Origin of the sequence: Lachnobacterium bovis DSM 14045 (assembly GCF_900107245.1) — a bacterium.
Classification (GTDB): Bacteria; Bacillota; Clostridia; order Lachnospirales; family Lachnospiraceae; genus Roseburia; species Roseburia bovis.
Genome location: NZ_FNPG01000022.1, coordinates 10,018 through 59,010, shown reverse-complemented (window position 1 = coordinate 59,010; position 48,993 = coordinate 10,018). Strand labels below are relative to the sequence as shown.

The following is a 48,993-nucleotide window of genomic DNA, read 5'->3' as shown; positions in this document are numbered from 1 at the left end:
CTATCCGGCGCGGGCGTAGGATATTTGAGAGGAGCTGTCCTTAGTACGAGAGGACCGGGATGGACGAACCACTGGTGTATCTGTTGTCGACCAACGGCATAGCAGAGTAGCCAAGTTCGGAAGGGATAAACGCTGAAGGCATCTAAGCGTGAAGCCCCCCTCAAGATGAGATATCCCCTCCAAAAGGAGATAAGACCCCTGAGAGACTAACAGGTAAATAGGGCAGAGGTGGAAGTACAGTAATGTATGTAGCTGACTGTTACTAATAGGTCGAAGGCTTGACCAAAAAGGTTTTCAAAGAGAAAAGCTTGTATGAAGTTTTGAAGATATATGGGAGAGAGCTGTGTTCCGTGCAGGAATGCAGCTCTCTTTAGTTTAAATAACTTGCAAATAAGAGGCGTAGATAGTATAATAATTCTGTTATGTATAAAGTGTAGAATATGTATAAAGTGTAATAATGAGTGCAGTTCTATAACTTTTATTTTTTCTTTGATATGAAGTAATTTTGATATAATTTCAAAACATATAATATACCAACAGTGTAAATAGAGGAGGATAAAATGATCGATTTAAAATTTTTGAGAGAGAATCCAGAAATTGTAAAAGAAAACATAAAAAAGAAATTTCAAGATCATAAATTACCAATGGTTGATGAGGTAATTGAATTAGATGCTAAAGCGCGTCAAGTTAAAAGTGAAGCTGATGAGTTAAGAGCTAGTCGAAATAAATTATCTAAACAGATTGGTGCTTTGATGGGGCAAGGAAAGAAAGAAGAAGCTGAAGAAGTTAAAAAACAAGTTTCAAATAATGCAGTTCGTCTATCTGAATTAGAAGTTCAAGAAAAAGAATTAAATGATAAAGTTCGTGAGATAATGATGGTTATTCCAAATATTATTGATCCTTCAGTACCAATTGGAAAAGACGATAGTTGTAATGTTGAAATTGAAAAGTTTGGAGAACCAGTTGTTCCTGATTATGAAATTAAATATCACGCTGACATAATGGAAAGCTTTGATGGAATTGATTTAGATGCAGCTGGAAAAGTTGCTGGTAATGGATTCTATTATTTGATGGGTGATATTGCTAGATTACATTCAGCTGTATTAGCTTATGCACGTGATTTTATGATTGATAGAGGTTTTACATATTGTATTCCACCATATATGATTAGATCAGCAGTAGTTGATGGAGTAATGAGTTTTGATGAGATGGATTCAATGATGTATAAGATCGAAGGTGAAGATTTATATTTAATCGGAACATCTGAACATTCAATGATTGGTAAATTTATTAATACAATTAATGATGAAGAAAAATTACCATATACATTGACAAGTTATTCTCCATGTTTTAGAAAAGAAAAAGGTGCACATGGTATAGAAGAGCGTGGTGTATATAGAATTCACCAATTTGAGAAACAAGAAATGATTGTTGTTTGTAAACCAGAAGAAGCTTGGGATTGGTATAACAAGATGTGGAAAAATACAGTTGATTTATTTAGAAGTCTTGATATTCCAGTTAGAACTCTTGAGTGCTGTTCTGGCGATTTAGCTGATTTAAAGGTTAAATCATGTGATGTAGAAGCATGGTCACCTCGTCAAAAGAAATACTTTGAGGTTGGAAGCTGTTCAAACTTGGGAGATGCTCAGGCTAGAAGATTAAAGATTCGTGTAAAAGGCAAAAATGGAGAGAAATATTTTGCAAATACATTAAATAACACTGTAGTTGCGCCACCACGTATGTTAATTGCATTTTTAGAGAATAATGTTAATGAAGATGGATCAGTTAATATTCCAAAAGCATTACAACCATATATGGGTGGAAAAACAATTCTTGTACCAAATAAAGGTAAAAACGGAAAGTAAGACTTTATAAAAGCAATAAGTAAATGAACTTTATATAATAAATTGCATTTATTATATATATAAGAAGTACAATTAAAGCTCACATATTGTGAGCTTTAATTGTACTTTAAAAGAAAGTGTACGTGTTTTTATATGCTTATGTACGCATTAAAGCACGTTTTATTTTTTAAAACTTTCAATAATCTGTATATTTATTAAAATTAGATTAGTTTTGAAAAAACAAAAATATTCTAAAAAAATTAGAAATCAGATAATTCTGCAGAACGTCTTTCTAGGAATGCTGTCATACCTTCTTTTTTGTCGTGTGTATCATTTACTACACCGAATAAGTTTGCTTCCATTTCTACTGCGTTTCTGATATCCATGTCATAGCCATTGTTGATTGCGGCTTTAGCAACTGAAACTGCATAGCTACCTTTTGAAATGATTTTTTTAGCGAGCTCTTTTGCAGTATTCATTAATTCTTCTTTTGCAACAACGCGGTTAACAAGACCAATTCTATAAGCTTCATTTGCATCGATTGAATCGCATGTAAAGATCATTTCTTTAGCACGACCCATACCAACTAAACGAGCAAGTCTTTGTGTTCCGCCAAAGCCAGGAATAATACCTAGTCCACATTCTGGCTGACCGAATATTGCGTTGTCAGATGCAACTCTTATATCGCATGCCATTGAAATTTCACATCCTCCACCAAGTGCAAAACCATTTACGGCTGCAATTGTAACTTGGCGCATGTTTTGTAATCTAAAGAATGGTTCAGATGCTTTAATACCAAATTTACGAGCGGCTGGTGCGTCGAAGTTAACCATTTCCGAAATATCAGCTCCAGCTACGAAAGATTTGAAAGCATTTCCTTTTTTGTCAGGACCACCTGTTAAAATTAATACTTTAACGTCATCTCTTACTTCGATTTCAGAAAGACAAACATTAAGTTCATCTAATGTTTCACTATTTAAAGCATTTAAAGCTGCTGGACGATTGATAGTTAAAACTGCAATTTCGTCCTCAACATCAAGTAATAAATTTTTAAATTCACTCATTAAATAAAACCTCCTCTATTAGAAATGTCTACATTTCCAATACTATCACTTTGATAAAAAATTGTCAATGTTAACGGAATTGTTTTTTAAATTTAAGCATTATGCATAAAACTTACTGACTACTTTAGTTCAAAATTACTATTGTAACTTTAAATTACACTTTTGGATAGTAACTTAAGATTTCGTATTATTATGTTTTCATAATAAAATAATATTTTAAGTGTGGAAAATTTTTGATAGACATTTTTTTATAAGCATTGTTGTAGATTTAAGAATGTAGATTTAAGTGGTTTGATATAAAACAGATGTTAAACAGAAAAAAAAGAACATAGATAAAAAAGGTATATTAATAAAAAAGGTATATTAATATAAAAGGTATATTAATATAAAAAAGTGGTTAGTAATTCTATGTTATGGTATAATTAATGTGTTTTATGTTTAAAGTGATATTTTGTGTTCAATACACTTAGAAAGTTGAGGAATAGTTAATATGTACGATTATATTATAGTTGGTTCAGGTATTGCTGGATCAGTTGTGGCAAGAATTCTTGCTGAGGAAGGTAATAAGAAAGTTTTAGTTGTAGAAAGAAGAAATCACATTGGTGGAAATTGCTATGACGTGGAAGATGAAAATGGAATTTTAATTCATCTTTATGGACCACATATTTTCCATACAGGAAATGAAGAAGTAAGAGCGTTCTTATCTCGTTTTACAGAATGGTATGATTTTGGACATGAAGTTGTTGCAAAAGTTGGTGATAAATTAATTCCAGTACCATTTAACTTAAATACTTTACATATGGTATATGATGAAGAAAAAGCTAATTATCTTGAAAAAAAATTAATTTCTGAATATGGCGAAGGAAGTCGTGTTCCTATAATGAAATTAAGAGAAAATGATGATCCTGATGTTAGAGAGATTGCAGAATATGTTTATCAGAATGTATTTTTAAAATATACTATGAAACAATGGGGACAAAAACCGGAAGAAATTAGTCCAGAAGTTACTGGTCGTGTACCTGTTGTAATTTCATATGATAATAGATATTTCAAAGATAAATATCAAAGCGTTCCTGTTGATGGATTTACACCAATGTTTGAAAAAATGTTAGATCATCCAAATATTGATGTTAAACTTGATACAGAAGTAAAAGATATTGTTGAGTTTAAAGATGGCAAAATTTTCTTTGAAGGAAAAGAATTTAATAATGGAATGATTTATACAGGTGCAATTGATGAGTTATTTGACTGTAAATACGGACGTTTACCTTATCGTTCATTAGATTTTAAATTTGAACATTATGATCAAGATTCATTCCAGGGACACAGTGTAGTAAATTATACTGTAAGTGAGGATTATACTAGAATTACAGAGTTTAAATTTTTAACAGGTCAAAAAGACACAAATGGTACAACTATTGTTAAAGAATATCCTTTTGCATATACTGGAAAAGAAGGAGAAATTCCATATTATGCAATTTTAGATGAAGAAAATGATAAATTGTATAATAAATATAAAGAAGATGCTCAGAAGTTTAATAATTTCCATTTATTAGGTCGTTTGGCTGAGTACAAGTATTATAACATTGACGCAATGTGTTTGAAGGCTATACAATTAGCAAAAGATTTATTAAAATAAATCGAGAGAGAAAATAAAGGTAAAGAGGTATAAAGATGAAATTATTGAGTTTTGCAATACCATGTTACAATTCTGAAAGCTATATGAGAAATTGTATTGAATCTATTTTGCCAGGTGGTGAAGATGTAGAGATTATTATTGTAGATGATGGTTCAAAAGATAAGACAGCAGAAATTGCAGATGAATATCAAAAGAAATATCCTACAATCGTTAAAGCAATTCATCAAGAAAATGGTGGACACGGAGAGGCTGTTAACACAGGTATTAAGAACGCAACAGGATTGTATTTTAAAGTTGTAGATAGTGACGACTGGGTTGATTTAGATTCATATAAACAGATTCTTGTGAAATTAAAAGAGTTAGTAGCACAGGGGCATGCTATTGATATGCTTTTGGCAAATTATGTATATGAAAAAGAAGGGGCTAAACACAAACGTGTAATGCGTCAAAAAGGTTTCCCAGAAGATAAGATTTTTCAGTGGAAAGATGTTAAACATTTTTATAAAGGACATTATATTTTGATGCATTCAGTTATATACAGAACTGAATTATTAAGAGAATGTGGATTAGAACTACCAAAACATACATTCTATGTTGATAATTTATATGTTTATCAGCCACTTCCATATGTAAAGAGCATGTATTACATGGATGTTGATTTTTACAGATATTTTATAGGACGTGAGGATCAATCAGTAAATGAAAAAGTAATGATTAGCAGAATTGATCAGCAGATTCGAGTTAATAAATTGATGATTGAATCATACAATTTATGGAAAATTTCTGATGCAAAATGTAGAAAATATATGTTTAATTATGTAGAAATCATAACAGTTGTTTCTACAGTTATGTTGCTTAGATCAGGAACTGATGAAAATCTCGAAAAGAAACGTCAGTTATGGAAATATATAAAAGAAAAAGATATTAGATTGTTCCATAAATTAAGAAGGGGTATTTTAGGTGGAACTATGAATCTTCCTGGAAAAACAGGAAGAAAAATTTCTGTTGCAGCTTATAGATTATCACAAAAAGTTGTTGGATTTAACTAATATAAACTGATAATATAAAATTTACTATTAATGAGACATTAAATCATTAAAATTTATACAAATCTCCAATTGTATGCTAATAGAAGTATGCTTATTGGAGATTTTTTGCTTTACATGCTAAAAAAAAATATTTATAATTATATAAATAAAGTAAATGAGTAAATTGGAAAATCAAATAATTAGTTAATTAGTAAATGAGTAAATTGGAAAATCAAATAATTAGTTAATTAGTTGATTAGTTAATTAGTATATGAGCAGATTGATGTAAATATGATACAAAAAAGCAAAAAAGGGAGAAGAATATATGGAACAAAAAATAGTTGTTGAAGTTAAAAATCTAAAAAAGACATTCAAGATTTCAAAAAAGCAACAAAAAATCCAAAAGACAAAGGAAAAAATCGTTAAAGCAGTTGATGGTTTAGAGTTTGAAGTTAATAAAGGAGAGATATTTGGATTATTAGGTCCTAATGGAGCAGGTAAAACAACTACCCTTAGAATGTTATCAACTTTAATTAAACCAGATGAAGGAACAATTAAAATTAATGGATTGGATATTCAAAATGATTCACAAGAAGTTAGAAGACAGATTGGTTTTTTAACAAATGAATTAAAACTAGAAGGTTTTTTTACACCAAATTATATATTCGATTTTTTCTCTAACATGTATAATATTGACGATGAGAAGAGGGAAAAAAGAAAAGATGAACTTTTTTTGCGATTTGGAATTGATAAATTTAAAGAGGTAAAAATTGATAATTTATCAACAGGTATGAAACAAAAAGTTTCTTTAGTTGTCTCATTGGTGCATGATCCAGATATTATTATATTTGATGAGCCAACAAATGGTCTAGATGTAATAACTGCAAAAACAGTTACGGATTTTTTGATAGAGCAAAAAGAAAGAGGAAAAACAATTATTTTATCAACACATATTTTTTCGTTGGTAGAGAAAATATGTGATCATGTAGGTATCATTTTAGATGGAAAGATGATTGAGTCGGGAAAAATTGAAGACATAAGAGATGGCAAAACCCTTGAAGATAAGTTTTTTGAAATTTATGTTAAAGAAAAGGGAATGGAGGAATAAAAGAATATGAATAATGTTTTGAATATAATGAAAAAAGAGATAATGAGATTTGTACAAGATAGGAAAATCGCATTTCAAGTTTTTATTTTACCAGGTCTTATGATTTATGTCATTTATTCATTTATGGGATATGCCATGAAAAGCATGGTGGAAAAAGAAAAAAAAGAGGTTTACAATGTTGAAATTGTAAGGATGCCGCAGAATTTGGAAAATTTGGAAAAAGATAAAAGTCTTAACGTCAAAAGAATTGATTCACAGAGTGTTAAAAGTGATGATAAGCTAGAAGTTATAGTGAATAACGCAAAAGAAAAAATAATGACTGAAAAACTTGATGCAGTTGTTATTTTTCCAGAAAACTTTGATAAAAAAGTTAGTGAATATAGTGTTTTGAGTAGCAAAGATTTACCTGCAAATGTTGAAATATATTATTCATCGGAATACAATAATTCGGACAATGCATATGGATATATTAATGACCGTTTAAATGATTACGAAAGTGCTATATCTAATAAATTCGATATTAATAGAGAAGGAAATAAATTAGCTAGTGATAAAAAAGATAACGATAGTAAATACAATTTGTCAGAAAACAAAGAAGATGCAAGCGTTAAAAAAATATTTTCTTCATTATTGCCACTTTTAGTTGTTATGTTAGTTTTCTCAGGAGCTAATGCAGCAGCTACAGAGTCAATTGTAGGTGAAAAAGAAAGAGGAACAATGGCAACATTGCTTGTTACACCTGTAAAAAGAAGTAGCATAGCCTTGGGTAAGATTTTAAGCTTAAGTATAATTGCAGTAATAAGTGGTTTATCGAGTTTCTTAGGAATAATCTTGTCATTACCAAAACTTATGATGGCAGATGATAATCTTTCTTTTACAAGTACGTATGGAACAAAAGATTATGTGCTATTAATTATCATAATTTGTTCAGCAGCTTGCTTATTTACTTCATTAGTTGCAATTGTTTCGTGCTTTGCAAAAAACGTAAAAGATGCACAAACAGCGCTTGCACCTATGACAATGGTTATAGCGGGAATTTCATTTGCTCCAGCATTGTTTGATGGAATGACAGATAAGTTAGGGTTGTTTGCAATTCCAATTCTCAATATTATTATAGTAATAAACAAGATATTTAGTGGAACATATAGAAATATTGAGATAATAGTGACAGTTATTTCAACAGTTGTTTGCGTTGCACTTCTTTCAATGTTTCTTGGAAAATTATTTAATAATGAAAAGATTATTTTCGATAAATAATAAGTAAATTGTTTAATGTTGTGTTTAAAAATAAAAAAATCTAATAAATAAACTTGACAAGTTTTTTTACTAGATTTATACTTTAGATGTCGTATTTTAGATATGATGTTTGAATAAAATTAAAAAGATAAAGACTATGATGAAGACAGTAATTTATCAATGAAAGTTAAAGAGAGTCAGATTAGGTGGGAGCTGATATTAGTAGTTGTTAAATGAAAATCACTTCGGAGTTGCAGGTCGAAATTTAGGAAGTTATTATAGGATAATTACAGTGTTATTTTATTTTTTTTCATTTGTTTTAAATAATTTCATTTGAAGTTACTTCTCTTTCTTTTGTAATTATCCTTTTTTTAAAGAATAGATTCTGACGTTTTTTCCGACGTTAAAGGGAGCAGGTATGCAAAATTGGTCATAGATATTATGCTATATTCTATGGTTATATTTTAAGTACATTGTAACAAGGTGGTTAAACGCGGGCTCTCGTCCTTATTACAGGATTAGAGCCTTTTTTATTTATATAAATCGATTACGTAAATTAGGAGGAAATGTATTATGTACAAGAAAGTCGATACCAATATGAATTTCGTTGACAGAGAACACGAAGTAGAGAAATTCTGGAATGATAACGACATTTTTCTTAAATCAATGGAAAGTAGAAAAAAGGGAGAAACATACACTTTTTATGATGGACCTCCAACAGCAAATGGTAAACCACATATTGGACATGTTTTAACAAGAGTTATAAAGGATATGATTCCAAGATATCAAACCATGAAGGGCAAATATGTACCTAGAAAAGCAGGATGGGATACACATGGTCTTCCAGTAGAACTTGAAGTAGAAAAACTTCTTGGATTAAATGGTAAAGAGCAAATTGAAGAATATGGTATGGAACCATTTGTAAAAAAATGTAGAGAATCAGTTTGGAAATATAAAGGTTTATGGGAAGATTTCTCAGGAACAGTAGGATTTTGGGCTGATATGGAAAATCCATATATAACATATGATAATAATTTTATTGAGTCTGAGTGGTGGGCTTTAAAAGAAATCTGGGAAAAAGATCTTTTATACAAAGGATTTAAAGTAGTTCCTTATTGCCCACGTTGTGGAACACCTCTTTCAGCTCAAGAAGTTGCACAAGGATATAAAACAGTTAAAGAAAAATCAGCAATTGTTCGATTTAAAGCAAAGGGAGAGGATGCTTATTTCTTAGCATGGACAACTACTCCATGGACACTTCCTTCAAATACTGCATTATGTGTAAACCCAGAAGAAACATATGTTAAAGTTAAAGCAGTTGATGGATATACATATTATATGGCAGAAGCTTTACTTGATTCTGTTTTAGGCAAATTAGTTGAAGAAGACAGTGATCAAAAAGCATATGAAGTTTTAGAAAAATATGTGGGTAAAGATTTAGTCGGAAGAGAATATGAAGCATTATTTGAATGTGCTGCAGAAAAAGCTGAAAAACAACATAAAAAAGCTCATTTTGTTACAGCTGATGATTATGTAACAATGTCAGATGGTACAGGTATTGTACATATCGCACCTGCATTTGGTGAAGACGATGCTAGAATCGGAAGAGAAAATGATTTACCATTTATTCAGTTTGTAAACGAGCGTGGTGAGCTTACAGAAGAAACACCATACGCTGGAGTTTTTGTTAAAAAGGCAGATCCAATTATTTTAAAAGATTTAGTAGATCAGAATAAATTATTTGCTGCACCTAAGTTTGAACATGATTATCCACATTGTTGGAGATGTGATACTCCACTTATCTACTATGCAAGAGAATCATGGTTCATAAAGATGACAGAAGTAAAAGATGATTTAGTTGCAAATAATAAAACAGTAAACTGGATTCCAAAGAGTATCGGTGAAGGTCGTTTTGGAAACTGGTTAGAGAATATCCAGGATTGGGGTATTTCAAGAAACAGATATTGGGGTACACCATTAAATATTTGGGAATGTGATTGCTGTGGAAAACAAGAAGCAATCGGAAGCAGACAGGAACTTGCTGAAAAAGCAGGAGATCCTAAAGTTGCAGAAGTTGAATTACACAGACCATATATTGATGATGTAACTTACAAATGTGAATGTGGTGGAACAATGAAGAGAGTTCCAGAAGTATTAGACTGCTGGTTCGATTCAGGAGCAATGCCATTTGCTCAGCATCATTATCCATTTGAAAATAAAGATTTATTTGAGCAGCAGTTTCCTGCAAACTTTATTTCAGAAGCAGTTGACCAGACTAGAGGTTGGTTCTACTCATTAATGGCAGAAAGTACATTACTTTTCAACAAAGCACCATATAAAAATGTTATCGTGTTAGGTCATGTTCAGGATGAAAACGGACAGAAGATGTCTAAATCAAAAGGAAATGCAGTTGATCCATTTGATGCATTACAAAAATATGGCGCAGATGCTATTAGATGGTACTTCTACATTAACTCAGCACCATGGTTACCAAATAGATTCCATGGAAAAGCTGTTCAAGAAGGTCAGCGTAAATTTATGGGTACATTATGGAATACATATGCATTCTTCGTACTTTACGCTAATATTGACGAGTTTGATGCAACAAAATATACATTAGATTACGATAAATTATCAGTAATGGACAAATGGTTATTATCTAAATTAAATTCAGCTGTTAAAGCAGTAGATGACAATTTAGGAAATTACAGAATTCCAGAAGCAGCTAGAGTATTACAAGAATTTGTTGATGAAATGAGTAACTGGTATGTAAGACGTTCTAGAGAAAGATTCTGGGCTAAAGGAATGGAACAGGATAAAATTAATGCATATATGACATTATATACAGCACTTGTTACTATTTCTAAAGCAGCAGCACCTATGATTCCATTTATGACAGAAGATATTTATCAGAACTTAGTAAGAAGCGTTGATGCTAATGCACCAGAGAGTATTCACTTATGTGATTTCCCTGTTGTTGATGAAGAGCACATCGACAAAGAATTAGAAAAGAACATGGATGAAGTTCTTAAAATTGTTGTTATGGGACGTGCTTGTAGAAATGAAGCTAACATTAAGAATCGTCAGCCAATCGGTAAAATGTATGTAAAAGCTGAAGATGAATTAGAAAGTTTCTACAAAGAAATTGTGGAAGAAGAATTAAATGTTAAAGAAGTTGAATTCAAAGATGATGTTTCAGCTTATACAACATATATTTTCAAACCACAACTTCGTACAGTTGGTCCAAAATATGGTAAGTTTTTAAAACAGATTCAAGCTGCATTAGCAAGTCTTGATGGAAATAAAGCGATGGCTGAGTTAAAGACTAATGGTGAATTAAAACTTTCAGAAGTAAGTGATGAAGTTGTTTTAACAGAAGAAGATTTATTAATTACAATGACTCAAATGGAAGGTTATGTAACAGAAAATGATAACAACATGACAGTTGTTTTAGATACTAACCTTACACCAGAACTTCTTGAAGAAGGCTTTGTAAGAGAAATTATTTCAAAATTACAGACAATGCGTAAAGATGCAGGATTTGAAGTGATGGATCACATCAAAGTAACATATGAAGCAAATGATAAAGTAACAGAAATCTTCGATAGAAATAAAGAAGCTATCATGGGTGATGTTTTAGCAGTTTCAATTGAGAAATCTGCATTATCAGGCTTTGAAAAAGAATGGAAGATTAATGGAGAAGACGTTAAACTTGCAGTTGAGAAGCAATAAGTAGTATAATATAAATGAAATATAGTTAAATTTTTGGCAGGTAATGAGATATAGCCTAAGTTAGTAGTAGTGTTTCTAGTAATTTAAATGTTATATTTTCGTTGCCTGCTTTTTATTTTATTAATATAAATTAAAAATAAAATTATTCCGAAATACTGTAAAGAATGGATAAAGATACGCTTATTCTAGGAGGAGAATGATGAGAGATAATGTATTTAACAAGAAAGTTTTTATCAAAAGTGTAAAAGAAAATTTAATGACACAATACAGAAAAGACTTGAGTACAGCGTCAAATCAAGAAATTTTTCAGGCAGTATGTATTTCAGTAAAAGATGTAATTATGGATGAGTGGTTGGCAACTCAGCAAACTTTTGCAAGAGAACAACCAAAAACAGTTTACTATTTATCTATGGAATTCTTGATGGGACGAGCACTTGGTAATATTTTATTAAATTTATCTGCTTATGATGAGGTTGCTGAAGCGTTACAGGAGTTAGGATTAGATATTAATGCAATCGAAGATGAAGAGCCAGATCCTGCATTAGGAAATGGCGGTTTGGGTAGATTAGCAGCATGTTTCTTAGATTCATTAGCTACATTAGGCTATGCAGCTTGTGGATGTGGTATTCGATATAGATATGGTATGTTTAAACAACAGATTATTGATGGCTTTCAGATAGAAGTTCCAGATAACTGGTTAGAACATGGTTATCCATTTGAACTTAGAAGACCTGAGTACAGATATGAAGTTAAATTTGGTGGACATGTAGAGCAGGAAGTTGACGAAAATGGTAAATTGTCGTTTGTTCAAAAAGATTACAGATCAGTATGGGCTATACCACATGATATGCCTATAGTTGGTTATAAAAACAATTTGATTGACACATTAATTATATGGGATGCAGAAGCAAAGGAAGTTTTCAGCTTGGATTCATTTGATAAAGGTGATTATCAAAAAGCTGTTGAAGAAGAAATGTTAGCAAGAAACCTGGTTGATGTTCTATACCCAAATGATAATCATGTAGCAGGAAAAGAATTAAGATTAAAACAACAGTATTTCTTTGTTTCAGCGAGTATTCAAAGAGCAATTGAAAGATTTAAACAAAAAAATGATAACTTAATGGATATGCCAAAGAAAATTGTTTTTCAGATGAACGATACTCATCCTACAGTTGCAGTTGCTGAGTTGATGAGAATTCTTCTAGATGATGAACATTTAGAGTGGGATGAGGCCTGGGAAATTACAACACATTGTGTTGCATATACTAATCACACTATTATGGCAGAAGCACTTGAAAAATGGCCAATTGAAATCTTTGAAAGATTATTACCAAGGGTATATCAGATTATTGATGAAATCAACAGACGTTTTGTATTAGAAGTTCAGGCTAGATATCCTGGTAATGATGAAAAAATAAGAAAGATGGCTATTTTATATGATGGTCAGGTAAGAATGGCACATTTGGCAATAGTTGCAGGTTACTCAATCAATGGTGTTGCAAAATTACATACAGAAATATTAAAGAAGCAAGAATTAAGAGACTTCTATGAAATGTTTCCAGATAAATTTAATAATAAAACAAATGGTATTACACAAAGACGTTTCCTAGGTCATGGAAATAGATTATTAGCAAAATGGGTTACAGATAAAGTTGGGGACAAATGGTATACAGATTTATCTGTTTTGAAAGAACTTACAGATTATGCAGATAATCCAAAAGCTCAAGAAGAGTTTATGGAGATTAAACATAAAAACAAAGTTCGTTTGGCAAAATATATCAAAGAACATAATGGAATTGATGTGGATACAAATTCTATTTTTGATGTTCAGGTAAAAAGATTACATGAATACAAGAGACAGTTGCTTAATATTTTGCATGTAATGTACCTTTATAATGTTATTAAAGAGAATCCAGATGTTGATATTTATCCAAGAACTTTCATATTTGGTGCAAAAGCAGCAGCAGGATATGAAACCGCTAAAAAAACAATCAAATTAATTAACAATGTTGCAGAAGTTATTAATAATGATTCTAGCATTAATGGAAAGATTAAAGTGGTATTTATAGAGGACTATAAAGTTTCAAATGCTGAGATGATTTTTGCGGCAGCAGACGTTAGTGAGCAAATTTCTACTGCAAGTAAAGAAGCATCAGGAACAGGAAATATGAAATTCATGTTAAATGGTGCTATTACTTTAGGTACACTTGACGGCGCAAATGTTGAAATGTATGATGAAGTAGGTGCAGATAATATCTTTATTTTTGGAATGAGTGCAGATGAAGTAATTGAGCATGAAAAACGCCATGATTATAATCCAATAGATTATTATAATAATGATCCACAGATTAAAAAAGTACTTAATCAGTTAATAGATGGAACATATTCAGCAAATGATAGAGAATTGTTTAGAACATTATATAACGCATTGCTACATGATAAAGAAGCAGATAAATATTTTATTTTGGCTGATTTTAGATCTTATGCTAAGGCACAGCAAAAAGTTAACAGATATTATCAGGATAAGAACTCATGGGCTAAGAGTGCAATCTTAAATGTTGCAAATGCAGGAAAATTCTCATCAGATAGAACAATACAAGAATATGTTGATGATATTTGGCATCTAGATAAAGTAAAAATTGACAATACAGGCGCATAAGAAAGAATGATTTGCGGAAACATAAATATTCCGTAAAAAATACAGAAATATCAACAAAACAGGAGCATAAGATGAACTTAGATTTTTATAAAAAAGAGACTTTAATAAGGCAAAAATTTCCAATTCCGGCTAGTTATTTGAAATATATTGCAATAATTACAATGCTAATAGATCATATAGGAGCCGCACTTCTTGAGAGGGAAGTGTGGTTCTTTTATGAAAAATACAATATGTTTGATTCAATATATACAATTGATATGATACTGAGATCAATTGGTAGAATAGCATTTCCTTTATTTGCATTTATGATTGCTGAGGGAGCGATACATACAAAAAATATACAAAAGTATGCTCTTCGATTAGTTATTTTTGGAATTGTTTCCGAAGTGCCGTTTGATTGGGCTTTCTTTGATTCACCATTTTATATAGAGAATAATAATGTTTTTTTCACGTTGGCTATAGCAGTTTGTACGATTATGTGTATTGATAAATTGAAAGATGTGCAATTTAAGTATATGCTTTCAGATCAGCAAATTGCAGGGGGAGAGCTTGTGATTTTTGCGTTGGGAGCAATATTGGCACAAGTGTTAAGGACAGACTACGGAGCTTGTGGCGTGATTGTAATCTATGTGATTTATAAGTCAATTCAAATGGGGAAAAAAGAAATAGGATTTATAATTAGTATAGTGATTCTGGTTATAATGTGTGGAGAAATCGAAAAATGGGCAATATTTGGGCTTTTACCGGTTTATTTGTACAATGGAAAAAGAGGAAAGCAAAATAAATATTTTTTCTATATTTTTTATCCGGGACATCTTGTAATGTTAGCGGTGCTTAGAAATATTATTTTCAGGTAGTGTTTTGAGCCACTTTGAGTCAGTTGGGTAAAATAATAGAAGTAATTGACTTATATAGAAAACAAAATAGGTACGAGAGAGAAGTAAAAAGTTATAGAAAGAAATATCATTTCAATGTATAATATAGAAAAATTATTTTTAAGGAGAGCAATAAATGAGTACAGAAAATAATAAGTCAACATCTGCAATTGAAGGTAAAAATGTTGGTAAAACATGCCGCACACACTACAGAGGAACTTTTAATGATGGTACACAATTTGACTCATCATATGATAGAGGCGAGCCACTTGAGTTTGTTTGTGGAGCAGGAATGATGATCAAAGGTTTTGATGCAGCAGTAGCAAATATGGAGGTTGGGGAAAAAGTTGATATCCATCTTATGCCAGAAGAAGCTTACGGAATGCCTGATGAAAATGCAATTTTCACTGTAGAAATTGCAAGTATCCCAGGTGCCGAAGGATTAGAAGTTGGTCAGCAGGTATATTTACAGGATCAATTAGGTAGACCATTTCCTGTAAAAGTTACTGCAAAAGATGACACAAACATAACTTTTGATGCAAATCATGAAATGGCTGGAAAGGAACTTAATTTCTCAATTGAACTTGTAGAAGTTTTATAAGAAAGACTTATGTAATTCAAAGATATATAAGAGAGATTTTGTGTGAAATAGGAGTTCATATAAAAATAAGATCATATAGAATATAAGTTCATATGACCCCTCTTTACAGTGATAAGAATCTAGTGTCCTAGAAAATCCTGTAAAGAGGGGCTTTTTTATGCATTTTTTATGTGTTGTTTTCATGCAATTCTATTTTATTTGTAATTGATTAGTTCTTTTTTGATTTTTTTTTGATTCTTTTTAAAAATTTTTTTGATTTTATATAAATTTTTTATTGATAAGCTACGATAGACGTAGTATAATTACTTCATCAGATAGAGTACTACGACAGACGTAATAAAAGGAGGTCGAAAATGAGTGGAATAAGTAGTGATGTTATTCGAGGATATAATGACACTATAATCCTAAGCATTCTTTTGAATGAACCATCATACGGATATGGCATTTCAAAAAAAATCAAGCAAATATCCGATGAAAAATATGTAATAAAGGAAACGACTTTGTATTCAGCTTTTACGAGACTTGAGAAGAATGGCTATATAGAATCCTTTATATCGAATGTTGATGCAGAAGGTAATAAAAAGAAAAGGACATATTATCGAGTCACTGAAAGCGGTAGAGAATACTATAAAGCCAGATGCGAGGAATGGAATTTGACTAAAGAAGTTATAGAACGTTTTATAAAAAATGAAAAGTATAATGAAGGAGAATAAAAATGGAAACGATTAAAAATTATCTAGAAGTAATGTTTGCTAATATGCCTGACACGCCAGAAGTCAGAAAGGCAAAAGAAGAATTACTCAGCATGATGGAAGACAAATACAATGAATTAATTGAAAACGGTGCGAGTGAAAACACTGCAATAGGTACGGTTATTTCTGAATTTGGCAATCTTGATGAGTTAATTGATGATTTAGGTTTAACAAAAGAAGAAAAAGATTTAAGCTCAAACTCAAGCTCAAATTCAGGTGCTTCAAGTTATTCATATAATGAATATCAAGATACTAACTCTTATCAGGAACAAACTCCACGTAGAAAGGTATCAATGGATGAGATTGATAAATACCTTTCAACAGAGGTTAAGAATGCACATCGTATTGGAATAGGTGTATTTTTTTGCATTACAAGTGTGATTTATCCAATTATTTTTGATGTGTTATTTAAAAAATATGAAGGAATTGGAGCTGCACTTATGTTTGTTTCTGTAGCAATTGCAATAGCACTTTTTATTATAAGTGGTGCGGCTGAAAAAGAGTTTAACTATATTAAAACTCAAATATGTGAGATAGATTTATTTACAGTAGAGAATGTAAAAAAGAAAAAAAGAGTTTATGAAAAAACAAGAACACTTTGTTTGTCAGTCGGAGTTATGTTGTGCATTTTAAGTGTGGTTCCAAGTATTGTATTTGATGGGAAGGTAAACATAGCACCAGCATCATTATTTGTATTGGTTGGAATAGGAGTTTATCTTTTAGTTTCTTCATCAATTATTTATGAGAGTTATAACAAAGTATTAGAGATTAATAGAAAAAACAATCCAAACAATTATTACAATATTGAAACAGGAAAACAATACGTCAGTAAAGAAGCTAAGTTTATTATGGAGGTATATAATCAGACGGTTGTATGCATATACTTGTGTATTAGTTTCTTGACAGGTGATTGGCATATTACATGGATTATTTTTCCAATAGCAGGTGTTGTAAAGAGAATATTACGTATTTCGTTTGAGAAGGAGAAAGAATAAATGAAGAGAAAATATTTATGTTGTATATGGGCTATTACAATTTGCTGTATAGTTTTTTCGGGTTATTTTAAAGTGGTTTCCCCTATTTTGTTTGATTTTAAAGAAAAAAGTTTTTCAAAAACTATTATACTAAAAGATAAGTCAATTAAGAAAATTGATGCTAAATTAGATGCAGGAGATGTGACTGTCAAATATGGAAATGAATTAAAAGTTCATTATTGTTATCCTAAAAAGCATACTCCAAAAATAAAAGTAGAGGGTGATTCGCTTGTAATAAGAGAAACAAGTAATATAAAAATTGCAAAATTAAATAAAGCAAAATATAATATAGAAGTGACAATTCCAAAAGAAACGAAACTTGATGAAATTGACATGAAAGTTAATTTAGGTGATGTTGAAATAAACGATTTGTTAGTTGATAAAATAAATGTAGATGCTGATATGGGTGATATTAATTTAGAAAATGTCATATCTTCAACTTGTAAAGTTGATGTCAGCCTAGGTGATGCAACAATAAAAAATGGAAAGCATAATTCTATAACAATTGATACTAATATGGGCGATGCAGAGGTAAAAACAGAATTTGATAAAATCAAAGTAGATTGTAATATGGGAGATATTGACATCAAAACATCTGGCAAACTTACTAAAAAGAATGCTGATTTAAACTGTGATATGGGAGACATTACAGTAAACGGCAAAGAATGGGATGATTAGAAAAAAAATTGGGATGATTAAAAATTAAATCGCCTAAAAAATGAAATATAATAAGAAATAAATAATAAGAAATATATAATAAAATAAAAGGCCATACTTCAAGCGAGGTATGACCTTTTGTTTAACATTTATTTAACTCTTATTTATTCTTTGATCCAAGAAACTTCAAAAGTTTTTCTTCTCTGCTCTTATAATCATCAAGGCCAAGATCATAAAGTGATTGTTCTCCAACAGGATCCATGGCAATTGTATTTAATTTTATGTTTTTTGAAGGTGCAAAAACAAAAAGTTTTCCTTCAGCTTCTAGTCTTTTGAGTTTAGCAATTTGATTACGATACATGATGTAACGACGGTCAATAGCTTTAATAATTTTTGGATAATTTCTTAAAACTTTTGAATAAACAGATTTATGAGCCTCAGGTTTTCTGACAAAACTTCGAGGCTTGCTCAATAGTACAACTACCTTTTCGCATCCTTGTTTGAGAGCACGCTGAAAAGGTATTGCATCAGAAATTCCACCATCAAAATATTCACAACCTAGAAAAGATACTGGATTACAAAAAACCGGTAATGCACTTGATGCCATAATAGGTGTGTAGTTGTCTTGACGTAAATCGCCCTTATTAAAATATACGGCTTTTCCAGTTTTTGAATCAGTTGCTACCATTTCAAATTCGCAAGGATTGTCAATAATTGCCTGAAAATCAAGGGGATCCTTGCCAGTAGAATTGCTTAATTTACCATAAATATAATCAAGTCCAAATATTTCACCATGCAATAAAAAGTTTTGAACACTAATGTATTCAGAATCTTTTACATGTTGTGTATAAAAACGTAGATTACGTTCTTTTTGATTGGCTAAAAATGAAGAGATATTTGCAGAACCAGCCGAAACACCAATGCTGTAATCAAAAGAGATATTATTCTCTAGAAAACAATCAAGAATGCCAGCACTATAAGCGCATTTCATTCCTCCTCCTTCAACAACTAATCCGATTTTTCCCATAAATAAGCCCTCCAATCTAGAAATATATGTCAATTGTAGCACAATAAAAATAAAATACAAAGAGATTAAATGAAAATAAAAAAAGAAATATAAATATTGTTTTAGATTCTATGATTTGTTAAAATATATAGATTAGAAGTAATTTAGAAAAGAGGATAAATATGAGCTTTGTACATCTTCATACACATACAGAATATAGCTTGTTAGATGGTTCTAACAAGATAAGTGAATATATAAAAAGAGTAAAAGAACTTGGAATGAATTCAGCAGCCATAACAGACCATGGAGTCATGTATGGCGCTATCGAATTCTATAAAACTGCAAAGGCGCAAGGAATAAAACCTATTATTGGTTGCGAAGTTTATGTTGCTCCAAATTCAAGATTTGATAGAGAAATAAGTCATGGAGAGGATAGGTATTATCACCTTATTCTTTTAGCGGAAAATAATAAAGGTTATGAAAATCTTGTGAAAATTGTCTCTGCAGGATTTACGGAAGGTTATTATTATAAACCAAGGGTTGATTTTGAGTTGCTCGAAAAATATCATGAAGGTCTAATATGTTTATCAGCGTGTTTAGCGGGTGAAGTTCAAAAGCAGATTGTTCGCGGTAATTATGAAAAAGCAAAAAAAACAGCACTCAAATATAAGAACGTTTTTGGAGATGGAAACTATTTCTTAGAGCTACAGGATCATGGTATTCCAGAACAAAAAACAGTAAATATGGCCTTTGTAAGAATGAGTCAGGAACTAAATATTCCATTAGTGTGTACGAATGATGTTCATTATACTTCAGAAGATGATGTAGAAGCTCATGATGTGCTTTTGTGTATTCAAACAGGAAAGCTTTTTAAAGATGAAAACAGACTTCGTTATGAAGGTGGACAATATTATGTAAAAAGTGAAGAAGAAATGAAAAAGCTTTTTCCATACGCATTAGAAGCTGTAGAAAATACACAAAAGATTGCAGATAGATGTAACGTAGAAATTGAATTTAATAACTATAAAATTCCTAAATATGAAGTGCCAGAAGGTTATGATAGTGCTTGGGATTTTTTAGTTGATTTATGTGAAAAAGGATTCAAAAAAAGATATACAGATAACAAAGAATACGATAAAGAAGCATGTGACAGAATCTACAAGGATATGCAATATGAACTTGGAATTATCAAAAAAATGGGATTCATTGAGTATATTCTTATAGTTTGGGATTATATAAACTGGAGTAGAGAACATGATTGTTGGGTTGGCCCTGGACGAGGTTCCGCGGCAGGAAGTAAAGTTTGCTATTGTACAGGAATCACTAACATAGACCCTGTAAAATATAATCTTCTTTTTGAGAGATTCCTAAATCCACAACGTGTATCAATGCCCGATATCGACGTAGATTTTGAATATGCACAAAGATATAGAGCTATAGAATACGTAACTCAAAAATACGGAAAAGATTCAGTTACACAGATTGTTACATTTGGTACGATGGCTGCGCGAGGAGTTATAAAGGCAGTAGGAAAAGTATTGGATTTTCCTTATGCGCAGATGGATAAAGTGGCTAAAATGATACCATTTGGCCCTAAAGTAACAATACAAAGTGCGTTAAAAGAGAATATTGAGTTTAAAACACTATATGAATCAGACCAGCAAATGCATGAATTAATAGATATGGCTCAAAAATTAGAAGGATTGCCTAACCATACTTCAGTTCATGCAGCAGGTGTTGTAATTTATCCGGGAGTAGCAAGTGACTATGTGCCTTTAGGTCGTGCAAGTGATGGAAGCCCAACAGCTGAGTATAACATGGTTCAGCTTGAAGAATTAGGATTGTTAAAGATGGATTTCTTAGGCCTTAGAACGCTTACAGTGTTAAAAGATGCTGTAAAAAATATCAAACATTCAAAAGGTGTAGATGTTGATATAGATAATATAGATTTTAATGACAAAAAGGTGCTAGATTTTATTGGAACAGGCAAGACTCACGGAGTATTCCAGCTAGAATCTGCTGGAATGCAAGGGTTCATGAGAGAACTAAAACCAGAAAGTTTCGAAGATATTATAGCGGGAATATCACTTTATAGACCGGGCCCAATGGACTTTATTCCTGATTACATAAAGGGTAAAAAGAACCAAAATGAAATTACCTATGTGACACCTGAGTTGAAAGATATTCTTGAGCCAACTTATGGATGTATCGTTTACCAGGAACAGGTTATGCAGATTGTTCAAAAATTAGCAGGATATACTATGGGACAGGCCGATAACATCAGAAGGGCGATGAGTAAGAAAAAGCAACACGTCATTGATGAAGGACGAAAAAGTTTCGTATATGGTGATGAAAAAGAAAACATAAAAGGTTGTGTTGCAAACGGAATTTCAGAACAGGCAGCTAATAAGATATATGATTCAATGGTTGATTTTGCCAAGTATGCATTTAACAAATCACATGCAGCAGCATATGCTGTAATCAGTATGCAGACTGCTTGGTTGAAGTACTATTATCCAACAGAATATATGGCCGCTTTACTTACTTCAGTAATTGATAATACAGATAAAATGTCTGAGTATTTGTACCAGTGTAAAAATCTTGGGATAGAAGTTTTACCACCAAGTGTAAATACAGGAGAAGGCGTATTTAGTGTTGAGGGAAAAAATATTCGATTTGGAATGTATGCAATAAAAAGTCTTGGAAGACAGATAATAGATTCGCTGGTAAAAGAGAGAAAAAACAACGGTGAATATATTTCTTTGTGGGATTTTGTTCAAAGAGCCTCAAACTATGATATCAATAAAAGAGCAGTAGAGAACCTGATTAAAGCGGGTGCCTGTGATTGTTTTGATGCAACTCGAAAAGAGATGGTTTACGTACATGCAATGATGGTAGATAAAGTCTCAAGCGGCAAAAAAAACAATATTGCAGGACAAATGAGTCTTTTTGATTTAGTAAGCGAAGAAGAAAAAAAAGAATTCGAGTTTAAGATGCCAAAAGTTGGAGAATTTGACAAAGAAATGTTGTTGGCTTTTGAAAAAGAAGTACTTTCAATATATTTAAGTGGACATCCACTAGACGAATATAGGGAAAAAATAAATAAAAATGCAACAGCTATTACATCAGATTTTGTTATTGATATGGAAACAAATGAACAAAAAATAAAAGATGGTCAAAAGGTAATTATGGGAGGAATTATTTCCGAAAAAAGCATTAAGTTTACGAAAAAAAATCAACCTATGGCATTTTTGAAGATAGAAGATCTTGTTGGATCTGTTGAGGTTATTGTTTTTCCAAGACAATATCAAAAAGTTATGGGCAGGCTTGAAGTAGATGATAAGATTTTTGTAAAAGGTAAAGCAGCAGTTGAAAATGATCAAAATGGAAAAGTAATTGCAGAGGACATTATTTATTTTGATGAGTTAGGACGGGATTTGTGGATTAAGTTCAAAACTATGCAAGAATATGAGAATGATGTTGATGAATTGATGCAATTATTTACCAATAATATTGGCAAAGATGAAGTCATAATCTATATAGAAAATCCGAAATCTATAAAGAAATTTGGAAAAAGTCTGACAGTTGACGCTGAAAATGCTCTTTTTGATACATTAATAAATAAGTATGGAAAAAATAATGTAAAAGTTATTGAAAAGAATATTGAAAACAATTGACAAACAGTATACAATAAAATAGATTGAGTGTATATTAAAAAAGATTTTGTTATATAGTAGGAGGATACTTAAAATGGCTAAAGAAGTACAAACAATTGGCGTTTTAACAAGTGGTGGAGATGCTCCAGGAATGAATGCTGCAATTCGTGCAGTAGTTCGTCAAGCACTTGCAAAAGGAAAAAAAGTTAAAGGAATTAAAAAAGGATATGCTGGACTTTTAGCAGAAGAAATCATTGATATGGATGCTACAAGTGTATCAGATACTATTTCTCGTGGTGGTACAATTTTACAAACTGCTAGATGTTTAGAGTTTAAAGAAGCTGAAGTACAGGCTAAAGGTGCTGAAATTTGTAGAAAACACGGTATCGATGGAATCGTTGTTATCGGTGGTGACGGATCTTTCCAGGGTGCTCAGAAATTAGCTAGATTAGGAATCAACACAATCGGTGTACCAGGAACAATCGATTTAGATATTGCTTGTACAGATTATACAATCGGTTTTGATACAGCTGTTAACACAGCTATGGAAGCTATTGATAAAGTTCGTGATACTTCAACATCACACGAAAGATGTTCTGTAATCGAAGTTATGGGACGTGGCGCTGGTTATATTGCATTATGGTGTGGTATTGCTAACGGTTCTGAAGAAATTCTTCTTCCAGAAAAATATGATCATGATGAAGAAGCTATCATCAAACGTATCATTGAAGGACGTAAAAAAGGTAAAGAGCACTACATCATCATCAATGCAGAAGGTATCGGACATTCTCAGGAATTAGCTGAGAAGATCGAAAAAGCTACAGGTGTTGAAACAAGAGCTACAATCTTAGGACACATGCAGCGTGGTGGTAGCCCAACATGTAAAGATCGTGTATACGCTTCTACAATGGGTGCTTATGCAGTTGACCTTCTTTGCGAAGGAAAGAGCAATAGAGTAGTTGCTTACAAGAACGGTGAATTCGTAGATTATGATATCGAAGAAGCACTTGCAATGCAAAAAACAATTCCAGAGTACTTATATAGTATTTCAAAAGATTTAGTATAATTTTGGAATAATACATGACATTAAGACGTTATTAAGACGGAATTAAAGTTGAAAATTAGAGTGGGCTGTCATTAATTAAGTGGCAACCCACTTTTTTGAGCGAAAATAAGAAGTTGAATGAGAGGTAGATTATTCATGATAACAAGTAGTAGCAATCAACAGGTAAAAAAATTAATCGCACTATATAAGAAATCAAAAGAAAGAAAAAAAGAGAACGTATTTATTGTTGAAGGAATAAAGATGTTTAAAGAAGCTCCAAGAGATTGGGTAAAGCAGGTATATGTATCTGAAGATTTTCATAATGACATCAAAAAAAGAGATTTGTATAAAGATTATCAATATGAAGTGTTGAGTAATAGTGTGTTTAAATCTGTTTGTGATACTATTACTCCACAAGGAATAATTGCATTAATTAAGATTCCCAAATATACTCTAGATGACATGCTAGTTGGTGATAAGACACAGTTACTTATTCTTGAAAGTATTCAAGATCCGGGAAATCTTGGAACGATGGTTCGAAGTGGAGAAGGAGCAGGAACAACAGGAATAATAATGAATAAGACTACAGTTGATATTTTCAATACTAAGACTATTCGTTCAACTATGGGAAGCATATATAGAATGCCTTTTGTAATTGTGGATGATTTGCAGGAAGTTATAAAAGAATTAAAAGAAAAAAAAGTTAATTTATTTGCGGCGCATTTAAAAGGAATACAATCATATGACGAAAAAGATTATACAAAGGCGTGTGGATTTTTTATAGGTAACGAGGGAAATGGATTAAGTGATGAAATAGCAAATTTAGCGGATGACTACATAAAAATTCCAATGCAAGGAAAAGTAGAGTCATTGAATGCAGCTATTTCAGCAACATTGTTAATGTATGAAGCTAATAGACAAAGGAGAAATAAATAATTGAGAATTTGGTTTAAGTTTATAGATAATGCAAGGATAATTGATTCAGAGACGATAGAAGATTTTTCAGATGAGACAAGAACACATAAGATATTTAATTCAATAGATGAAGTATGCTATAAATATGATTTAAGCAAACCAATATGGTTAAATTCAAATATTGAAGAATTTAAAAGAAGAAGTAAGACAAGATTTAATAAAGATAATTTTGTGGATGAGATTGAATTTGATTTTATGGAAATGGAAATTTTAGAGGAAGATTATTAAATTTTCATAATATTATGATGCAGAGATTAGAAGAAGATTATTAATTTTTCATAAAATAGCTAAAATAAGCCGACAAATTTCATTATATGTGATACAATTTAAATGGAAGTATAGAGTGATTTATAAGGTAATGGAGGGTAGAATAAATGGAAACACCATACACATTCAAAGAAGACGTAGATAGTTGGAAGACGGTGATTCTTTTGTACAATTCTGCACTTAAAGAGGTAGGAACAAAGCTAGAGATATTAAATGATGAGTTTCAGCATGTGCATCAGTATAATCCAATTGAGAATATTAAATCTCGAATTAAGACACCAGAGAGCATAGTTAAGAAACTTAAAAGATACGGTTATGATGTAACAATTGACAATATGGTTAATTACGTAAACGATATTGCGGGAATTAGACTTGTGTGTTCTTTTACGTCAGATATTTATAGACTGGCAGAAATGATTGGGAAGCAAAATGATTTGACAGTTATTTCCATAAAGGATTACATTAAACATCCGAAAGAGAGTGGATATAAGAGTTATCACATGATAGTAACTGTACCTATTTTCTTATCCGATAGAGTAGTAGATACAAAAGTTGAAATACAAATCAGAACAATGGCGATGGATTTTTGGGCAAGTCTTGAACATAAGATTTATTACAAGTTTGAGGGGAATGCTCCAGAATACATCAGTAGAGATTTAAGAGAGTGTTCAGGAATTGTTTCGATGTTAGATGCAAAGATGTTGCAATTGAATAATGCTATATTAGAAGCAAAAGCGAAACAGGAAGAGCTATCTCGAAAAGATCGAATTGACAGTAAAATGAATGGCAATGAGATTAACGATAATCGAGAAAATAATAATCAGATTAACGGTAATCAAATCGATAATAAGATAGAAGAAAAAGAAGTGAGGTTAGCGGGAAAAAAGTTAGAAACTGCGAACAAGACTAGAAAAAAAGCTGGTTTTGAGGCATCAGTAGGAACCGCATAAAGAAATATGAACATAATTAATATTGAAAATATTACTAAATCATATACTGGAAGGGAGCTCTTTAGTGGAGCTTCCTTTTATGTGCAAGAAGGAGAAAAAATCGGTATTGTTGGAATTAATGGTACTGGTAAATCAACTTTGTTAAAAATAATTGCACAGGAAGAAAATCCGGATGAAGGAAGTGTAACTAAAGCAAATCATGTAATAATCAGCTACTTGTCACAGGCACCTAAGTTTGATGACAATCTATCTGCTTTAGATAATGTTTTGAATTTAGCAAAAACAGGAAATATTACGGATGAAAATAAGTGGACATTAGAAAGTGACGCAAAGGCGCTGATGACTAAACTTGATGTTGGAGATTATGAAAAAAAAGTTAGCGAATTATCAGGTGGTCAAAGAAAGAGACTTGCACTTGTTGCAACGCTAATCAAGCCATGTGATGTTTTAATTTTGGACGAGCCAACTAACCATTTAGATTATGACATGATTGAATGGTTAGAAGATTATCTTCGCAATTGGAGAAAATCTTTGATTATGGTTACTCATGATAGATATTTCTTGGATAGTGTGTGTAACAGAATTGTTGAAGTTGACAAAGGAAATATATATAGTTACGATACAAATTATTCTGGTTTTCTTGAGAGAAAAACAATGCGCGAGGAATCACAAAAGGCATCAGAAAGAAAGAGACAATCAGTTTTACGCAATGAAATACAGTGGATGATGCGTGGAGCTCGTGCTCGTTCAACAAAGCAAAAGGCACATATTCAAAGATATGAAGAATTAAAAAATGCAAAAGCGCCAGTTGAGGACGATAAATTAGAATTAAGCTCAATTTCAACTCGCCTTGGACGAACAACGGTAGAAGTTGAAAACGTAAGTAAAGCATATGATGGAGTTACTTTAATTAATGATTTTTCATATATATTTTTGAAAAATGACAGAGTAGGATTCGTTGGAACAAATGGTTGTGGTAAGACTACTCTCATGAAGATGTTAGCCGGTTTTTTGGAGCCTGATGAAGGTGATATAAAAGTTGGACAAACTGTAAAAATTGGATATTATTCGCAGGAAATCATAATGTCAGATGATAAAAATTATGGGACTTCTGCGACTGGTGTAAGCAGAGAAACCTCGTACATGAATCCAAAAGATAGGGTTATTGACTACATAAAGGACACAGCAGAATATGTTCGTACTGAGGATGGATTAGTTTCGGCTTCGCAGATGTTAGAACGATTTTTATTTACAGCAGAGCAGCAGTACAGCCCAATTGAAAAATTATCAGGGGGAGAAAAGCGTAGATTAAATCTGTTGAGAGTTTTAATGGAGGCTCCAAATGTACTAATTTTAGATGAGCCAACTAATGATTTAGATACTCAGACTTTGGCAATTTTTGAGGATTATCTCGATCATTATAAAGGAATAGTTATCACTGTTTCGCATGATAGATATTTCTTAGATAGAATAGTAAATCGAATTTTTGCGTTTGAAGATGGCGGAGTGTTAACTCAATACGAAGGTGGTTACACAGACTATTTAAATAAAAGAACAAGACCACTTGGAACTCCATGGGGTAAAAAAGAAGTAGGTTCAATGTCGGCTTTAGATGAAAATGACGAATCAAACGCGTTTGCTTCTTTAGGAGAAAATAGTGTGTCATTTTCTGGAGACTCAAATACAAAAAATGTGGAAAAAAAGGATTCTCGTGCTACTTGGGGACATGAAAAGAAAATCAAGTTTACATATAAAGAACAAAAAGAGTACGAGACAATAGAATCAGATATTGCTGAAATTGAAGAAAGATTAGAAGTAATTGATAAAGAAATGGTGCAGTGTGCTAGTGATTTCGTAAAACTAAATGAACTCAATAAGGAAAAAGAAGAAAAAGAGGCAAAACTTGATGAGTTAATGGAGCGATGGGAATACTTAGAAGATAAAGCAGAGCAGATTGCAGCACAGTAACAGCAGGAGAAATCAATAAATTGTTTCCTAAATTTCATACACTAATTTTTACTAAAATGCAACAGTTTTCAAAAAAAAATCGGTGTTACTTTTTCACAAAATTTTTGGTTTAGTTTTGTCTAAAATCACTGAGATTTCATATGTCACATATGAATTCTTGTCACATATATTCCTTGTAGTTATAGGCTTTTTGGCGTTTTATAAAATTTAGATTTAAGTATTGACCAAGGCTATTTTTTCAGTGTAAAATGTATATAACAAGTTCACAGTTTCGTGAATTTGGTCGATTTTTAATTATTAAAGGAGGAAGGAAATATGAAAAATCTTAACGAAAATCTTTGGACAGAAATCTCTGTAGAAGAAATGGAAACAAGAGAGGAGTTCTGCTTCTGGAATACATGCTTCTCATGTTTTTGCTTCACATTTAACTGGTAATTAATGGATTTTAATTTGATTTGTGCCTTAGTTAATTAAATTAAATTTCATGAATTAGTTATTACAAAATAAGATATGCAATAGGGATTAGATTTTAAGAAATCTAATCCTTATTTTATAAATATCTAGTTATTATTTTGTTTTTTAGGGGGAAAATATGGCTATTATTACAAAATATTGTTTAATATATAAAATAAATGAAGATGAACATTTACTTATAAATACAGTTACAGGCGCTTTAGATGTGATTGATACTCCATCGAAAGAAGCAATCGAGAGCGTAAAGTCTGGTAACGAAAACGCAATTTCAAAGGATTCACAATTATATGCTGACTTACATAAAAGAGGGTATATTTTTGAATCACCTCAGGAAGAGATGGCGTTACTACAAAAAGTAAAATCTTATAGTGATTATCTTTACAAGAATTCATATTGTTCAGAATTTATTATTCTTCCAACATTAGGTTGCAATTTGAGATGTACGTATTGTTTTGAAGATGATAATCAACATATAAATCATCAGCAAATGACAATGGGACAGCTTAATGGTATTTTGAACTATATTTTACAGATAAAAAAAGAAAATAAAGAAAAGATAGAAAAAAACAATCAGAAATTAAAAATAAGAATTTTTGGAGGAGAACCACTTTTACCATCTAATAAAGATTTGGTGCTAAGAATTCTTGAATTTAGCCGTGAAAATAACGTGGATGTAAATATCGTTTCTAACGGAACATTGATTGATTATTATATGGATATGCTCGTTGAGTTTAAAGATGTGCTCAATCTTCAGATAACTCTAGATGGTCAAAAGGATATACACGATAAAAGAAGAATTCGTGCAGATGGCACAGGAACCTATGATGCAATCTGTAAAAATATAACAAAACTTCTTGAACATGATATTCGTATTGCATTACGTGTAAACGTTGATGCTGAAAATATCGCAGGAATAAAAGAAATTGAATCACTTATTAAAGAAAAAGGTTGGAATAAAAACAGTTGTGTTATTCCATATTTTTCACCAGTTGTGGACTTTTCTGGACAATCAACTACGGTTCTTGAAGAATCTGAGCTTTTGAAAGGATTGTTAAAAAGCGGATATAAAGCGGATGGTTCTTCGACATTTAAGTCAGTTGTTTCGCCTTGCATCGGATATTTAAATATGTTTTTTAATCCTCATGTAAAAAATAAATTCTGCAAAACACACTATTGTGGAGCAACATCAAAAAACGAACTTTGTTTTTCACCAGATGGTCTTGTAACAAGTTGTATTACTTATAGTGGAAAAGGTAAGCATAATATTGGAACATTTGATGAAAACGGTGTAACATTTAATTCAACAGCGTATGAAGCCTGGACAAATAGAAATGTCTTTAAAATAAAAAAATGTAGTGGATGTAAGTATGCTTTTTTATGTGGAGGCGGATGTCCAATCAAAGCTATTGACCAAAATGGAACTATGGATGATATTGTGTGCAGTGATATAAAAAATACGATTGATACATATGTTTCAGAAGTTGTAATTCCAAAACTTAAAGCCCAGGCATAGTAGAAAATAGCTATAAGCGAAGAAGCTAGCTCATGTTAGAAAAGGAACGAACAATGAAATATGATTTTATAAAAGCAAAGCCTTATACAGTAGGCGAAATGACAAAAGATGATAAGATAATTTTATCTTTTGACAGAAAACATCATATTAAGCTTTCTAGATTAGCTAAAGTGATTTTTGACAAATTTGATGGTAATTCAACTTTAGAAGAGATTCAGGTTTCGCTGTTACATGAAAATGTATCTATTTCATTAGACGAATTATCTGAATTTGTTGAAAAAATTCTTGTTCCGAATGCATTAATCGAAGGAACAGAATATAAACCAAATAAAGATTCACTTTTGTGGTTTAAGGTTAATCTTTTTGAAACGGATAGATTGTCTTTCATTTTTGAACGACTTACATTTTTTTACAATATACGCGTGGTTTTTCTAATGCTTTTTTTAATCATGTGCACAATTTCATATTCAACGTATGAAATTATTAGCAATAAGGTGGTTTTACATAACGTTAATAGTTTGAAAATATTACTAATTGTTGCTATTGACATGATAATCCATGAAGTTGGTCATATAGTTGCAGCTTATAAATATAACGTAAAAGTTGGAAAGATTGGATTCGGAATTTTCCTGTTTTATCCCGTTATGTATGTAGATATGTCCAATATATGGCGTTGTAAAAATACAAAGCGCATGGTTGTAGATATTGGAGGCACATATTTTCAGCTGTTTTTGCTGATTGTACTTGCAATTATTGCCACGATAACTGGCGATATGAATTATCATGTGGCAAATGTTTCTATTTTTGTGGCAGTGATAGTCAATCTGTTACCAATAATAAAATTAGACGGGTACTGGCTGTTTTGTGATGCACTTGGACTCGACAATCTTTCGAAGAATTCATTTGACCGTTTAAAAAGTGAACACCAAAAACATGAAACTTCGTCTGCTTCAAAAAGCAAACAATATATGATTTTTTCGGATTTATATTTAGTAACTATTATAGTTGCATTAATTATTACGATTGGTTATTCAATTAATATAATTATGAACTGGAAAAATTTACAGAATTCTATTAACACGATTTACCTTGATTTTGCTAGACTTGACGTAAATAGGGGATTGTTTCACTTGAATGAAATATTTTTATACATTTTGCCTCTTATTTTTGTCATTTTTATGTCGTTTAGCAGCATAATCAAACGAATTATTAGGAGAATTACATAATGATAAAACTACATAATATTTCAAAAACTTTTAAAACTGCGTCATCAAGTCAGCAAATCTTGAAAAATGTGGATTTTTCAGTTATGCCTGAAGATTTTATTACAATTGCAGGACCTTCAGGTTGTGGAAAATCAACGTTGCTTAGCATAATTTCATTATTGTTGCCTCCGGATGACGGAAAAATTACATATAACGGAGTGAATGTGGATTTTTCATCACAAGCTCAGCTTGAACAGATGCGAGTTAAATATACAGGTTTAATTTTTCAAAATCCAAATTTGATTTCATCGTTGAATGTATTAGAAAATGTGTTACTTCCAGCAAATTATAAAAAACTTGGAAAAAAAGCTACCATAGAAAAAGCAAAAAAACTACTATCAGATGTTGGATTATCAGAAAAAACAAACGCAGATGTGTCAAAATTGTCAGGTGGAGAAATGCAAAGAGTTTCCATCGCACGTGCACTTATCAATGAACCAAAAGTTTTGTTTTGCGATGAGCCAACTGGAGCACTAGATCAGGAAACAAGTCAGCAAATTCTTAAGCTTTTATTGGAAATTGCAAGGAAAAATAAATCAGCCATTGTAATGGTAACACATGACAATGACATTTGGGAAAAAGGTAGACGTAAAGTTAGGTTACAGGGGGGAAAATTAATTGAATTGGGTTAAGGTTTTTCGAGAATACAATTTAAAACAACTCAAAAGCTCGCTTTTACTTCACATTTGCGTTGTGATTTCCGTCCTGTTGGCTGTGGCAACCGCTATTTCAATACCCAGAGTTACAAATAGCATTGAATCGTCTTATCAAAAAAAAGCAGTAAAAATAAACGGTGCTGATGTGACAATCCAGACTTCGGGCGAGAATTTTAAACTCTGCGAATATTTAAATTCAAAAGGAAAAGGAATTAAATCGTATACTGTAGGTAAAGCACAAAATGGTTCTATCAAAAGATCACAAAAGGGAAGTAAGGCATTTTATACGGATGTAATTTCTGTCGCAGATTCTAGAACTAACACAGGAGAAGGAGCCGACGAAAGAGTCAACGAAAGCACCGATGAAAAAAAGAACATCGTTACAGTATCCGGTTTTGATAATCTTAAAGAAAACGAGATAATTATTTCTTCTTATCTTGCAGAAAAATTAAATCTATCTAAAAACGATACAATTAAACTGCTAGATAAGAAAAAGAAAATAGTTGATATTGAGGATTTGCCTTATGGTGCATCATCTCAGGGAAAGCAGCTCGGATATGTAAAAGCTAATATAGAGCTTACGAATCCGTATGCATATATTTATTACATTAATTTAGATAATCCTGATAAGGCAGATAAATTTTTATCAAAATTGAAGTCTGAATTAAAAAATGATATGTCGCAGGATACCACATATTCTACTGCCAAAAGTGTAGTAAAAGAGAATAATAAAAAGCAAGAAAATTCTCTTGTTATTGTGTCTTTGGCAAATACGACTTGTTTTATTTTTACACTTTTTACAACATTATCTTGCGGATATATGTTGCTTTCAAAGAGAAAAAAAGACCATGCCATCATGCAATTGAATGGCATTAGAAAAAAAATAATACGAAATGCTTTATTTTTCGAATTACTGTTTCCAATACTAATTGGTTGCGTATTAGGTGGAATTTTTAGTACAACACTCGAAAAATTATTGCTTGCGATAAACGGTTTAGGTAGTATAAAATCGCAAAGCATTTTCTCGCCTTTGACATTTATGGGAGTTGTATTCTTTTTTGCCGTGTATGTCGTATACGTAAGAATTCTGACATTATCAATAATAAAATCAAATCCTTACTATGTAATTAAAGAGATTCCGGAGCAACGAACAATTCCGCTAGTAAGGTATGTCGTGTTTACACTAATTACATTTTTCGTATATGCCATTTATGTAGGAACAGATTCAGTTTTTGTAAGTAGCATTATTTTAATTTTTGTATTATTAGTATGTTTATTAGTATGTTTTGCATTAGTAAAATTAATATGTGCCTTTAAAAATATTAGTAAAACTACACTATATGTTTTCAAAAAGCTTTCAAAAAGGGCTGTTGCATATGCTCTTGTAATGTTAGCCTTTGTTTTTATGAATGTTTTTATGATGCTCGGCTATAATCTTCCAAAGGAGCTTTCAAATAGTTATAATTCGCAGTTGAAAAAAGATTTGCCATTTAATTATATTGCTATGGTGAAAATGTCTGATAAAGATGACCAGACTTCTTTAGAGGAACAGATTGAACACTTTTCAAAAATTCGAATTAGAAACGGAATTATGTGTAAATTCGAGAAAAACAAATTGAAAACAGATGTTACCGTTGGAGCAGTAAAAAATGCAGATTATTATTACAAATATAGTCTAAAAAAAGGACAACAGATCGACAAACTAAAAAAGAATGAAATCGTAATAAGCGATGTTTTTGCCGAAAAAAATAAACTTAAGCTAAATGATACGCTAGATTTGACATTGAGCTTGGGCGAGAATGTTCAGGGAAACGGTTCCAAAAATCGCCAAGCAATTATTAAGGTCAAGGTTGCAGGAATTTATGTTTGCCAAAATATTAACCCAAACTTAATTCTTTGTAATGAAAAGAACACTAACTTAAACGTCGAAAATCAAATAATTGCAGCAAGCGATTACTACCAGTATTTACTTAAAAGGAAATCTGTTTCATCAATAAAAAACGTGGAAAACACTTTATTTATTGGTGTTAATAATATCGTAGATGCAATGCTTGGACTTTTAGATGGTTATGTAAATATGCTAAAAATCCTAGGTTTAATTTGTATTTTTGTTGCGTTGATTTTCAGTATAAATGTGTTTATGATTTTTACAAAAAACGATGAAAAAGAACAAATCATTGTAAGAGCTATTGGAATGAAAAAGAAATTTTTACAGCAAGCGTGCATACTAGAAACGATAGTTTATGTTGTAATTACATTTTTGCTTTCATTTGGCTTGTACACTTCCATTGAAGGTTTGCTTTCAGTTGCGTTATTTAAACAGGCTGGCAAAGTAAGTATTGTCAATGCATTGATAATATTGTGCTCGACTTTGTGCATAACATTTAGTACGTTTGCAATTAAGATGAGATTTATCAATCGTCACTCAAACGATTTTATGCGATTAAAAGAAGATGCATAAGCGCTAGGAATATATTTTGTTTTGTATAGTTTAGTATAAATAATATATGAAAAAAGGAAGAGATTATAAGTGAGGGGTCACCTCATTATAAGTCTCTTCCTTTTTTTAGTTATAATAGGATTCCATGCTAGAATTCTTCTTTTACTAAATAATGAATGTATTTAATAGCTTCATCCTTATGAATAGAATTTTTTATAATACATGCATAAAGTGGTTTGTCAGAATTAAGTCTGATGGCTATTTTTTTGTGGCTAGCGACAGTCTTATTTAAAGAAGAATCAAGCGGCATTAAATAATCATTTTTTTCTAAAATATGCAAAGCGTATTTATCGACTATCACAACATCTATAGCCTTATCAGTTATACGAGCCAAAAACTTCAGATTAGATGCGTAAGTATATTCATAATCGACGCTTTCCTTGTTGTTGGAAAATCTGAAATTTTTGACAAGTTCAATGTTGGATGGAGATATTTTTTTGTTGAGTTTAGCATATTTTTGAGTTAGTAAATAGTCTTCATTACTAGTAGTTGGTGCATTTATACAAGCAATTGATAAGGCTAGTTTTGGTTTGTTTGTTGCATGATAAATGATTGAAAACAAAATACCTATAGTAATACCTCCTATGACTATGTGCCATCTGTAGTAATCATAAATATATTGAATTTTTTTGAATAAAGTCAAATTTTTAAATTTATCTGTCATTTGTCACCTCATTGAGTGTATGCACCTTACTTAGTGAAACAAAGAGAGGGTGTAGTAAGTAAGAACCTAAAAAAGCACAAAGTCCTTCTCCAAGAAAAATAAGTGGAGTGAAGTAATTTACTGCTATGAAAAAAATTCCTACATGAATAATTACTAAAATTATTGTACAAAATAAATAACGTAATCCTATAAATAATGCGTTTTTAAGGAGCTGAGGAGTTGTGTTTTCAAACATTGCCAAAAGTGGAAATGCATAAATACAGATGACTAAAAACAAAAAACATAGAGGAATAAAGGTTGCAAAGCCTAATGTCCAAAAAATATTTTCGAATCTCATTTTCATAAAAACATAGCCATCAATACATAATACTGCGCCGAACGCTGAGAGAAACAAACCAAGTTTTATACCGTTTTTTAAATTTTTTCTGAGTCCTTTGAAAAACTCAGCTGTTATGCTAATGCTTCTGTCATCTGCCATTGAAAGAGTGACAGTGTAAAGTGCAGTAGTTGCAGGTCCGATTGTTATAATCGGAAGTGATGTTAAAAACCACAGTATGTTTAGCCAGAAAGTGTCGGCTAGTTTACTAATAAAATTCATTACTGGATTATCAGGATTAAAAAATTTCCCCATAAAATACCTCCTAATCTCGAGTGGACTCTCTATATACCAAAGTAGATTCCACATACATTTTTCTGTAATTCATGTCAGGTTCAGTAATCCTTGAAATAAGCAACTCCATTGCTGAAAAACCTATTGCCTGACTGTGTATATGCACTGAAGAAAGAGTAGGTGAGATGATTCGTGATTCGGTTGAATCATCAAAACCTAGTAACATTACATCTTCAGGACATTTTTTATTTAATCTCTTTAAAACCTGTAGTACATCAATTGCAATAAAATCATTTGCACAAATAAATACATCAGGAAAAGATTTTAATTCTTTAAATTTGTAATAAAGATAGTCCTGATACGAAACCACATTATCATCAGGACCTTGAATGGAAGTATTTATATCGTGTGTATCAACATTACCAGTGATACAGTAGTTCTCGTTGATAGGTAATGAATTAAAATACATTCCATTCCTAAATGCAATAAATCTTTCTGAAAAAGAAAGACAATGATTGATGTCTCCTATGAAACCTATAGAGGAGTAGTTCCTTCTTTTCATTTCGTGAATAAAAGATAAAATACCAGAATAATTTTCCATAAGTAAAATATCAGAGTTTAGAGACTGACCATAATTTTGCGCAGGCGCGTCAATCATTAAAGTAGGAATATCTTGCTCTGTTAACATTCGGCAGTATGCCTCATCAAATAGTTCGATACAAACGATTCCAACAATATTCTTTTTATTTAAAGATGCTGGCAATTTCAGCGATTTAAGATCGGCCGAAGTCACGTTGTGGATGCTTAAACTATATCCTACGAGTGCGAGTTCTGCTTGAAATTTGTCTAGCATTGGTGATGCAAAGTGGGAATTACTTAGAAATGAAGCTGTAAGTAAAGCAACTTCTCCTGTTTCTTTTTTCTTTGGTTTGTTATTGAGTAAAGACAAATCCATATATGAAAACTGTTTATATCCCATTGCAATTGCTTTTTCTAAGACCTTTTTACGTGTTGTCTCTGAGAGAACACCTGTGTTGTTTATTGCTTTTGATACTGTGTTGCGAGATAAACCAAGTTCATCTGCTATATCTTGAATTGTAATTCTATTTGTCATTTTTAAACATCCTTTTTATATTTTTTAAGTGTAAATCTTGTGTTTTTAACCAATCTTTTGTTGAAATAAGTATAACATAAAGAATAAAATGTGTCAAATGTAACATAATCAAATGTAAAAATGCAACATAGTTGTGCAAATGTAAAAATAATCATTGACACAAATGTAACAGTAGTATATTATATTTATGTAACATGAACCGGTAAAACTGTTATATTTTATATTAAAAAAGAAACTTAGTGAAAAGAAGAGGAAAGGTGGGGGACTATATGTCGGTAAATCAAACTGCAGCTTCAACAGTATTGACATCTACAGCAAAATTAGCTGCAGCATCGTCAACAGTTACAACATTGAAAAAGAAAGAATCTTTTTGGCAATATGCACGTAAACATTGGCAATTATATGTGGTGTTTATTATGCCAGCATTTTTATTGACACTTATATTTAAATACATTCCAATGGGTGGGATTTTGATAGCTTTTCAGGATTTTAATCCTATGAAAGGTATATTGGGAAGTACTTGGACAGGTGTTGAAAATTTTACACGTTTTTTGAATTCGCCTGACTTTATGAGTTATTTATCTAATACCTTAAAGTTAAGCATTTATGGATTATTGTGGGGATTTCCAGTTCCTATTATTTTGGCACTGTTATTAAACAGATTACAAAATAGAAAAATTAAAAGCGGAATACAGATGATTTTGTATATGCCAAACTTTATTTCTGTAATTGTACTTTGTGGTATGGTAAGAATTCTACTTTCTGTAAATGGACCAGTTAATATGTTATTTCATTCTAGCTTGAACTTTATGACAATGCCAGAAGCTTTTAGAAGTATCTACATTATTAGTGGTATCTGGCAGGGAGCAGGTTGGGCCTCTATTATGTATACAGCTTCATTATCAAATGCAAGCCATGAGTTAAGAGAAGCAGCGATTATCGATGGTGCTAATATTTGGCAACAAATGAAAGTTGTAGATTGGCCAGCAATTAAAGGAATGGTAATTATTCAGTTTATTTTATCAGCTGGTAATATTATGAGTATTGGATTTGAAAAAGCATATGCTTTACAAACAGATTTAAATATTTCTTCTTCAGAAATTATTGCAACTTATGTTTATAAAAAAGGTTTACTAGAAGGAGATTATAGTTTTTCAACAGCAGTAGGTTTGTTCAATACAGTTATAAACGTTATATTATTGATAGTTGTTAATAAAATCGTTTCTAAGATGAATGATGGACAGGGAATTTAAAAGGAGGCAGTAAAATGGATAAAAAAATATCATTTAAATCGATGAGCGCAGCAGACAAAACAATAACAATAATTGGGAGATTGTTTTTGGGATTGTTTGTGCTAGCAATCGTATTTCCCCTTATATATATAGTAGTAGCCTCTTTTATTGATCCAGTCGTATTAAACAATAAAGGTATTACGTTTGATTTTAGTAAATGGACTACAACAGCATATGAAAGAGTAATAGAAAATAGTCAAATTTGGGTTGGTTTTAAAAACGCACTTTTGTATTCAGTTGTTTTTACAGCAATATCTGTTTTTGTGACATTACTTTGTGCGTATCCGATGTCTAGAGATGACTTTAGAGGAAAAGGTTTTTTCAAAATAGTTTTCTATATCACAATGTTTTTCGGTGGAGGATTAATTCCAACATATTTATTAATTAGTGATTTAGGAATGTTAAATACAATGTGGGCTATTGTAATTCCTGGTGCTTTTAGTGTTTGGAATATGATAATTGCAAGAAGTTATTATCAGGGCATTCCAAAGGAATTGCATGAGGCAGCAGCTGTAGATGGAGCAGATGACCTTACATTCTTTTTTAAAGTTCTTTTACCAGTATGTAAACCGGTTATAGCAGTACTTATTTTGTGGCAGTTTGTAGGAATGTGGAATAGTTATTTTGACGCACTTATTTATCTTAGTAGTGATGCAAAACAACCATTACAATTGGTTTTGAGAGCTATTCTGATTCAAAATCAGCCACAATCAGGCATGATTGCGGATATTCAAAGTACAGCAGCCAGAGCACAATTAGGAGAACTTTTGAAATATGCAACAATTATTATTTCATCAGTTCCATTGTTAGTAATGTTTCCATTTTTCCAGAAATACTTCGACGCAGGAATAATGGTAGGTTCGGTAAAAGGATAATAGAAGGAAGGTAATATAAATGAAAAGACATATAGTATCGCTGCTTGTGATTCTTACTTTGATCACAAATGTTTTAACTGGATGTGGGTCAACACTTTGGGGATATAAAATAGAAAAAAAAGCAGATGTTAACGCTTCAACTGTCAAGCTCCCCTTAACGAAAAAAGAAACAATAACAGGAATGATAAGTTACCCAACAGGAACTGAATCAGATCCAAACAAAAGAGCAATTTTTAAGAGATTAGAAAAAGAAACAAATGTACATGTAGATTGGACAGCTATTTCACAGGATCAGTGGGGAGATAAAATCTCTTTACAGATGGTTAATTTTGCAACATTACCAGATTTTATTTTCTCTGCATGTTTTAACGATAGCGATTTATTAAAATATGGAAATCATAAATTGATTCTTCCATTAGAAGACTATATTTCAAAGTATATGCCTAATTTAAATAGAATTTTAAAAGAACATCCAGAGTATAAAAAAATGCTAACTTCGACAGATGGACATATATACTCTTTACCTTGGATAGAACAATTAGGTGAAAACAAAACAGCAATTCAAACTGTTGGAAATATGGGATTCATCAATAAGAAGTGGCTTGATTTTCTAGGATTGAAAGCACCAAAAACAACAGAAGAATTTGAACAGGTTCTTGTGGCTTTTAGAGATAACGCAGATAAATTAAAAAAAGAATTTAAAATTGACGGTTCTATAATTCCTATGTCTTGTATTGTAAATGATCAGGATCCTTCAATCATAATAAATGGATTTGGAGAAGGATATGGAGACAATGACTCAGGAAGACATATTGCCGTTACAGATGACAAGAAAGTAATATGTACAGCTACGCAGCCGGGATATAAAAAAGGTATTACTTGGATGCATAAACTTTATGATCAGGGACTTATTGATAAGGAATGTTTTACTCAGGATTGGAGTACTTATGTATCTAAAGGAAAATCAGGTAGATATGGAGTTTGCTTTACATGGGATGTTGCGAATGTAGATAATCTAAAAGATTGGATACCTTTACCAGCGCTAAAAGCAGATGTACTAAATATAACACCACAAAATGGATCATATACAAGTGGTTTCGACAGAGGAAGATGTGTCGTAACTTCTATGGTAAAAAATCCAGCTCTAGTATGTTCATGGTTAGATAAAATGTATGAACCATTTCAGTCGCCACAGAATAACTGGGGAACATATGGTGAAAAGAATAAGTTTAATATTTTTAGGAAATCAAAAAACAAAGATGGAAAAGCTATGTTAAAACATGAAGATTTAGGAAAAGAATCTCCGGTAGAAGTAAGAGAAGCTCAGTGTGTTGGCGGTCCACTAGCAGTATTTAACAGTTATTATGGAAAATATGTTACATGTCCGGATGATGCACAATATAGATTGAATTGGATAAAAGATAATTATACAGAGTATATGACAAAAAAATATGTATATCCAAACGTATTTATGAGTGCGAAAGACACAAGTAGAATTGCAACACTTCAGACTGATATTCAAAAAGAAATAAATGCTAGAAAGTCTGATTGGATTATGAATGGTTTTTCAGATAAAGACTGGGATAAATATATCAAAAAATTAGATGCCTATGGCATGAAAGAATATTTGGAATTATTCCAAAAATATTTAAATAGTTTTTATTCAAATAAAACGACAAAAAAATAATATAACAAACAGTAAAATTTTTTAATGGAGATAAGGATCCACTATGACAAAGAAATTAGAAAAAGCCAGAAGATATGAAAAAAAATATAGCAAAGAAATAAATGAAGAAAGACCAAATTTTCATCTAACCCCATATGTGGGTTGGATGAATGATCCAAACGGATTCAGCAGATATAAAGGCGAGTATCATTTGTTTTATCAGTATCATCCATATGATACCAATTGGGGACCAATGCATTGGGGACATGCAGTTTCTAAAGATTTATTACATTGGAAGTATTTACCAGTAGCACTTTCAGGAGACAAACCATATGATAAAGATGGGGTTTTTTCAGGAAGTGCAATAGAATTAGAAGACGGCAGACATCTTTTAATGTATACAGGTGTTAAAGTAAAACAATTAAAAAAAGCAAAATATCCACAAGTTAGACAGATGCAGTGTGTAGCAATTGGCGATGGAATTGAGTATGAAAAGTACGAGAATAATCCGGTAATAGATGAAACAAAGTTACCAAAAGGAGCAAGCAAAGTTGACTTTAGAGATCCTAAAATCATAAAAACAAAAGAAGGTACTTACCTATCATATATGGGATCTAGAGATGAACAAGACAGTGGTCAAATTTTGGTTTATGAAAGTAAGAATGCTCTAGATTGGAAATTTAAAAGTGTTTTAATAAAAAATAATGGACGACTAGGAACAATGTGGGAGTGCCCAGATGTATTTGAACTTGATGGGTACGATGTTTTATTGGCAAGTCCACAAGATGTAACAGCAAATCAGTTTGAAGGTTTATGCGGAAATGTTCCGCTTGCAGCAGTAGGACACATTGATAAAGCTACACAAACAATGCACGATGAAGTTTTTCAAGTGGCCGATTATGGTATGGATTTTTACGCTCACCAAACTGTTTTAGCAGAAGATGGACGTCGAATTATGATTGGATGGATGCAAAACTGGGATAGTTGTTCCAACCGCATGCCTAAACAAAAATGGTATGGTCAAATGACATTGCCAAGAGAATTACATATTAAGGATGGTCAACTACAGCAGAGTCCTATAAAAGAGCTAGAAAATTATAGAACTAATAAAGTTAAAGTTGATAATTATATTCTTAATGGTAAAGATGAAAAAATAGATGGAATTTCAGGACGAATAATAGATGCAACATTTAGAATTCCTATTTCAGATAATGAAAAATTTACCAAATTTGAAATAAAATTTGCAGCGAACGAGGAGAAAAGCAGATACTGTTCTATTGTATATAGACGAAATGAAAACCAGCTTACTTTAGATCGTCTGTATTCAGGAACACAAAGGGCACTTATGCATCAAAGAAGTTGCTCTCTTGAAAATGATGCAGAAGAGCTAAAATTGAGATTGATATTAGACAAATATAGCGCTGAATTGTTCATAAATGATGGTAAAAAAGTTATGTCTATGAGTTTTTATACAGAACAAGAAGCAGATAATATCTACTTTACTTCGGATGCAGATGTTGCATTGACAGTTGAAAAATATGATTTTAAACACTTGGAGAGTGAATCCGTGCAATTCTAATATGATTCAAATAACTTTGCCGGATATATGTTATAAAAAAGTTATATGATTGCATGGATAATTTCAACAAATAGTTTTAAAGAATAAAGTTATAAACCTTCGAAAACTTAATATATAAGTATTTATATTCTCTTAGATTATGTTAGAATAAATATTATCTAAGAGAATTTTTTTTGGTAAGAACAAGAAAATAACTATTCAATATACGTAATAGAAAATAAAGTAACAATAAATAGAAAAGGAACGTAAATGGAAATTAATATTTATACAGGTTTGCATGAAGATGCAGTTTATATTAGAAAAAAAGTATTTCAAGAAGAGCAAGGATTTGTAAATGAATTCGATAGAGTGGATGATTCGGCAGTTCACCTTGTGATGATGAAAGGCGATGTGCCTGTCGCAACTTGTAGAATTTTTCAAGAAGACGATGTGAAAAAAGAAAAAGATAAATCTCGCTCTAATGAGCATAAGGAAGAAAATGAATTTATACTGGGAAGGCTTGCAGTATTAAAAGAATATCGCAAGGAGCATTTAGGTTCTAAAATGCTTGCCGAAGTATCTAAATATGTGGCTGAAAAAGGTGGAACAACAATAAAACTTCATTCTCAATGTGCAGCAAGAAAATTCTACGAGTCAAATGGATTCAGTGCCTATGGAGAAGTCGAAGATGATGAAGGATGTCCACATATTTGGATGAAGAAGAAGGTTAGAGAATAGTAAATCTATTTAGAAGAATAAATAAAATGATAATGTTAAGAGAGTAATTCTTGTATTATGGAAAAAAGTTAAAAGAGAAAAAATAGAAAATACAAAGTTGAATCAAGTAAATGGTTAGTATACAATTATATTGTGAATAATACAACGAAAAGGGGAAGAAGCAAATGAAATATACATTAGCACTAGATATCGGAATTTCATCATGTGGATGGGCAGTAGTTAATTGTGAAAATGAACAAATAGTTGAGGCGGGTTCTAATTTGTTTGAGGCTGCAGAGGCTTCAGCAAACCAAGAGAGAAGATCGTTTAGACAATTAAGACGTTTACATCGAAGACAAAGAACAAGAATAGATGATTTTGAAAAATTGTGTACAAACTATGATTTAAAAAAGCCAATAGAAAAATGTAATACACAATTATGGCTTAGAAATCAAGGATTATCAAAAAAATTAACTCAAGATGAATTGTTTTTTGTTTTACAAAATATGCTTAAACATAGAGGAATAGCATATTTAGATGAAGCGGAGGATGATAGTAAAAGTAATGCTTCGGAATATGCAAAAGGTATACAGAAAAACCAAGAAGAGTTAAAGAGAAAGTATCCTTGTGAAATCCAATTAGAAAGGCTTAACAAATACGGTAAGTATAGAGGACAGACAGAGGTTAGTGATGGAGAAACAAAAATTTCTTTAAGCAATGTTTTTACAGTAAAATCATATGTTAAAGAGATTAAAAAAATATTAGAGACACAGAAACAGTATCATTCTTTTTTAGATGATGATTTTATAGAACAGTATCTAGAAATTTTTAAAAGAAAACGAGAATATTATGTGGGTCCAGGTAATGAATTATCAAGAACTGATTACGGTAGATTTACTACTAAGTTAGATGAAAATGGTAATTATATAAATGAAGATAATATTTTTGAAAAATTAATTGGAACATGTAGTATATATAATGGAAAAAACGGAAGAGAAAAGAAGCAAAGGGCAGCAGGTGCATCATATACTGCTCAGCTTTTTAATGTATTAAACGATTTAACGAATATAAAAGTTGATGGAGAAAAACTAAACGAAGAAGAAAAAAGACAAATTGTTGAAATTATAAAAAACAGCAATTCTGTTAGTATGCCCAAAATTATAAAAAGAGTGACTGGTAAAGAGTTTCAAGATGTTACAGGATATCGTGTTGATAAAAAAATGAAACCTATTTTTCATACTATGGAAGTATATCGTAAACTAAAAAAAAGCTTAGAAGAAAAAGGTCACAATATTGAAGACTATAGTGAAGATCAATTAGATGAAATAGGTAGACTTTTAACATTAAATACTGAAAGAGATTCAATTAAAGAGTTTGTCCTGAAAAATGCTTTATTGCCACATAGTGAAGAATTTATAGAATTTTTAGTTGAATTTAGAAGAAAGAATTCAAGCTTATTTTCAAAATGGCAGTCATTTTGTTTAGATATTATGAAAGAACTTATACCAGAATTATATTCAGGTACGGAAGAGCAAATGACATTGTTAACAAAAAATGGTTATATGAAAACTGATATAGAAAAGTATAAGGATTGTAAATATGTTCCAGTACAAGAAATGTTAGAAGAAATATATAATCCTGTAGTAAGAAGATCAGTTCATATAACAGTAGATATAATTAATGCTGTTATAAAAAAATATGGAATGCCTGAACAGGTTGTAATTGAGATGCCTAGAGATAAAAATTCTGATGACCAAAAGAATAGGATTAAAGAGTTTCAAAAGAAGAGGGAAAAAGAACTAGATAATATAATAAAAAAACTCAAAGAAGAATATGGAATCAAAAAAGAGAAGGGGACAATTATTGCTAAGAAAAAGTTACCTTTAAAGCTAAAACTATGGAATGAACAAGGTGGAGTATGTATTTATTCCGGAAAACCAATTAATCCTAATGATTTACTTGAAAATCCGGATCGATTTGAAGTAGACCATGTTATACCTAAATCGATTTCATTTGATGACAGTCGAAATAATAAGGTTTTAGTTTACGCATCAGAAAATCAAAACAAAGGAAATAGAACACCATATTTTTATTTAAGAAATCTTGATAGAGAAGCAAATTTTGAAAACTTTAAAGCTAGAGTGATTGATATATATAAAGACAATAATAATAAAAAGAGAAATTTACTGTTTTTAGAAGATATAACTAAAATAGAGGTGTTGAAGGGATTTATTAATAGAAATATTAATGATACTAGATATGCATCTAAGATAGTTTTAAATACATTGCAGACTTTTTTTAAAGCAAAAGGTACAGAAACTAAGGTTAAAGTTGTAAGAGGTAGCTTTACACATGATATGCATAAAAAATTAGTAATTGATAAAGATAGAGACGAGTCATTTTCGCATCATGCAGTAGATGCAATGCTTATAGCCTATTCACAAATGGGATATAACGCATATATGCATTATTTTGATGATATGCTTGATTTTGAAACAGGAGAAATTATAGACCAAGAAAAGTTCAATAAATTTACCGAAAAAACTACTGATAAGGATGTTGATGCCTTAATGTATGCTAATAAAATTCATCGTTGGAAGGAGAACATAGAAGAAGCTGAGAAAAAAGTGAAATATTGGCATAGAGTAGATAAAAAAGTAAACAGAGCACTATGTAATCAAACTATTAGAGGATCAAGAGAAATTGATGGAAAAAAATATAAAATTAATAAATTAAATCTATTCGAGAAAGATGGATTAGATAAATTTAATAAACTAATTGAAAGTGGTAAAGAAGATTCTTTATTAGTAAAACGAAATGATATTAAGACATTTGATGTTCTTATGAAAATAAGAAAACAATATTCAGATGCGGATAATCCTTTTGTCCAATATGAAAAAGAAACTGGTGATTATGTAAGAAAGTATTCTAAGAAGCATAATGGACCAAGAATAACTACTTTGAAGTATTTGGATGGAACTGTAGGAAGTTGTATTGATATATCACACAAATATGGACATGAAAAAGGAAGTAAAAAAGTATTTTTAGAGAGCCTTAAACCATATAGATCAGACGTATATTATAGTTCAGAACAGGGATATACAATAGTTGGATTAAAATATTCTGATATAAAATGTGAAAAAGGAAAGTATTCTTTGAATATGGAGGCATACAATGAGCTATTGATTAAAAATGGAATTTTGCAAGAAGGTGATTCATTTATAGATTTGAAGGAAAGGGGCTATGAATTTTGCTTTTCTTTGTATAAAAATGATATTATCCGATATGAGTTAAAAGGAAAAGAGTTTGAAGAAAGATTTTTGTCTGTGTCAAGTACAGAGTTAAATAGAATTGAAGTATATCCAATAAATGCAAAAGAATATAAACCTAGAAGAAGACCAACGCTTTCGAAAAAGAGTACGACTAAAATTGAAAAAATAGTAACTGATATTTTAGGTAATAAATATCTTGTGAAAAAAGAAAAGTTCAGAAAAACACTTGACAATTAAGTTTGTTAGGGTACAATTATATTGTAGGTAGATTTTTTACAATAACTCAAATCTTTTAGATCTACTAAAACAAGGCTTTATGCCGAACTAAAGGACATCTTATGATGTCCTTTTTTGTATATACAAGGGGGAAAAAGATGGGATTTAGAGTAGTATTTATTGAAAATAAAGTAAACATGAAGATTAAATTAGATAACATAGTTATTGACAATGGAGAAAGGGAAAGTTGGATTCCGATTAATGATGTAAATATGATTGTTGTTGATAATATTCAAACAACTATTACAGGTAGAACTTTGTGCTTATTAGCTCAAAATAACGTAGGACTCATCATTTGTAATCAAGAGCATTTACCAATAGGATATTATTCATCATATGACAATCATAGTAGAATTTCAAAATTTATAGGATTTCAAATTCAGCGGAACAAGGAATTTTATGATAAGTTATGGAAAGATATAGTACAAAGTAAACTAGAGAATCAGGCTCAATTTTTAGAGAAGTATGAATTTTCACAAGATGTGATAAATTCGATTAGAGCTTTTAAAGTAGAGGTAGTCGATGGAGATATTACAAATAGAGAAGCACATGGAGCAAAAATATATTTTAACGAGATGATGGGAGAGTCTTTTTCTAGAGGAAATGATGAAATTTTGCTTAATTCAGGATTGGATTATGGCTATACTATAATTCGTTCATATATTGCTAGACTTTGTGTAGGATATGGATTAAATAGTCAATTAGGAATACATCATAAGAATGAGTATAATAGATTCAATTTGGTTGATGATATTATGGAGCCAGTTAGACCTATAGTTGATTTGTTTGCGTATAAGTTATTGAAAAATGAACAATTTTTTAAAGCTCATCATAGGGCAGATTTAGTTAATTTATTAAACCATAAAATACTATATAAGAATAAAAAAATGTATTTATGTAATATGCTAGAAGATTATGTTTCAGATACTGCTGCATTTATCGCAGGAAAAAGAAGTAAAATTATATTTCCAGAAGTAAATAATTATATAGGAGAAGAAAATGAGGTATAAAGTAATGAGAATGTTGTGTATGTTTGATTTACCAGTGGATCAAGCAAGTGAAAAAAAGGCATATAGAGATTTTAGAAAGAATCTGATTAAAGAAGGTTTTGTTATGATGCAATATTCAGTTTATGTGAGAACGTGTCCAAATAGAGAATTTGCAAAAGGATTGGAGAATAGGGTTAGGAAATTTGCACCGCCAAAGGGGAATGTACGTTTGATAAGTATTACAGAAAAACAATATGAGGATATGAAAATAATAGTTGGAACGAAGACTGAAAAAGAGAGTGCTTATGGAATAGAGAGGATGATTATAATATGAAATTTATAATTAAAAATAAAATAGAAGATTATGAAATTGATGTTAGAAATATTACGCAAATATGTGGTCATAATATTAGAAAAAAAGATTTTATAAAAAATTCCATAGAAAAATACTTTTCCTCTTCAAAGTATTCGGATTATGAAAGAAACATGATTGAAAATATTAGTATAAATGGAGAAAAAGTAGGAAGGCAATATTTTTCGGTACATTCCTTTTCTACAAGAATAGATTTAATAAATGAAATTAAAATTACTAAAACAAGTCTACTTTTAAAATATTTGCAATTAAAATGTCAGGAATTCGACTTCCAACAAGATATATTAGAGATAGATAATATAATAGACAGTATTGTTAATAATATGAATTCTATATTGAATGAAAGAATTGGTAAACTAGAGTTGGATTATGAGATTGTTGATGTTTTTAAAATGTTAAGTGATTGTTCTATTGATTTGCTTAATGGAAATAGTATTTACGAAGTCTCAAATTTAGAATTAATTGAAATGGTTATTAATTTGATAAAAGAATTTAATGTATATGATCCAAAACAGAGATTGTTAATTTTCAATAATATAGATCATTTGCTTGATGAAAAAGAATATGAAAAAGTGTTGAAAAAGGTGAAAAATGAATCTAAAAAAATGGACATGTATGCATTGTTTTTTATAAGTATAGAAGGTTATGGGGTTGTTGAAGGTGATTATTTAGAAGGAATAAATGTTATAAATGACGAAATATTCTCAGTGCCATCTATTGAAAGACTAGAGAATTTTATAAAAAAACACTATCCAATTTATATAGAAAATGAAAAAATGGATGAAATAAAACGATACATTAAAATGTGCATTCACAAATTTGGAAAAAAGGATTGTTTATGTAGTGTTAAATCAGATGTAATATTAAAAATGGTAAATGAATCTCTAGGAATGAATGTAAAACCTGCTAAAATCAATCAAATAGAAATAAACTATCTTAATAATTAAGAATTCATTTATATGAAAAAATATGTTATAATAGCTATGAGTTATTGTAAAAACATCTAAAATATCAATAATACATATGTAGGAGGAGTGTGATTTGATATTTTAGTACCTAGAAGATTTGAGTTATTGTAAAACA

At 30.9% G+C, this 48,993-nt stretch carries 34 protein-coding genes, 1 rRNA gene and 2 pseudogenes; 32 read left to right on the top strand and 5 right to left on the bottom strand.

Translation table 11 applies throughout. The features are described 5' to 3' along the window. Window positions 1-286 (top strand): 23S ribosomal RNA (locus BLV79_RS09165); the annotation flags it as partial. Between the two features lie 274 nt (window positions 287-560). Further along, complete coding sequence (serS, locus tag BLV79_RS09160) at window positions 561-1,865, top strand: serine--tRNA ligase (protein WP_074718326.1); 1,305 nt, start codon at window positions 561-563, stop codon at window positions 1,863-1,865. A gap of 239 nt (window positions 1,866-2,104) precedes the next feature. On the opposite strand, the gene BLV79_RS09155 is transcribed toward serS, so the two are convergent. Beyond that, window positions 2,105-2,908, bottom strand: coding sequence for an enoyl-CoA hydratase-related protein (locus tag BLV79_RS09155; protein WP_074718324.1), 804 nt, complete (start codon window positions 2,906-2,908; stop codon window positions 2,105-2,107). A 490-nt stretch (window positions 2,909-3,398) separates the two neighbouring features. On the opposite strand from BLV79_RS09155, the gene glf reads away from it, so the two are divergent. From glf to BLV79_RS09100, 11 genes and pseudogenes are all read left to right on the top strand, one after another. Beyond that, entirely contained in the window at window positions 3,399-4,547 is a 1,149-nt protein-coding gene (gene glf / locus BLV79_RS09150; protein ID WP_083354526.1) for a UDP-galactopyranose mutase, read from the top strand. Window positions 4,548-4,582: 35 nt separating this feature from the next. Next, a complete protein-coding gene (locus tag BLV79_RS09145; RefSeq protein ID WP_074718320.1) occupies window positions 4,583-5,596 on the top strand; it encodes a glycosyltransferase family 2 protein in 1,014 nt (337 codons plus the stop codon). Window positions 5,597-5,900: 304 nt separating this feature from the next. Then, entirely contained in the window at window positions 5,901-6,683 is a 783-nt protein-coding gene (locus BLV79_RS09140) for an ABC transporter ATP-binding protein (RefSeq protein ID WP_074718318.1), read from the top strand. Window positions 6,684-6,689: 6 nt separating this feature from the next. After that, on the top strand, window positions 6,690-7,940 hold the full coding sequence (locus BLV79_RS09135) for an ABC transporter permease (RefSeq protein ID WP_074718316.1): 1,251 nt from the start codon (window positions 6,690-6,692) through the stop codon (window positions 7,938-7,940). A gap of 552 nt (window positions 7,941-8,492) precedes the next feature. Continuing rightward, entirely contained in the window at window positions 8,493-11,651 is a 3,159-nt protein-coding gene (gene ileS / locus BLV79_RS09130; RefSeq protein WP_074718314.1) for an isoleucine--tRNA ligase, read from the top strand. Window positions 11,652-11,850: 199 nt separating this feature from the next. After that, a complete protein-coding gene (locus tag BLV79_RS09125; protein ID WP_074718311.1) occupies window positions 11,851-14,310 on the top strand; it encodes a glycogen/starch/alpha-glucan phosphorylase in 2,460 nt (819 codons plus the stop codon). A gap of 71 nt (window positions 14,311-14,381) precedes the next feature. Further along, a complete protein-coding gene (locus BLV79_RS09120) occupies window positions 14,382-15,167 on the top strand; it encodes a TraX family protein (RefSeq protein WP_074718309.1) in 786 nt (261 codons plus the stop codon). A gap of 187 nt (window positions 15,168-15,354) precedes the next feature. Further along, window positions 15,355-15,786: pseudogene (locus tag BLV79_RS09115) on the top strand (FKBP-type peptidyl-prolyl cis-trans isomerase); the annotation flags it as partial. A gap of 353 nt (window positions 15,787-16,139) precedes the next feature. Further along, window positions 16,140-16,499 carry a PadR family transcriptional regulator gene (locus BLV79_RS09110; RefSeq protein WP_074718307.1) on the top strand — a complete coding sequence of 120 codons (360 nt, stop codon included), beginning with the start codon at window positions 16,140-16,142 and terminating at the stop codon, window positions 16,497-16,499. Window positions 16,500-16,501: 2 nt separating this feature from the next. Then, window positions 16,502-17,533 carry a permease prefix domain 1-containing protein gene (locus tag BLV79_RS09105; RefSeq protein ID WP_074718305.1) on the top strand — a complete coding sequence of 344 codons (1,032 nt, stop codon included), beginning with the start codon at window positions 16,502-16,504 and terminating at the stop codon, window positions 17,531-17,533. After that, on the top strand, window positions 17,534-18,250 hold the full coding sequence (locus tag BLV79_RS09100; protein ID WP_074718303.1) for a DUF4097 family beta strand repeat-containing protein: 717 nt from the start codon (window positions 17,534-17,536) through the stop codon (window positions 18,248-18,250). Between the two features lie 139 nt (window positions 18,251-18,389). Here the strand turns inward: BLV79_RS09100 and BLV79_RS09095 are convergent, their stop codons facing one another. Then, window positions 18,390-19,256, bottom strand: a complete 867-nt coding sequence (locus BLV79_RS09095) for a patatin-like phospholipase family protein (RefSeq protein WP_074718301.1) — start codon at window positions 19,254-19,256, stop codon at window positions 18,390-18,392. A 161-nt stretch (window positions 19,257-19,417) separates the two neighbouring features. Between BLV79_RS09095 and BLV79_RS09090 the strand changes: the two genes are divergently transcribed. From BLV79_RS09090 to BLV79_RS09045, 10 genes and pseudogenes are all read left to right on the top strand, one after another. After that, window positions 19,418-22,912, top strand: coding sequence for a DNA polymerase III subunit alpha (locus BLV79_RS09090; RefSeq protein ID WP_074718299.1), 3,495 nt, complete (start codon window positions 19,418-19,420; stop codon window positions 22,910-22,912). A 73-nt stretch (window positions 22,913-22,985) separates the two neighbouring features. Continuing rightward, the gene (gene pfkA / locus BLV79_RS09085) at window positions 22,986-23,957 is read left to right on the top strand and encodes a 6-phosphofructokinase (protein WP_074718297.1); all 972 of its coding nucleotides are present in this window, start codon (window positions 22,986-22,988) and stop codon (window positions 23,955-23,957) included. A 135-nt stretch (window positions 23,958-24,092) separates the two neighbouring features. Further along, complete coding sequence (locus BLV79_RS09080) at window positions 24,093-24,872, top strand: TrmH family RNA methyltransferase (protein ID WP_074718295.1); 780 nt, start codon at window positions 24,093-24,095, stop codon at window positions 24,870-24,872. Continuing rightward, window positions 24,873-25,139 (top strand): hypothetical protein, encoded by a 267-nt coding sequence (locus BLV79_RS09075; RefSeq protein ID WP_074718293.1) that lies wholly within the window; start codon window positions 24,873-24,875, stop codon window positions 25,137-25,139. It begins immediately after the preceding gene. A gap of 146 nt (window positions 25,140-25,285) precedes the next feature. Beyond that, window positions 25,286-25,927, top strand: a pseudogene (locus BLV79_RS09070) (GTP pyrophosphokinase); the annotation flags it as partial. Between the two features lie 207 nt (window positions 25,928-26,134). Beyond that, the gene (locus tag BLV79_RS09065; RefSeq protein ID WP_074718292.1) at window positions 26,135-28,096 is read left to right on the top strand and encodes an ABC-F family ATP-binding cassette domain-containing protein; all 1,962 of its coding nucleotides are present in this window, start codon (window positions 26,135-26,137) and stop codon (window positions 28,094-28,096) included. 592 nt (window positions 28,097-28,688) lie between these two features. Next, on the top strand, window positions 28,689-30,083 hold the full coding sequence (locus BLV79_RS09060; RefSeq protein ID WP_074718290.1) for a radical SAM/SPASM domain-containing protein: 1,395 nt from the start codon (window positions 28,689-28,691) through the stop codon (window positions 30,081-30,083). A gap of 32 nt (window positions 30,084-30,115) precedes the next feature. Then, a complete protein-coding gene (locus tag BLV79_RS09055) occupies window positions 30,116-31,309 on the top strand; it encodes a zinc metalloprotease (protein WP_074718288.1) in 1,194 nt (397 codons plus the stop codon). Next, a complete protein-coding gene (locus tag BLV79_RS09050) occupies window positions 31,309-31,980 on the top strand; it encodes an ABC transporter ATP-binding protein (protein WP_074718286.1) in 672 nt (223 codons plus the stop codon). Before BLV79_RS09055 ends, BLV79_RS09050 begins: the two co-directional genes overlap by 1 nt. Continuing rightward, on the top strand, window positions 31,967-34,465 hold the full coding sequence (locus tag BLV79_RS09045) for an FtsX-like permease family protein (protein ID WP_074718284.1): 2,499 nt from the start codon (window positions 31,967-31,969) through the stop codon (window positions 34,463-34,465). Before BLV79_RS09050 ends, BLV79_RS09045 begins: the two co-directional genes overlap by 14 nt. 127 nt (window positions 34,466-34,592) lie before the next feature. Here the strand turns inward: BLV79_RS09045 and BLV79_RS09040 are convergent, their stop codons facing one another. Genes BLV79_RS09040 through BLV79_RS09030 form a run of 3 tightly spaced genes read right to left on the bottom strand, consistent with a single transcriptional unit; the run spans window position 34,593 to window position 36,892 of the window. Then, entirely contained in the window at window positions 34,593-35,168 is a 576-nt protein-coding gene (locus BLV79_RS09040) for a hypothetical protein (RefSeq protein WP_074718282.1), read from the bottom strand. After that, window positions 35,158-35,799 (bottom strand): YesL family protein, encoded by a 642-nt coding sequence (locus BLV79_RS09035; protein ID WP_074718280.1) that lies wholly within the window; start codon window positions 35,797-35,799, stop codon window positions 35,158-35,160. The genes BLV79_RS09040 and BLV79_RS09035 overlap by 11 nt, the downstream gene beginning before the upstream one ends. Before the next feature lie 10 nt (window positions 35,800-35,809). Next, window positions 35,810-36,892, bottom strand: a complete 1,083-nt coding sequence (locus tag BLV79_RS09030; RefSeq protein WP_074718278.1) for a LacI family DNA-binding transcriptional regulator — start codon at window positions 36,890-36,892, stop codon at window positions 35,810-35,812. Window positions 36,893-37,161: 269 nt separating this feature from the next. Here BLV79_RS09030 and BLV79_RS09025 point away from each other — a divergent pair, with 269 nt between their 5' ends. From BLV79_RS09025 to csn2-St, 9 genes are all read left to right on the top strand, one after another. Continuing rightward, window positions 37,162-38,145 (top strand): ABC transporter permease, encoded by a 984-nt coding sequence (locus BLV79_RS09025; protein ID WP_083354523.1) that lies wholly within the window; start codon window positions 37,162-37,164, stop codon window positions 38,143-38,145. A gap of 14 nt (window positions 38,146-38,159) precedes the next feature. Beyond that, entirely contained in the window at window positions 38,160-39,059 is a 900-nt protein-coding gene (locus tag BLV79_RS09020) for a carbohydrate ABC transporter permease (RefSeq protein WP_074718277.1), read from the top strand. Between the two features lie 19 nt (window positions 39,060-39,078). Beyond that, window positions 39,079-40,746, top strand: a complete 1,668-nt coding sequence (locus BLV79_RS09015; RefSeq protein ID WP_074718275.1) for an extracellular solute-binding protein — start codon at window positions 39,079-39,081, stop codon at window positions 40,744-40,746. Window positions 40,747-40,789: 43 nt separating this feature from the next. Next, window positions 40,790-42,304, top strand: a complete 1,515-nt coding sequence (locus BLV79_RS09010; RefSeq protein ID WP_074718273.1) for a glycoside hydrolase family 32 protein — start codon at window positions 40,790-40,792, stop codon at window positions 42,302-42,304. Window positions 42,305-42,553: 249 nt separating this feature from the next. Next, on the top strand, window positions 42,554-43,021 hold the full coding sequence (locus tag BLV79_RS09005) for a GNAT family N-acetyltransferase (protein WP_074718271.1): 468 nt from the start codon (window positions 42,554-42,556) through the stop codon (window positions 43,019-43,021). Between the two features lie 164 nt (window positions 43,022-43,185). Continuing rightward, entirely contained in the window at window positions 43,186-46,509 is a 3,324-nt protein-coding gene (gene cas9 / locus BLV79_RS09000; RefSeq protein WP_074718269.1) for a type II CRISPR RNA-guided endonuclease Cas9, read from the top strand. A 137-nt stretch (window positions 46,510-46,646) separates the two neighbouring features. Next, window positions 46,647-47,558 (top strand): type II CRISPR-associated endonuclease Cas1, encoded by a 912-nt coding sequence (cas1, locus tag BLV79_RS08995; protein ID WP_074718267.1) that lies wholly within the window; start codon window positions 46,647-46,649, stop codon window positions 47,556-47,558. Further along, the gene (gene cas2, locus BLV79_RS08990) at window positions 47,548-47,871 is read left to right on the top strand and encodes a CRISPR-associated endonuclease Cas2 (protein WP_074718265.1); all 324 of its coding nucleotides are present in this window, start codon (window positions 47,548-47,550) and stop codon (window positions 47,869-47,871) included. Before cas1 ends, cas2 begins: the two co-directional genes overlap by 11 nt. Beyond that, window positions 47,868-48,857 carry a CRISPR-associated protein Csn2-St gene (gene csn2-St, locus BLV79_RS08985; RefSeq protein ID WP_074718263.1) on the top strand — a complete coding sequence of 330 codons (990 nt, stop codon included), beginning with the start codon at window positions 47,868-47,870 and terminating at the stop codon, window positions 48,855-48,857. The genes cas2 and csn2-St overlap by 4 nt, the downstream gene beginning before the upstream one ends. Window positions 48,858-48,993 lie beyond the last annotated feature (136 nt).

What these genes read in the sequence shown, in the direction of transcription:
- serS (WP_074718326.1), top strand. Translation starts at nt 561, where the DNA reads ATGATCGATTTAAAATTTTTGAGAGAGAATCCAGAAATTGTAAAAGAA.
- BLV79_RS09155 (WP_074718324.1), bottom strand. Translation starts at nt 2,908, where the DNA reads ATGAGTGAATTTAAAAATTTATTACTTGATGTTGAGGACGAAATTGCA.
- glf (WP_083354526.1), top strand. Translation starts at nt 3,399, where the DNA reads ATGTACGATTATATTATAGTTGGTTCAGGTATTGCTGGATCAGTTGTG.
- BLV79_RS09145 (WP_074718320.1), top strand. Translation starts at nt 4,583, where the DNA reads ATGAAATTATTGAGTTTTGCAATACCATGTTACAATTCTGAAAGCTAT.
- BLV79_RS09140 (WP_074718318.1), top strand. Translation starts at nt 5,901, where the DNA reads ATGGAACAAAAAATAGTTGTTGAAGTTAAAAATCTAAAAAAGACATTC.
- BLV79_RS09135 (WP_074718316.1), top strand. Translation starts at nt 6,690, where the DNA reads ATGAATAATGTTTTGAATATAATGAAAAAAGAGATAATGAGATTTGTA.
- ileS (WP_074718314.1), top strand. Translation starts at nt 8,493, where the DNA reads ATGTACAAGAAAGTCGATACCAATATGAATTTCGTTGACAGAGAACAC.
- BLV79_RS09125 (WP_074718311.1), top strand. Translation starts at nt 11,851, where the DNA reads ATGAGAGATAATGTATTTAACAAGAAAGTTTTTATCAAAAGTGTAAAA.
- BLV79_RS09120 (WP_074718309.1), top strand. Translation starts at nt 14,382, where the DNA reads ATGAACTTAGATTTTTATAAAAAAGAGACTTTAATAAGGCAAAAATTT.
- BLV79_RS09110 (WP_074718307.1), top strand. Translation starts at nt 16,140, where the DNA reads ATGAGTGGAATAAGTAGTGATGTTATTCGAGGATATAATGACACTATA.
- BLV79_RS09105 (WP_074718305.1), top strand. Translation starts at nt 16,502, where the DNA reads ATGGAAACGATTAAAAATTATCTAGAAGTAATGTTTGCTAATATGCCT.
- BLV79_RS09100 (WP_074718303.1), top strand. Translation starts at nt 17,534, where the DNA reads ATGAAGAGAAAATATTTATGTTGTATATGGGCTATTACAATTTGCTGT.
- BLV79_RS09095 (WP_074718301.1), bottom strand. Translation starts at nt 19,256, where the DNA reads ATGGGAAAAATCGGATTAGTTGTTGAAGGAGGAGGAATGAAATGCGCT.
- BLV79_RS09090 (WP_074718299.1), top strand. Translation starts at nt 19,418, where the DNA reads ATGAGCTTTGTACATCTTCATACACATACAGAATATAGCTTGTTAGAT.
- pfkA (WP_074718297.1), top strand. Translation starts at nt 22,986, where the DNA reads ATGGCTAAAGAAGTACAAACAATTGGCGTTTTAACAAGTGGTGGAGAT.
- BLV79_RS09080 (WP_074718295.1), top strand. Translation starts at nt 24,093, where the DNA reads ATGATAACAAGTAGTAGCAATCAACAGGTAAAAAAATTAATCGCACTA.
- BLV79_RS09065 (WP_074718292.1), top strand. Translation starts at nt 26,135, where the DNA reads ATGAACATAATTAATATTGAAAATATTACTAAATCATATACTGGAAGG.
- BLV79_RS09060 (WP_074718290.1), top strand. Translation starts at nt 28,689, where the DNA reads ATGGCTATTATTACAAAATATTGTTTAATATATAAAATAAATGAAGAT.
- BLV79_RS09055 (WP_074718288.1), top strand. Translation starts at nt 30,116, where the DNA reads ATGTTAGAAAAGGAACGAACAATGAAATATGATTTTATAAAAGCAAAG.
- BLV79_RS09050 (WP_074718286.1), top strand. Translation starts at nt 31,309, where the DNA reads ATGATAAAACTACATAATATTTCAAAAACTTTTAAAACTGCGTCATCA.
- BLV79_RS09040 (WP_074718282.1), bottom strand. Translation starts at nt 35,168, where the DNA reads ATGACAGATAAATTTAAAAATTTGACTTTATTCAAAAAAATTCAATAT.
- BLV79_RS09035 (WP_074718280.1), bottom strand. Translation starts at nt 35,799, where the DNA reads ATGGGGAAATTTTTTAATCCTGATAATCCAGTAATGAATTTTATTAGT.
- BLV79_RS09030 (WP_074718278.1), bottom strand. Translation starts at nt 36,892, where the DNA reads ATGACAAATAGAATTACAATTCAAGATATAGCAGATGAACTTGGTTTA.
- BLV79_RS09025 (WP_083354523.1), top strand. Translation starts at nt 37,162, where the DNA reads ATGTCGGTAAATCAAACTGCAGCTTCAACAGTATTGACATCTACAGCA.
- BLV79_RS09020 (WP_074718277.1), top strand. Translation starts at nt 38,160, where the DNA reads ATGGATAAAAAAATATCATTTAAATCGATGAGCGCAGCAGACAAAACA.
- BLV79_RS09015 (WP_074718275.1), top strand. Translation starts at nt 39,079, where the DNA reads ATGAAAAGACATATAGTATCGCTGCTTGTGATTCTTACTTTGATCACA.
- BLV79_RS09010 (WP_074718273.1), top strand. Translation starts at nt 40,790, where the DNA reads ATGACAAAGAAATTAGAAAAAGCCAGAAGATATGAAAAAAAATATAGC.
- BLV79_RS09005 (WP_074718271.1), top strand. Translation starts at nt 42,554, where the DNA reads ATGGAAATTAATATTTATACAGGTTTGCATGAAGATGCAGTTTATATT.
- cas9 (WP_074718269.1), top strand. Translation starts at nt 43,186, where the DNA reads ATGAAATATACATTAGCACTAGATATCGGAATTTCATCATGTGGATGG.
- cas1 (WP_074718267.1), top strand. Translation starts at nt 46,647, where the DNA reads ATGGGATTTAGAGTAGTATTTATTGAAAATAAAGTAAACATGAAGATT.
- cas2 (WP_074718265.1), top strand. Translation starts at nt 47,548, where the DNA reads ATGAGGTATAAAGTAATGAGAATGTTGTGTATGTTTGATTTACCAGTG.
- csn2-St (WP_074718263.1), top strand. Translation starts at nt 47,868, where the DNA reads ATGAAATTTATAATTAAAAATAAAATAGAAGATTATGAAATTGATGTT.